This is a genomic window from Microbacterium sp. 70-16 (assembly GCF_001898315.1).
Classification (GTDB): Bacteria; Actinomycetota; Actinomycetes; order Actinomycetales; family Microbacteriaceae; genus Microbacterium.
Map to the genome: position 1 here is coordinate 169,951 of NZ_MKTQ01000008.1, position 57,671 is coordinate 227,621.

Consider the following 57,671-nt stretch of genomic DNA (forward strand, 5'->3'; position numbering starts at 1 on the left):
GGTGAAGGCCGTCGACGACAGCCGTTCGCGCTCGAGGGTGCGCTCGACGTAGTCGTCGTCGATGACGCCCTGCGCCACCAGGCGCGCGCCGAGCCGGCGGATCACCATCTCTGCCGTCGCCCCGGGCCGGATCCGCCCGACGAACGCGTCGGCCGAGAAGTACCGCCCCAGTTCGTCGCGCAGCCGCGCGAGCCGGCGCGCCCGGCGCACGCGCCCCGCCGCGGCCTGCACGCGCTCGACGTCGCTCTCGGTCAGGAACGGCTGGATCCGCACGATCCGCTCCGACAGCGCGGGCGCGTCGATCGTCGTCAGGATGAGGTCGGTGTCGATGGCATCCCAGTCGGGGTCGACGCGCGTCTCGACGCCGACGACGTCGATCGCCTGCCCGAGCGACTGGTCGACGCTCGAGCGCAACAGCTCATGCAGCTCGTAGTATCCGGGGCACACGATCGTCGCGGTCAGCTGCGCGCCGGCACGGCGGCTGCGTTCGAGGCGCCCGCCGACGTGCATCGCGATGTAGGCGATCTCATCGTCCATGAGTGGGATGCCCAGGATCCCCTGCAGCCCGTCCGAGATGAACACCGCGATCTCGAACATCATCGGGTAGGTCGACTTGAGCGACCGGGTCAGCGGGTTGCGCGACCACGCCTGCTCGCGTGCGCGCAGGCGCAGGTTCTGCACGTGCAGCGCGAGGCGCATGACGAAGTCCTCGTGGTCGATGTCGACGAGGAACTCCGCCGCGGCTCGCCCGACGACCTCGCGCACCGCCTGTTCGACATCGGGCTCGAGGCGGGAGCGGATGACGGATGCCGCCTCTCCCGCCCCCGGCGCGACGACGCGGCTCAGCACGAGCGCGCCGAGATGCCGGCGGTCGCCGGTGCCCAGGCGCACGTCGAGGTGCTCGGCACAGAGCCGCTCGACGAGCGCGCTGACCTGCTCCTGGGCGTCGGCTTGGGCGTCGAACTGCGCGTCGGCCTGAGCGTCCGAACGCGCCGGCTCGGACGGGACGTCGAGCGCGCGTCCGTGCGCGACGCGGTCGGCGGTGATCGCGATGTGCAGCATGACGTCGCCGATGCCGAACTCGTTGACGAAGTAGCCGAGGGCGCCGAGGCCCGCGACGAGGTCGCTCTTGAACGGCCCGAACGCCTCGGCACCGATCGATCCCTCGCCGAGTGTGCGGCGCACGGCGGCGAGGTCGAACGCGCCCTCGTCGGTCTCGTCGTGCACCAGCGTGCTCAGCAGCCGGCGCTGCGCCATCTCGGTGCCGCGCAGTCGAGCGCGGGCGGCGGTGCGCTCGAGCACGAGACCCGTGCCGCCCAGCAGCGCGCGCACGCGACCGAGGTCGCCCTCGAGCGTCGCCGGGCTCACGTGGAACTGGTCGGCTGCCTCGAACACGTCGACGCCGTCGGATGCCGCGAGCAGCGACCGCACGAGGCGGTGCACGCGCTCACGTGGGCTGTCTGCATCGATCGCCGCACGCTGCGCGGCACCGGCATCCGTCCCCGCCCGGTACCCCAGTGGGCCGGACTCGACGACGGCCCCGTCGGGCACCCGTGCGTTGAGCGCGGTCACGTAGCTGCGGATCGAACGCGGGGTCACGCCGACGACGTCGGCGAGCTCTGCCGCGGTCATCCAATCGGCCTCTCGCACCAGCAGGGCGATGACCCGATCCTGGCGCGTTCTGCTCACGAAACCAGTCAACCATGCGCCGCGCGGTTGTCTTCCGCCCCCGCGGAAGCGAGAGTGGTTGTCCACTCCCAGGTCTTTCACAAGAATGGCGGAAGAGGAGGCGGATCGATGAGGATCCTCGTGGTGTGCGGCGCCGGAGCGTCGAGCACGTTCGTGGCGCAGCGGGTGCGGCATGCTGCACACGCGGCAGGCCGAGACCTGACCGCCGTCGCCGGCACCGAGCAGTCGCTGCCGATCGACCTGGATGCCGCGGACGTCGTGCTCGTCGGACCCCATCTGCACGACGCGCTGGACCGCATCCGTCGTCAGGCGGAGTATGGGGCGGCGAGTGTCGTGCTGCTGCCGCCGGACATCTTCACCGACCTCGACGGGACGCGCACCCTCGCGCTCGTCGACTCCGCCCTGAACGGCGAACACCGCGAACCACCTGCCGACCTGCCCCCTGCCACGGAAAGGAACCCCGCATGACCGAGGCCACTCGGACGATCCGCGTCGGATCGTCGAACGGACTGCATGCCCGCCCCGCGAAGCTGTTCGCCCAGGCGGTGAAGGACGCGGGCATCCCCGTCACGATCGCGAAGGGCGCGGGCGCCCCCGTCAACGCCGCGAGCATCCTCGGCGTCATCTCGCTGGGTGCGGAGAAGGGCGACTACGTGACGCTGGTCGCCGACGGCGACACGGCCGAGGCCGTGCTCGACACCCTCGCCGAACTGCTGACGACCGACCACGACGAAGCCTGACCGGCGCCCGACCGGACTATCGAAGAGCATCACAAGGAGAACACGGACATGACTGAACTGCGCGGAGTGGGCATCGGACTCGGCGTCGCCCAGGGCCCGGTGGCCCGCATGGCGGAGCCGCTTCCCGCCCCCGAAGACGCTCCCTCGACGCTGACCCCCGACGAAGAGCTCGCGCGCGTGCGCGAGGCCGTCGCGGCCGTCGCCCGCGAGCTCGAGGAGCGCGGCTCGAAGGCCGGCGGCATGGCCCGCGAGGTGCTCGAAGCGCAGGCCATGATGGCCGAGGACCCGACGCTCGACACCGAGGTCTCCACCCGCGTCAACGCCGGCAAGACCGGCGAGTTCGCCGTGCACGCCGCGTTCGCGAGCTTCCGCGACACCCTCGCCGCGATGGGCGGCTATCTCGGCGAGCGCGCCGCCGACCTCGACGACGTCGCGCAGCGGGTGATCGCGCGGCTGCGCGGCCTGCCCGCGCCGGGCGTGCCCGACCCGGGGCATCCGTTCGTCCTCGTCGCGAAGGACCTCGCGCCCGCTGACACCGCCCTGCTCGACCTCGACAAGGTGCTGGCGCTGGTCACCACCGACGGCGGGCCGACCTCGCACACCGCGATCCTCGCCCGCGAGAAGTCGATCGTCGCGGTCGTCGGTGCGGCGAGCGCCAAGGACCTCGTCGACGGCGAGACGGTCATCGTGGATGCCGCGAAGGGCGTCGTCACGACCTCGCCGACCGCCGACGAGCTCGAGCAGGCGCAGCACCGCGCCGACGCGCGCGCTGCCGCGGCATCCGCTCCCCTCACGCCCGGCGCGCTCAAGGACGGCACCGCCGTGCCGCTGCTCGCGAACCTCGGCAAGCCCGGCGGCGCGGCCGAGGCCGTCGAGCTCGGCGCCGAGGGCGTGGGCCTGTTCCGCACCGAGTTCCTGTTCCTGTCGGCGACACAGGCGCCGACCGTCGAAGACCAGACCAAGTCGTACACCGAGCTGCTGGCGGCGTTCCCCGGCAAGAAGGTCGTCGTGCGGGCGCTGGATGCCGGTGCCGACAAGCCCCTCGCCTTCCTCAACGACGCCCACGAAGACAACCCCGCCCTGGGCCTGCGCGGCCTGCGCGCGCTGCGCGCCAGCGAGGACATCCTGCGCGAGCAGCTGACCGCCCTCGCGAACGCGGATGCCGCGACCGAAGCCGACCTGTGGGTCATGGCGCCGATGGTGTCGACCCTCGAGGAAACGGAGTACTTCGTCACTCTCGCGAAGGAGTACGGCATCAAGACCGCTGGCGTCATGGTCGAGGTCCCCTCCGCGGCGCTGATGGCCGACCGCGTGCTCGCCGAGGCCGACTTCGCCTCGATCGGGACGAACGACCTCACGCAGTACACGATGGCCGCCGACCGCCTGCTCGGGTCGGTCGCCTCGTTCCAGGACCCGTGGCATCCCGCTGTGCTGCGCCTCATCAAGGCGACCGCCGACGGCGGCAAGACCAACGGCAAGCCGGTCGGCATCTGCGGCGAGGCCGCGGCCGACCCGCTGCTGGCGGTCGTGCTGGTCGGCATGGGTGCGACGACGCTCTCGATGGCGCCGACGGCCCTCGCCGACGTGCGCGCATCGCTTCTGCAGTACGACCTCGCCGACGCCCAGCGCATCGCCGAGGCCGCCCTTGCCGCCGATGACGCGGCATCCGCCCGAGCCGCAGCCCAGGCTGCGGCCGAGAACGCCGCGTAGTCGCGCGGTCCACCCGAAGGAGAACAGCAAATGACAACGGCGTCAACCACGAAGCAACCGGGAGGGGCACGGGTCGCAGTCCAGCGATTCGGAACGTTCCTTTCCGGCATGATCATGCCGAACATCGCGGCGTTCATCGCGTGGGGCTTCATCACGATGCTCTTCATCTCGGCCGGATGGCTCGGGGGCTGGTACCCCGTCTCCAATCTGCTGGGTGGGTTCGGTGATGCCGCCACGATCGGCTGGCAGGGCGCGATGACCGCGCTGGCCCAAGACGACAACGGCGTGACGTTCACGACGTTCGTCGGCCTCGTCGGCCCGATGGTGACCTACCTGCTGCCCCTGCTCATCGCGAACACCGGCGGCCGCATGGTCTACGGCGAGCGCGGTGGTGTCGTCGCGTCGATCGCGACGATGGGCGTCATCGTCGGCACCAACATCCCGATGTTCCTCGGCGCGATGATCATGGGGCCGCTCGCTGCCTGGGTCACCAAGCAGATGGACAGGCTGTGGGACGGCAAGATCCGCCCCGGCTTCGAGATGCTGGTGAACAACTTCTCCGCCGGCATCCTGGGCATGCTCCTGGCCATCGTCGGCTTCTTCGCCTTCGGTCCCGTCATGCTCGGCATCTCGACGTTCCTCGGCGGCATCGTCGGCTGGCTGGTCGATTTCAACCTGCTGCCGATCCTGTCGGTCATCGTCGAACCCGCGAAGGTGCTGTTCCTCAACAACGCCATCAACCATGGCGTGTTCACCCCGTTGGGGATCCAGCAGGCCGCCGACACCGGCAAGTCGATCCTGTTCCTCATCGAGGCCAACCCCGGACCGGGCCTCGGCCTGCTGCTCGCCTTCACCTTCTTCGGTGTGGGGGCCGCGAAGGCTTCGGCGCCCGGCGCGATCGTCATCCAGTTCTTCGGTGGCATCCACGAGATCTACTTCCCGTACGCGCTCGCCAAGCCGCTGACGATCCTCGCCCTGATCGCGGGTGGCGCGACGGGTGTGACGACCAACATGCTGCTCGGCGGTGGTCTGTCCTTCCCCGCGGCTCCGGGCAGCATCATCGCGGTCACCGCCGCGGCGTTGACGCCCGAGGCGGGCGGCGCCGGCAACCTGCTCGTCGTGTACCTGTCGGTGATCCTCGCGGCGACCGTGACGTTCCTCATCGCGGGTGTGATCCTGCGCGCATCGCGCAAGCGTGATCTGGCCGCCGACTCGAGCGCCTCGTTCGAGGCGGCGATCGCCCAGACCGAGGCGAACAAGGGCAAGAGTTCCGACGCTCTGGCGGGGCTGCGTGCGGGGGCTGCCGCCAGCGCCGCGGTCGGCGCCGACCAGGCTCCGGTGCAGGCTGATCTCGCCGCGGACGCCGTGTCCGGCGGCGTGACGGCCGCGGTGACCAAGCCCATCGCCAACATCGTGTTCGCGTGCGACGCCGGCATGGGGTCGTCGGCGATGGGTGCGAGCGTGCTGCGCAACAAGATCAAGAAGGCCGGCTTCGGCGACGTCTCGGTGACCAACAAGGCCATCGCGAACCTCGACGGCAGCGAAGACCTCGTGATCACGCAACAGCAGCTCACCGACCGCGCCCGCGCGCGCACGCCCGAGGCCGTGCACGTCTCGGTGGACAACTTCATGAACTCGCCCAAGTACGACGAGGTCGTGGACATCGTCCGCAGCCAGCACCCCGACCAGGGCTGACCGATACCGCGTGGCCGGGCCGGCGAGATGCCCCCGGCCACGCGGCCGTCTCCGCAGCCGCTCCGGCGGACGCGATCCCGCCGCCGGCGGGGCACACGAGCCAACACACCACGAGAGACACCACAGAAGGAGCGCACCATGGCACGCAGCGTGCTGAACGTCGGGCAGATCCGGATCCACCCCGGGTCCGTGAGCAAGGAAGAGGCGATGCGCGAGGCCGCGAGCATCCTGCAGGATGCCGGGGCGGTGACCGGCGCCTACTTCGACGCCATGCTGCAGCGCGAAGAGACGGTGTCCACCTACATGGGCAACGAGCTCGCGATTCCGCACGGCACGAACGAGACGAAGGACACGATCCTCGACTCGGCGCTGTCGTTCGTCCGGTACGACGGCGGGATCGACTGGGGCGGGCAGCCGGTGACCTTCGTCGTCGGCATCGCCGGCAAGGGCGACGAGCACCTCGACATCCTGTCGCAGATCGCACTGATCTTCTCCGAGGACGACGACGTCGCGCGCCTGAAGACCGCGCAGACCCCCGAAGAGCTGTTCGCGCTGCTCTCGTCGGTCAACGAGTAGGGCTGACGCCATGAAAGCCGTTCACTTCGGCGCCGGCAACATCGGGCGCGGGTTCGTCGGGCTGCTGCTGCACGAGGGCGGCTACGAACTCGTGTTCTCCGACGTGGCCACTCCCCTCGTCGACGCGATCAACGCCGTCTCCGAGTACACCGTGCACGAGGTCGGTGAGGGCGGTGTTGACACCGTCGTGACCGGCTTCCGCGCCGTCAACAGCCAGACCGACCCGCAGGCCGTCATCGACGAGGTCGCGACCGCGAACATCGTGACGACGGCCGTGGGTCCCACGATCCTGAAGTTCGTCGCCCCGCACATCCTCGCCGGTCTGGCTCTGCGCGACCCCGGGTCGCCGCCGCTGCAGATCATGGCATGCGAGAACGCCATCAACGCCACCGATCTGTTGCGCGAGGAGATCCAGGCGCAGGCCGGCGACGCATGGGACGCCGTGTCGGGCCGCGCCGTGTTCGCCAACACAGCCGTCGACCGCATCGTGCCGGCCCAGCCGCCGGGCGCGGGCGTCGACGTCACCGTCGAGCCGTTCTTCGAGTGGGCGATCGAGCGCGGGCCGTTCGGCGACACCCCCCCGACGATCCCGGGCGCCCATTTCGTCGACGACCTGGCGCCCTACATCGAGCGCAAGCTGTTCACGGTCAACACGGGGCACGCCGCGACCGCGTACTTCGGAGCCCAGGAGGGCATCGAGAAGATCTCGGATGCCCTCGCCAACGGCGCCATCGCCGCGAAGGTGTCGGCGGCGCTGGAGGAGACCTCCGCGCTGCTCGAGGCCGTACACGGACTGGATGCCGCCGACCTCGCCGCCTATCGCGCGACGATCCTGCGCCGGTTCGCCAACCCCGCGCTGCCCGACACCGTCGGGCGCGTCGGGCGTCAGCCGCTGCGCAAGCTCTCACGCCACGAGCGGTTCGTCGGGCCCGCCGCGGCGGCCGCCGAGCGGGGGCTGTCGACGTCGGCGCTCGTGGCCGCGATGGGCGCCGCCCTCGCGTTCGACGACGCCGAGGACGAGCAGTCGGTGCAGCTGCAGCAGCGCTTGCGCGCCGAGGACGCCGACGCCTTCACCGCCTCGGTGACGGGCCTGGAACCCGGGCATCCCCTCTTCGCGCAGGTCGCCGAGGTCGTCCGCGCGCGCCAGTCCGACCTCGGGGTGTAGCGCGGGCCGCGGGGCGCCGCGGCCGACGGGCTGGGCGCCGGGCCGCCCCACCCGCGAAACAGCAGTGGTGCACCGAGACAGCACCGATGGTGTGCAGTCTCGGTGCACCACTGCAGTCTCGGCGTAGAACGGCCGGCGCCGGCGCGGGCGACGGGGCGCGGGTCAGCCGCCGAAGCCCTCGCCGATCAGCTCGATGAGCTCTTCGCGCTCTTCGACCGAGAGGAAGGCGCCGGCGGCGGCGTTCAGCTGGAACGCCTCGAGGTCTTCCAGGCGGTACTCGAACGTGTCGGCGAGCAGCGCAAGCTCGCGCGTGAGCGACGTGCGGCTCATCGTGCGGTTGTCGACGTTGACCGTGACGGCGAAGCCCAGCTGATACAGCAGGTCGAAGGGGTGATCCTCGAGCGAGGTTCCCCACTTCGCGATCGCGCCGGTCTGCAGGTTCGACGAGGGCGAGAGCTCCAGCGGGATCTCGCGGTCGCGCACCCAGCGGGCCAGGTCGCCGAAGGTCACGAGCACCTCGTCGCCCTTCTGCTGGACGACCTCGAGGTCCTCCGCGATGCGCACGCCGTGCCCGAGCCGCAGCGCACGTCCGTCGATGAGCGCCGAGCGGATCGAGTCGAGACCGGCAGCCTCACCGGCGTGCACCGTGACGGGGAAGAAGTGGGATGCCAAGTAGTCGAAAGCATCCCGATGGTTCGACGCGGGGAACCCGTCCTCGGCACCGGCGATGTCGAACCCGACGGCGCCGCGGCCGCGGAACGCGACGGCGAGCTTCGCAATCTCGAGCGACCGGTCGGCGTGCCGCATCGCGGTGATCAGCTGACCGACACGGATGTCGCGGCCCGTGCCCGACACGGCATCCTCGCCCTCTTCGATGCCCTCCTGCACGGCCTCGACGGCCTCTTCGAGCGAGAGTCCTGCGCCGAGGTGCTGCTCGGGCGCCCAGCGCACCTCGCCGTAGATCACGCCGTCGGCGGCGAGGTCTTCGACGAACTCCTTCGCGACGCGGCGCAGCCCGTCGGCGGTCTGCATGACGGCGGTCGTCAGGTCGAAGGTCTTGAGGTACTCGACCAGCGACCCCGAGTCGCTCTGATCCTCGAACCAGTCGGCGAGGTCGTCGGCGTCATCCGCCGGCACCTCGAGGTCGATCTCGTCAGCCAGTTCGATGATCGTCTGCGGCCGCAGCGCGCCGTCGAGGTGGTCGTGCAGCGACACCTTCGGCAGAGAGCGGATCGAGACGCCGTCGAGCTTCGCGTCGCCGTGCTGGTCGATAGCCATGAGTGGTGCTCCTCGGGTGGATGCGGGTGGTGCGGGTGGCCCTTCGACAAGCTCAGGGACCAGAGGGTGGTGCGGTCGGCCCTTCGACAAGCTCAGGGGCCAGGGGGTCAGGCGGTGATGCGCTCCAGGACGAGCGGGCTGGGCGACGGCGCCACGGCGCCGATCTCCCAGGCGCCCTCGACGGCGTCGAGCGCGCGCGCGAAGCGGTTCTCATCATCGGCGAGCAAGGTGAACAGGGGCTGTCCTGCGGTGACGGCATCGCCGGGCTTCACGTGCAGGTCGATGCCCGCCGCGTGCACCACGGGATCCTGCGCACGCGCGCGGCCCGCGCCCAGGCGCCACGCCGCGATGCCGAACGGCAGGGCCTCGAGGCGCGTCACGACGCCCGCAGCGGATGCCGTGACGACGTGCGTCTCGCGCGGCGTCGGTAGCGCGGCATCCGGATCGCCGTCCTGCGCACGGATCATCTCGCGCCACGCGTCCATCGCGCGGCCGTCCCGCAGCGCCGCCTCGACATCGGCATCAGGGAGCCCTGCGAGCGCGAGCATCTCGCGTGCGAGCGCGACGGTCAGCTCGACGACGTCGGCGGGGCCGCCGCCGGCGAGCACCTCGATGGATTCGCGCACCTCGTTCGCATTGCCGATCGCGAGGCCCAGCGGCGTGTTCATGTCGGTCAGCAGAGCCGTCGTCGCGACGCCCGAGTCGGTGCCGAGCGCGACCATCGTGCGCGCGAGCTCGCGCGCCTTCTCGACGTCCTGCATGAACGCGCCGGAGCCGAACTTGACGTCGAGCACGAGCGCGTCGGTGCCCTCCGCGATCTTCTTCGACATGATGCTCGAGGCGATCAGCGGGATCGCCTCAACCGTCCCGGTGACATCGCGCAGCGCGTACAGGCGCTTGTCGGCGGGTGCGAGACCCGAGCCGGCGGCGCAGATGACCGCGCCGACGCCCCGCAGCTGCGCCGTCATCTCGTCGTTCGACAGCGCAGCGCGCCAGCCCGGGATCGACTCGAGCTTGTCGAGCGTGCCGCCGGTATGGCCGAGACCCCGGCCCGACAGCTGCGGCACGGCGACGCCGAAGGATGCCACGAGGGGTGCGAGCGGCAGGGTGATCTTGTCGCCGACGCCACCCGTCGAGTGCTTGTCGACGGTGCGCTTGCCGAGACCGGCGAAGCTCATCCGCTCCCCCGACGCGATCATCGCGTCGGTCATGACGCGGATCTCGTCGCGGGTCATGCCGTTCAGCAGCACCGCCATCGCGAACGCCGCCATCTGCGAATCGGCGACGTACTCGCGCGTGTAGGCGTCGATCATCCAGCGCAGCGCGTCGTCGGGCACGGCACCGCCGTCGCGCTTGGTGCGGATGACGTCGACGGCGTCGAAGGGCTCGACGGCGGGCGCCTCGACCGGCCCCTCAACAGGCTCGGGGACCACAGGCTCAGGGACCACGGCGGTCATCGGGCAGCCTCGAGGTCGCGCGGGCCGAAGGCATCCGGCAGCACTTCGTCGATCGTGCGGATGCCCGACACGGTCTCCAGCAGCATGCCGGGCAGCGCGAACTCGTTGAGCAGCTGGCGGCAGCGGCCGCACGGCATGATCGTCTCGCCGTCGTTGTTGACGCACACGAACGCGACGAGCTCTCCGCCGCCCGACATGTGCAGGTCGCCGACGAGCGCGCACTCCGCGCACAGCCCCACGCCGTACGAGGCGTTCTCGATGTTGCAGCCCGAGACGATGCGACCGTCGCTCACGAGCGCCGCCGCCCCCACGCGGTAGCGCGAGTACGGCGCGTAGGCGCGCTGCATGGCCTCGGTGGCGACGTGCCGCAGCTCGTCCCAATCGATGTCGGTCATCGTCATCCCTTCACGTACGGCACGCCGTCCGCGGCGGGGGCGCGCGATTTCCCGACGACACCGGCGACCACGAAGATCGTGACGACGTACGGGAGCATGAGCATGAACTCGCTCGGCACCGGCGATCCGATGACGCTGAGCGAGTTCTGCAGACTCGAGGCGAAGCCGAACAGCAGCGCCGCAAGGGTCGCCTTGATCGGATCCCACTGGCCAAAGATCACGGCCGCGAGCGCAATGAAGCCCGCGCCGGCGGTCATCTCCTTGTTGAAGGCGATGCCGTTGCCGATCGTGAACACCGTGCCGCCCAGGCCCGCGATGGCTCCGGCGAGCAGGACGTTCCAGAACCGGGTCGCGTTGACCTTGATGCCGACGGTGTCGGCGGCCTGCGGGTGCTCGCCGACGGCGCGCAGGCGCAGACCCCAGCGCGTGCGGAACATCGCGAACCACACGACGAAGACGATGACGTACATGAGGTACACGAGGATCGTCTGGCGGAACAGCACCGGCCCGATGACCGGGATGTCACTCAGCAGCGGGATCGGCAGGCGCTCGAGCCGCGGCGGCGTGTTGAGTGCGGCGGCGTTGGGCTGCAGCACCTGCGAGTAGAAGAAGCTCGTGAGGCCCGTGACGAGCACGTTCAGCACGACACCGACGATGACCTGCTCGACGAGGTACTTGATCGCGAACGCCGCAAGCACGAAGGCGACCAGCGCGCCCGCGATCATGGCACCCGCCATGCCGAGGAACGGCTGCCCCGTCACCGATCCGATGACGGCCGCCGTGAAGGCGCCCGCGAGCAGCTGGCCCTCGATCGCGATGTTGACGACACCGGCACGCTCGCCGATGACACCGGCGAGGGCGCCGTAGATGAGCGGCACGGCGAGCGTCAGCGCGCCCGACAGCAGTCCCGGCACGGGCAGCGACGCGCCGCTGGCAGCCCACGTCAGGAACCCGACGATCGCCACCAGGATGTACACCGACACCAGCCACAGCGGCGAGCGTCCGTGGCTGCGTACGAAGAACGCCGACAGCGCCGTGAGCAGGACGAGCACGGTCAGGCACACCGTGACCGTCGGGCCCACGGGCACGACGAGGTCGGGCAGCGCGAGCGAGTCCTGCGCGGTCGACAGCCGGAACGTGGTCTCGCCGCTGCGCGGGGCCGCGAAGATCAGCACCGCGAACAGCACCGCGAACACCGCGAGGGCGATCGGCGCCTTCCAGCTGCGGATGAGGGTGGTCTCGGGGACGACCTCGTCGGTCGACACGGCCACGGACGCGCTCACGACGCCACCTCCTCTGCCTGGACTTCGGCTTTCAGCTCTTTCTGCCGTGCCTTCTCGGCACGACGCCGGTCACGCTCGGGCGAGGGCAGGAAGAAGATCGTGCGCACGAGCGGCGGCGCCGCGATGAAAAGCACGATCACCGACTGCACGACGGTGACGATCTCGACCGGGATCTGCTCGGCGGCCTGCATCGAGTAGCCACCGGCCTTGAACGCACCGAACAGGATGCCTGCGGCGAAGGTGCCCCACGGCGTCGAACGCCCCAGCAGCGCGACCGTGATCGCGTCGAAGCCGATGCCGGCGTCGATGTCGGCCGAGAAGCCCGTCGTGATCGTGCCGAGCACTTGGTTGACGCCGGCGAGACCGGCGAGCGCACCGGCGATGAGCATCGCGTAGACGTACATGTTCTTCACGTCGATGCCCGCGACGCGTGCCGCGTTGGGGTTCAGGCCCACGGCGCGGAATTTGAAGCCGAGGTTCGACCGGCTGAGGATCCACCACACGAGGATCGTCGCGCCGATGACGAGGATGAATCCGAAGTGCAGGTTGAACTGCGGCCCGAACAGCGCCGGGAGGATCGCCGTCTCCTTCATGGCCGGCGTCTTCGGGTTGTTCGAGCCCGGCGCCTGCAGCAGACCCTGCGTGCGCAGCATCCACGAGATCAGGTAGAACGCGATGTAGTTGAGCATGATCGTCACGATCACCTCGTGCGCGCCCGTGCGTGCCTTCAGCAGACCCGCGATGCCGGCCCACAGGGCGCCGCACAGCATGCCGACGAAGAGTGCGACGAGCATGTGGATGCCCCACGGCAGGTCGAACGAGAACGCGACCCAGCCGGCGCCGGCGGCGGCCATCAGCATCTGGCCACGGCCACCGATGTTGAACATGCCGACGCGGAACGTCAGTGCGACGCCGAGACCGGCGGCGATGAGCGGCGTCGCATACGTGAGCGTCTCGGTGAGCGGCCGGATGGCACGGGCGAACGTCGGCGCCTCGAAGTTGTAGATCGCACCGCGGAACAGCGCGCTGTAGCCGCCCGCGACCGACTGCCAGATCGCGACGAGGGTGTCACCAGGGCGCGCGAAGAAGTACGCGGATGCCGCCTGCACATCCTTGTCGGTGAAGGCGATCATGATGCCGCCGACGATGAGAGCCAGGACGACGGCGAGCACCGAGATGATGGCGTTGCCCTGGGTGATCTTCAACCACGTGTCGTGCCACTTCGACGGCGGCGCGACGTCGGTTGCGGGGGTGTCGGTGCTCATGCGGCCGCTCCCTCGGTCGGCGATTCGCCGGCCATCATGAGGCCCAGCGTCTCGCGTGCGGTGTCGCCGGGGACGATCCCGACGATGCGGCCGCGGTACATCACCATGATGCGATCGGCGAGGGCGGCCACCTCGTCGAGTTCGGTCGAGACGACGACGACGGGGATGCCGGCGTCGCGGGTTTCGATGATGCGCTTGTGAATGAACTCGATCGATCCGACGTCGACGCCGCGCGTGGGCTGGGCGGCGACCAGCAGCGTGAGGTCGCGGCTCATCTCGCGCGCGATGACAACCTTCTGCTGGTTGCCGCCGGACAGCTGCCCGACATGCGTGTCGATTCCGGGCGCGCGGACGTCGAACTCATCGAACTTCTCGCGCGCAAATTCGGCGAGGTATCCCCGTTGGAGGTTGCCGCCCTTGACGAAGGGAGCTCCGTCGGAGCGGTCGAGCATGAGGTTCTCGGCGATCGTGAAGTCGCCGACGAGGCCGTCTTCATTGCGATCCTCGGGGACGAACCCGACGCCCGCGTCGAGGATGCGACGGATGCTCTGGCCGACGAGCTCGCGTCCGTTCAGCGTGATCGAGCCGCGCACCTGCGACTGCATGCCCAGGAGCGCCTCGGTGAGCTCGGTCTGCCCGTTGCCCTGGACGCCCGCGATCGCGAGCACCTCGCCGCCGCGCACCTCGAACGACACGTCGTTGACGAGCACGGTGCCGAACGGGTCGAGCACCGTGAGCCCGGCGACCTCGAGTCTGCTGTCGGTGAGCTTCGGGGCATCCTTGTGCACCGTCAGCTCGACGGCACGGCCGACCATCATCGAGGCGAGGTCGGCGTTGGAAGACGTGGGGCTGGCTTCGCCGACGACCTTGCCGAGGCGGATGACGGTGATCTTGTCCGCGACTTCGCGGACTTCGCGCAGCTTGTGCGTGATGAAGACGATGGCGGCGCCCGCGTCGCGCAGCTGCCGCATGATGCCCATGAGCTCGTCGGTCTCTTGCGGCGTGAGGACGGCGGTCGGCTCGTCGAAGACGAGGACCTGCGCGTCGCGCGAGAGCGCCTTGATGATCTCGACGCGCTGCTGCACGCCGACGGGGAGGTCTCCGACGAGGGCATCCGGATCGACGTCGAAACCGAATCGGGCGGAGATCTCACGCACGCGTGCGCGGGCCGCATCCAGGTCGAGGACGCCGAGGGCCTTGGTGGACTCGTGGCCGAGCATCACGTTCTCGGCGACGGTGAAGACGGGGATCAGCATGAAGTGCTGGTGCACCATGCCGATGCCGGCACGCATCGCGTCGCCGGGACCCTGGAAGTTCTGCACGCGGTCGTCGAGCAGGATGGTGCCCTCGTCGGCCGTGTACAGGCCGTAGAGCACGTTCATGAGTGTCGACTTGCCGGCGCCGTTCTCGCCGAGCAGGCAGTGGATCTGCCCGGGCTCGACGACAAGATCGATGTGATCGTTGGCGACCAGGGTGCCGAACCGCTTGGTGATGCCGCGGAGTTCGAGCTTCATGCTCCCGATCCTATTGAGCGGTGCGCCGTGCGCACAGATGGACAGGACGTGCGAATGGGGAGGCAGGTCGCGACCTGCCTCCCCATTCGAGGTCGGCGTCAGCCGGCCAGGTAGGACTCGACCGTGATGTCGCCCGAGATGATCTTCGCGGTGATGTCGTCCAGCTCACCCTGCAGGTCGCTGGAGACCTTCGACTCGAAGTCGTGGAACGGGGCCAGGCCCACACCGTCGTTCTCGAGCGTGCCGACGAACGGCGTCGCGTCGAAGTCGCCCGTGGCGGCGGCGGTGACAGCATCCTCGACACCCACGTCGATCAGCTTGCGGATCGAGGTGAGCAGCAGGTCGGCGACCGACGGGTCGGTCTCGTAGACGTCGGCGTCGACACCGATGAGGGCGATCTCACGACCCGAGTCGCGGATCACGGAAGCAGCCGACTGGTAGATCGGACCACCGACGGGAAGCAGCACGTCGACGCCCTGGTCGACGAGGCCCTGGGCCGCGTTGATGGCGTCCTGGTTGGCCGTGAACGCGCCCGTGAAGACACCGTCCTGCGCCGCGCGGTCCCAGCCGATGACCTGGACGTCGTCGCTCTTCTCGGTGTTCCAGTAGTCGACGCCCTGCGCGAAGCCGTCCATGAAGATCGAGACCGTCGGGAAGTTCTGGCCGCCGAACGTGCCGACCTTCTTCGCGGTCGAGTAGGAAGCCGATGCGTAGCCGGCCAGGAAGGCCGCCTGGGCCGTGTCGAACAGGATCGGCTTGATGTTCGGCGCGTCGGTCTCGCCGTCGAAGTCGGTGTCAGCGGAGTCGTCGATCATGACGTACTCGATGTCGGGGTTCGCGAGGGCCGACTCGACCGTTGCGGAAGCCAGGGCGAAACCGACCGTGATGATCAGCGTGCAGTTCTGGTCGACGAGGTTCGTCAGGTTCGGAGCGAAGTCGGACTCGGAGTCGGACTGCACCGTGATCGGGTCGTCGAGGCCGAGCGTTGCTGCTGCGCGGACGAGGCCCTCGTAGCCGAGCTGGTTGAACGACTTGTCATCGAAGCCGCCCTGGTCCGAGACCATGCACGGCTTGAAGCCCTCGATGACGTTCGAGGTGTCGCCGCTCGCGCTGGGGGTCGTGGTCTCCGGTGCCGAGCCGCAGCCCGCGAGAGCGATGATGAGCCCAGCGGCAGCTGTGATGCCGGCGAGCTTCTTGGTGGTCGAGATGGTCAATGCAGCCTCCACATTGATATGCCGCGGATTTCGCGGACGCATCTGATGAAGTTACCCAGTGTGACGCGCGGTTTGCACGCGGCGGCGCCGCGTGAGCGGGAATGGTTACAAAGACGCAATGATCTCGATACACCGCGCCTGCGGCGCGGCTACAGGACGTCGCCGCGGCCGGTGACCTTCAGGGCATCCACGACGCCCTTCACCCGCTGGGCGTGCTCGCTCGTGGTGACCAGGAGCGCGTCGGGGGTGTCGACGACGACGATGTCCTTCACGCCGATGAGGCTGATGACCCGGTTGGTGTGGCTGACGACGATGCCGCTGGCCGCGTCGGAGAGGATGCGGGCGTTCTCACCGAGGATCGCGAGGTCGTTCTTGCGTCCACCGCTGTTGAGCTTAGCGAGGCTCGCGAAGTCGCCCACGTCGTCCCAGTCGAAGTGGCCGGGCACGACGGCGAGCTTGCCCTTGGCGGCCGCGGGCTCGGCGACGGCGTAGTCGATCGCGATCTTCTCCAGGCGCGGCCACACCCGGTCCACGACCGGGCCACGGCGCTCACGGTCGTCCCACGCTTCGGCGAGCTCGAGCAGGCCCGCGTGCAGCTCGGGGTTGTTCGCCTCGATCTCGGCCAGCAGCACGTCGGCCCGTGAGATGAACATCCCCGCGTTCCATAGGTAGTCGCGCGACTGCACGTACTCCTTCGCGGTCTCAAGATCGGGCTTCTCGACGAACCGCTCGACGAGCGCGCCCTCGGGCGCGCCGTCGATGGTGAGCATGTCGGCCTTCTTGATGTAGCCGAAGCCGACCGACGGCTCGGTCGGGGTGATCCCGATCGTGCAGATGTAGCCCTGACGGGCGACGGCGACGGCCTGCTCGACAGCCCAGTGGAACACCGGCAGCACCCGGATCACGTGGTCGGCGGCGAACGACCCGATGATCACGTCGGGCTCGCGGCGATGCAGGATGGCCGCAGCCAAACCGATCGCGGCCGCCGAATCACGCGGCTCTGACTCGAGGAACACGTTCAGATCAGGGATGCCCGGCAGTTGGTCCTCCACGGCGGCGCGGTGCGCACGCCCTGTGACGACGGCGATGCGGTCAGGGCCGGCGAGCGGCTCGAGGCGGTCCCACGTGTCGCGCAGCAGCGAGCGGCCCGAACCGGTCAGGTCGTGCAGGAACTTGGGGGCGTCGGCACGCGAGAGCGGCCACAGCCGGCTCCCGACCCCGCCCGCAGGAATGACAGCGTAGAAGTCCTCGATCACGTGGGCCATGGCATCGAGATTAGCCGCCCCCACGGGGCCGTCCCTCCGAAAGAAGGCGGTTTCCTGCCGATCTCTCGACATCGAGAGAAGTTAGGGTCTCCTTCGTCGCCCCCGCAAGGCGGGTCGACCTAGTATGAGAGAGCGCCCGTGTGCGACGAGATGGGTCATTTGATCCGGCCGATGACGGCCCGCCGTACCGAGGTGTCCGACTCACACCAAGGGAGGACGACCGTGTCTGCACCAGCACGCGTCACACCGTCGGTAGCACAGACCACGTCCAAGACCCCGCGCGGAACCCTGTACCGCGGCAACGAGGGCATGTGGTCGTGGGTGCTGCACCGCATCACCGGCGTCGCCATCTTCTTCTTCCTGCTCGTGCACGTGCTCGACACGGCACTGATCCGCGTCTCGCCCGAGGCGTACGACGCCGTCATCGGCACGTACAAGAACCCGATCATGGGTCTCGGCGAGGTCGCCCTGGTCGCCGCAATCGCGTACCACGCCTACAACGGGCTGCGCATCATCGCGGTCGACCTGTGGCCGTGGGCCACGCGTCACCAGCGCCAGCTGTGGTGGGGCGTCATCGGCCTGTGGGCCGTGACGCTCGCCGGCTTCGCGCCGCGCCACCTCATAAACGTCTTCGCGAACGTGGGAGGCCACTGATGAGCGCTGAGACCATCGCCGCCCCCCGCACTCCCGCCGTCCGCAAGAAGGGCGCCAACTGGGAGAAGTGGGGCTGGATCTACATGCGCGCCTCGGGCGTGCTGCTGGTCGTGCTGATCTTCGGCCACCTGTTCGTGAACCTCATGCTCGGCGACGGCATCCACGCGCTCGACTGGGGCTTTGTCGCGGGCAAGCTCGCGAACCCCTTCTGGCAGTGGTGGGACATCCTGATGCTGTGGCTCGCGCTGATCCACGGCGCCAACGGCATGCGCACGATCATCAACGACTACGTCTCGGGCGAGAAGGTCCGAGGGACCCTCGTGTGGGCCGTGGCCGTCGCCGCAGGCCTGCTGATCGTCCTCGGCACGCTCGTCGTGTTCGCGTTCGACCCGTGCAACGGCGTGACCAGCGACAGCGCGTTCTGGGAGGCCTGCCAGGCCCTGTGAGGCCGGCGAGGCGACGAGTAGAAGAAGACTGAAGAGGCATCCTGAAGTGAGCACCCAGCACCCCGACGCGGTCCTGCGAGACGGCGTCTACTACCACGAGTTCGACATCGTGATCGTCGGCGCCGGCGGCGCCGGCATGCGTGCCGCGATCGAGGCGGGCCCCGGCGCCCGCACGGCCGTGATCACCAAGCTCTACCCGACGCGCTCGCACACGGGCGCCGCGCAGGGCGGCATGGCTGCCGCGCTCGCGAACGTCGAAGAGGACTCGTGGGAGTGGCACACCTTCGACACCGTCAAGGGCGGCGACTACCTCGTCGACCAGGATGCCGCGGAGATCCTCGCCAAAGAAGCGATCGACGCCGTCATCGACCTCGAGAACATGGGCCTGCCGTTCAACCGCACGCCCGAGGGCAAGATCGACCAGCGCCGCTTCGGCGGGCACACCGCCGACCACGGCAAGACGCCCGTGCGCCGCGCTTGCTACGCCGCCGACCGCACGGGTCACATGATCCTCCAGACGCTGTTCCAGAACTGCGTCAAGCTCGGCATCAACTTCTTCAACGAGTACTACGCGCTCGATCTGATCACCGTGAAGGATGCCGACGGCGCGACCCAGGTCGCGGGCGTCGTCGCGTACGAGCTCGCCACCGGCGACCTGCACGTCTTCCACTCGAAGGCCGTCATCTTCGCGACGGGCGGCTTCGGCAAGATCTACAAGACGACCTCCAACGCGCACACCCTCACGGGCGACGGCGTCGGCATCGTGTGGCGCAAGGGTCTGCCGCTGGAGGACATCGAGTTCTTCCAGTTCCACCCGACCGGCCTCGCGGGCCTGGGCATCCTGCTCACCGAAGGTGCCCGCGGTGAGGGCGCGATCCTGCGCAACGCGTCGGGTGAGCGCTTCATGGAGCGCTACGCACCGACCATCAAGGACCTCGCGCCGCGCGACATCGTCGCCCGCTGCATGGTCAAGGAGGTCCTCGAGGGCCGCGGCGCCGGCCCCAACAAGGACTACGTCTACCTCGACTGCACCCACCTCGGCGCGGAAGTGCTGGAGACGAAGCTCCCCGACATCACGGAGTTCGCGCGCACCTATCTCGGTGTCGACCCGGTGACCGAGCCGGTGCCGGTCATGCCGACGGCGCACTATGCGATGGGTGGCATCCCCACCAACAACAACGGTGAGGTGCTCGCCGACAACACGACGATCGTCCCGGGCCTGTACGCCGCGGGCGAGTGCGCGTGCGTCTCGGTGCACGGCGCCAACCGCCTCGGCACCAACTCGCTGCTCGACATCAACGTGTTCGGCAAGCGTTCCGGACGCAACGCCGTGCAGTACGTGCAGACGGCCGAGTTCGTGCCGCTCCCCGAAGACCCCGCGAAGGAGGTCCGCGACATGCTCGAGGGACTCCGTAACAACGCGGGCACCGAGCGCGTCGCCGTCCTGCGCCGCAAGCTGCAGGAAGAGATGGATGCCAACGCCCAGGTCTTCCGCACGGAGGAGACGCTGACCAACGTCATGGGCACGATCCACGACCTGCGCCAGCGCTACAAGAACGTCCACGTCGACGACAAGGGCAAGCGGTTCAACACCGACCTGCTCGAGGCCGTCGAGCTCGGGTTCCTGCTCGACCTCGCCGAGATCGTCGCCTACGCCGCCCGCAACCGCAAGGAGAGCCGCGGCGGCCACATGCGCGAGGACTACGAGAAGCGCGACGACGAGAAGTACATGCAGCACACGATGGCCTACCTCACGGGCGACCCGCACTCCCCCGACCCCGAGGACCACATCAAGCTCGACTGGAAACCCGTCGTGTTCACCAAGAACGAGAAGGGCGAGTTCAACTACCCGCCGATGGAGAGGAAGTACTGATGACCCTCGTCGTGGAAGAACCGACCACCGCCTCGGCATCCGACATTCAGTCGTACCTCGTCACGTTCATCATCCGCCGGTTCGACCCGGAGAAGGATGCCGAGCCGCGCTGGGTGGACTACGACGTCGAGCTGTACCCGACCGACCGCGTGCTCGACGCCCTGCACAAGATCAAGTGGGAGGTCGACGGCTCGCTGACCTTCCGCCGCTCGTGCGCGCACGGCATCTGCGGGTCGGACGCGATGCGCATCAACGGCCGCAACCGTCTGGCCTGCAAGACGCTCATCAAGGACCTCGACATCTCGCAGCCGATCTACGTCGAGGCCATCAAGGGCCTGCCGCTCGAGAAGGACCTCGTCGTCGACATGGAGCCGTTCTTCGCGTCGTACCGCGAGGTGCAGCCGTTCCTGATCGCGAACTCGAAGCCCGAGCCCGGCAAGGAGCGCATCCAGTCGATCACCGACCGGGCGATCTTCGACGACACCACCAAGTGCATCCTGTGCGCCGCGTGCACCTCGTCGTGCCCCGTGTTCTGGACCGACGGTCAGTACTTCGGCCCCGCCGCGATCGTCAACGCGCACCGCTTCATCTTCGACTCGCGCGATGACGCGGGCGATGTGCGCCTGGACATCCTCAACGACAAGGAAGGCGTGTGGCGCTGCCGCACGACCTTCAACTGCACCGAGGCGTGCCCGCGCGGCATCGAGGTCACCAAGGCGATCGCCGAGGTCAAGCAGGCGATCCTCCGCCACTGACCCGGCCTGGCCCCCTGGTCCCCCCTGGTCCCCGAGCTTGCGCCGCCCTGAGCTTGTCGAAGGGTCGAGAGGGTCGAAGGGCCGAGGGGCACGGGCGGCCTGAGCGCCGCAGGGTCGATATCCTGACGACGTGAACGAGCGCCCCACCTCCGCCGCGGCCGACGCTGCCCGCGCCGAGGAAGAGGGGCTCCGCGAGCGCTGGGAGTCGACCCAGGCATCCCTGCGCGAACGCTTCGACGCGCCGATCAGCGCGGCCACCGAGATCACGCGGAAGACGCTTGCGCTGTTCCCCGTGCGCGTGTGGCGGCATTTCCTGCAGCACAACGGGTTCCTGCTCGCGGCGGGCGTGAGCTACCAGGCGCTGTTCGCGTTCTTCGCCCTCATCTACGTCGCCTTCGCCGGCGTCGGCCTGTGGCTCGGCGGCAGCCCCGAGGCCATCGACGGCCTCATCGGCATCATCAACGGCTACATTCCGAACCTGATCCTGCCCGAGGACGACGGCGGCGTCTTCACGACCGAGCAGGTCACGGCGATCGCGACGAACTCCACCGGAGTTCTCGCGATCACCGGTCTGATCGCCCTCGGCACGGCGATCTGGACGGCGATCGGATTCCTGACGTACAGCCGCCGCGCCGTCCGCGATATCTTCGCCCTGCCCTACGACAGCCGGTCGTACCTCATGCTGAAGGCGCGCGACCTCGTCGCGGCGATCATCTTCGGCATCGCGCTACTGCTGGGATCGGTGATCAGCGTCATCGGCACGTACGCGGTGCAGCTCATGTTCTCGGTGTTCGGCTGGAGCACGGCATCCCGCTGGTATCAGTTCGGCGTCACGATCGCCTCGATCGCTGTCTCGTTCGCCTTGTTCGCGGCGGCGCTGGCGGCGCTGTTCAAGTTCCTGTCGGGGACCTCGCTCACGTGGCGGCGGATCTGGCCGGGCGCCCTGCTCGGCGGCGGCGCGCTCACTGTTGTGCAGCTCGGTGCGGGCCTGCTGTTGCGCTACACGCCGTCGAACCCGCTGCTGGCGACCTTTGCGATCTTCATCGGTCTGCTGCTGTGGTTCCGGATGATCGGCATCATCATCCTCGTCGCGGCCGCGTGGATCGCGGTCAGCGCGATCGACGAGCACGAGCCGTTGCTGCGCCAGAGCGAGGCCGAGCGCCTGCAGGAAGAGCATCGCGCGCTGCTGCTGGCCGCGAAGGTGCGGCTGCGCACCGCTCGGGCCGCGCACGACGCAGCCCCGTGGTACCGGCGGCTGCCCACGCGACGGGCGCTGCACGAGGCCGAACGCGAGCTCGCCGACGTGCTGGCGGCTGCGCCGGTTGCGCCGACGAAGCGCGGGTCGCTGTTCGACTGACGATGCGTGTCGGGGGCCGTGGCTAGGCTTGTGCGGTGCCCCGGAATCTTCGCATCGCCTCCGTCAACGTCAACGGCATCCGTGCCGCCGTCCGCAAGGGCATGAGCGAGTGGCTGGATGCCTCCGGGGTCGACGTGCTCACCCTGCAAGAGGTGCGGGCCGAGGCATCCGACCTCGCCGCGGCTCTGCCCGGCTGGCACATCGTCAACGATGAAGCGCTCGCGAAAGGACGCGCCGGCGTCGCGATCGCGGCGCGCGAGCCGCTGGACGTGTGGCGGGTCGAGCTCGGTGACGATGCCCTCGACTCCGTACATGATTTCCGCGGGCGCTGGGTCGAGACCGACTTCGACGTCGAGGGCGTTCCCGTCACGATCGTGAGCGCGTACGTCTTCACGGGCGAGGACGGCACGCCTAAGCAGGACGCGAAGTACGCGTTCCTCGACGCGATGGAGCAGCGGATGCCGCAGCTCGGCGCACACGCCCTCATCACCGGCGATCTGAACGTCGGGCACCGCGAGCTCGACATCCGCAACTGGAAGGGCAACGTGAAGAAGGCGGGGTTCCTGCCGCGCGAGCGGGCCTACTTCGACCGGTTCACGGGTGCCGCCGGCGACGCGGTGGCCGCGGTCGACGGCACGACCGGGACGGGCCTGGGCTGGGTCGACGTCGGGCGGCGCTGGGCCGGCGAGGTCGACGGGCCGTACTCGTGGTGGTCGAACCGTGGCAAGGCCTTCGACACCGACACCGGCTGGCGCATCGACTACCACCTCGCGACCCCCGCATTCGCGGAGCGGGTCGTGGACTACCGCATCGTGCGCGCCCCCTCGTGGGACACCCGCTGGAGCGACCACGCCCCCGTGATCGCTGACTACGCCTTCTGACGCGCTGGCGATGGTCCGGCACGGGGCATCCGCTCAATAGACTTGTGAGATGACCAGGCCCCGCCTCTATTCCGGAATGCAGCCGTCCGCCGACTCTCTTCAGATCGGCAACTACATCGGGGCTCTTCTGCAGTGGCGCGACCTGCAGGATGCCTACGAGGCGTTCTTCTCCGTCGTCGACCTGCACGCGCTGACCCAGCCGAACGACCCGAGCGAGCTGCGCGAGAAGACGCGCCGCACCGCCGCGCAGTACATCGCCGCGGGGATCGAGCCGTCGCGCTCGACGCTGTACGTGCAGTCGCACGTGCGCGCGCACGCCGAGCTCGCGTGGGTGCTCTCGACCATCACGGGCTTCGGCGAGGCGAGCCGGATGACGCAGTTCAAGGACAAGTCCTCCCGCTACGGCGCCGACCAGACCAACGTCGGGCTGTTCACCTACCCGGTGCTGATGGCGGCCGACATTCTGCTGTACCAGACCGACATCGTGCCGGTCGGTGACGACCAGAAGCAGCACGTCGAGCTCACGCGCGACCTCGCCGAGCGGTTCAACTCGCGGTACGGCGAGGCGTTCACGGTGCCGATTCCCGTGATCCAGAAGGACACCGCCCGCATCTACGACCTGCAGAATCCAACGGCGAAGATGAGCAAGTCGGCCGAATCGGATGCCGGTGTGCTGTGGCTGCTCGATGACCCCGCCGTCTCGGCGAAGAAGATCATGCGCGCCGTCACCGACAACGACGGCACCGTGCGCTACGACCGCGAGGCGAAGCCCGGTGTGTCGAACCTGCTGACGATCTATGCCGCCCTGACGGGCCGGCAGATCCCGTCCATCGAGGACGAGTACGCGGGCCGTGGCTACGGCGACTTCAAGAAGGGCCTCGCTGAGGTCATCGTCGAGGAGTTCGGCCCCGTGCGCGCCCGCGCGCTCGAACTGCTGGACGACCCGGCCGAGCTCGACCGCGTGCTGGCATCCAACGCCGACCGCGCCGCCGAGGTCGCCGACGCGACCCTCGCCGACGTCTACGACAAGGTCGGACTGCTGCGCCGCGGCTGACCCGCCGCCGGGCGGGCAGCCCAGCGCTCCGTTCGCAATTCAGTCTCTGCGTCACTCGCTCCGCCGCACGACCGCGTGTTTTCGCGGCGGACCTCACCCGGCAGGTCGGCAGAGACTGAATTACGAACGCGTCAGCGTGCGTACTGGTTGTTCGTAATCACCTCGACAAGCGCCTGGAAGACCTCGTCTTCCCGATAGAGGATGTCTTCGGCCGCGATCCGGAGTACACAGTAGCCCTGCCGCGCCAGGGCGAGATCGCGCCGGCGATCCTTGAGCTGCTGTTGCCAACTGCTGTGGAACGCGTTGCTGTCACACTCGATCACCAGCCACCCATCGACGACAAGATCCACGGTTCCGACGCCCGCAAAGTTCACCTGCAGTTCGACGTCGCATCCGATGCGTCGGAGCATCAGTCGCACCAGTGTCTCGGTGCCGGACTGCGCCCGCGCGTCCAGCAGACCGCGTAGAACGCCGTAGCGGGCGGGGAGCGCCGCGAAGACTTCGCCAATCTGCCCGAGTTCGATGAGATGCTTGTTGAGGGCGCTGTCGAGTGTCGCGATGGCGTGGCGCGGCTGCTGGCAGCGGACCGATTGAATGAGCGCGTCGACGATGTCGACGCATCCCCGCGTCGGCTCGGCGACGAACCGTTGCCAGTGCAGCACGACGCCATCGCGAAGCCGACGTGACGGCAACGCGCCACGATGCTGGGGCGCACGCATGCGGCTGTCGCCGCGCTCCATGTGCACGTGGAGCGCGGGGGTCTCGTACACGAACACATCCAGCAACGCGAGTAGCGACAGGCATCCCAGCCTTCCGCCCACCCTGACGGCTTCCACGAGCGCGCGAGGCGCGTCGGCCGCCAGGTAGTTGTCTCGGCGCGCGCGGATGAGGTCCCCCGCGGCCACCGCGGCTGTGATTGCACGCGGAGTCATTCCCAGCGCAAACAGTTCAGCGCGTGTCAGTACTTCCCACATGAGTCGACGGTCGCGCAGCTCAGCTTGCTCTGGGCGCCAGATCCCGCGATCCGTGGACAGATCCCGATATTGGCCGATTGTGGAGAACTAAGCGTGAGGCTCGCCTCGTGTTCGTAATTCAGTCTCTACGAGGCGGAGCGCGGCGCGGAGTCGCGAGATTCTGCGGCGGTAGACGCTGCCGACGGGCACAGAGACTGAATTGCGAACGTCGCGGAGCGGCAACGGAGCCGACGCGCGCGACAGCGGCGGGGTGGGTAGGGTCGAGGCATGGAGCCGGTCACCCTGACGACCACGCGGTTGGAGCTGTCGGCGCCGCGCGAGAGCGACATCGACGAGATCTATGAGGCGTGTCAGGATGCCGACACTCAGCGCTACACGACGGTGCCCTCGCCCTACGCCCGGGCGCACGCGGAGGAGTTCGTCCCACGCGTCGCCGCGCAGTGGGCCGAGGGCGTGCACCTGACCTGGGCGATGCGCGAGGGCCCCGACCTCGCCGGGATGATCGGGCTCTACCGCCTCGACGGGACGGGCGCCGGCGAGATCGGGTACTGGGTGTCACCGTGGTCACGCCGCCGCGGGCTGCTCGTCGAAGCGGCGAGACGCGTGATCGACTGGGGCTTCTCGGCGGAGGGCACCGGGCTGCAGCGCATCGAATGGCGCGCCGTCGTCGGCAACGTCGGCTCGGCCCGCGCCGCACGCGCCCTGGGCTTCCGCTACGAGGGGCTCCTGCGCGCGGGATTGCCCAGCAAACAGGGCCGCGACGACGGCTGGATCGCGGGGCTGCTCGCCGACGACGACCGCACTCCGCAGGCTTGGCCGATCCTCTGACGCGATGTCGGGGCTGCGTGGCAGGATGGGCCCATGCCCGAGATGCCGGAGGTGCAGGGACTCGTCGACTTCCTCGCCGAGCGTGCCACGGGTGTCACGATCACGAAGGCGGCCGTCGCGAACATCGCCGCACTGAAGACCTACGACCCGCCGATCGACGCGCTGAAGGGCACGACGATCACGGGGGCCGCGCGCCACGGCAAGTTCGTGGACCTATCGACGGATGCCGGCACGCACCTCATCTTCCACCTGGCGAAGGCCGGCTGGTTGCGCTGGTACGAGCAACTGCCCGCGACCGTCATCAGACCGGGCAAGACCCCGATCGCACTGCGCGTCGGCCTGGATGACGGCGCGGGGTTCGATCTCACCGAAGCCGGCACGAAGAAGTCGCTCGCGGTCTACGCCGTGCGCGACCCGCAGGACGTGCCTGGCATCGCACGCCTCGGCCCCGATCCGCTCGGTGACGACTTCACCCGCGACGCATTCGCCGAGTTGCTGGCCGGCCGCCGCACGCAGATCAAGGGGGTGTTGCGCGACCAGTCCAACGTGGCGGGCATCGGCAATGCGTACTCGGATGAGATCCTGCACGCGGCGAAGATGTCGCCGTATGCCCTCGCCGCAACGCTCGGCGATGACGAGGTGACGAGGCTCTACGACGCGCTGCGGGCGACGCTGACGGATGCCGTGGCGCAGGCATCCGGCAAGCCGCCGGCCGATCTGAAGGATGCCAAGCGCCGCGGCATGGCCGTCCACGGGCGCCGCGGTCAGGCCTGCCCCGTGTGCGGCGACGAGGTGCGTAGCGTCTTCTTCGCCGACAACTCGCTCGAGTACTGCCCGACGTGTCAGACGGGTGGAAAGCTGCTCGCCGACCGGAGGTTGAGCCGGCTGCTGAAGTGATCTCGATACACCGGCGCTGCCGATCTCGATACACCGGCGCTCCGCGCCGGCACTCGATCACCGATAGGCAGGAACCGGCGCTCCGCGCCGGCACTCGACCACCGGTGGACGGTGGCGCCAGGCGCCAGGCCCCAGAGGTCAGTCGGTGGTGCCCATGAGGATGCGGGCGTCGTCGTCGACCCAGTCGATCGACTTGCCGACGGCCTTCTTCCACTGGCGGTACCGGCGGCGGCGCTCGTCGGCGCTCATGCCGGGCTCGAATCGCGCATCCTCGCGCCAGTGCGCACGCAGCTCGTCGAGTCCCGACCACACCCCGACTGCGAGACCTGCCGCGTACGCGGCTCCGAGCGCGGTCGTCTCGACGATCTGCGGCCGCACGACCGGGATCCCGAGGATGTCCGCCTGAAACTGCATGAGCAGCGCGTTGCGGGTCATCCCGCCGTCCACGCGCAGCTCGCTGAGCGCGCGCCCGGCATCGGCCACGACCGCCTCGATGACATCGCGCGACTGGAACGCCGTCGCCTCGAGCGCCGCCCGCGCGATGTGCGCCTTCGTCACGTAACGCGTCATGCCGACCAGCGCGCCGCGCGCCTCCGGCCGCCAATACGGCGCGAACAGGCCCGAGAACGCGGGCACGAAATACGCGCCGCCGTTGTCGTCGACCGAAGCGGCGAGCTCTTCGACCTCTTCCGACGACCTGATGATCCCGAGGTTGTCGCGCAGCCACTGCACGAGCGATCCCGTGACGGCGATCGAGCCCTCCAGAGCGTAGTGCGCGGGCGCGTCGCGCAGCCGGTACGCGACCGTGGTGATGAGGCCCGCCTTCGAGCGCACGATGTCGGTGCCGGTCCCCACGAGCAGGAAGTTGCCGGTGCCGTACGTGTTCTTCGACTCGCCCGCGTCGAAGGCGGTCTGCCCGAACGTCGCCGCCTGCTGATCGCCGAGGATCCCCGCGATCGGCACACCCTCGAGCTCACCGGGTGAGCGCACCGCGCCGAAGACCTCGGACGACGAGCGGATCTCGGGCAGCATCGCGCGCGGGATGCCCCACACCTCGAGCAGCTCGTCTGACCAGTCGAGGGTGCGCAGATCCATCAGCAGCGTCCGCGACGCGTTGGTCACGTCGGTGATGTGGATGCCGCCGTCGACGCCGCCGGTGAGGTTCCACACGATCCACGTGTCGGGTGTGCCGAACAGCAGATCGCCGGATGCCGCGGCCTCGCGCGCCCCGTCGACGTGGTCGAGGATCCAGGCGATCTTCGACGCGGAGAAGTAGGTCGCCAGCGGCAGTCCGGTGGTCTCGGCGAAGGCATCCACGCCGCGCTGTGCGATCAGCCGGTCGATGCGCGGCTGCGTGCGGGTGTCCTGCCAGACGAGCGCATTGTGGATCGGCTGCCCCGTGCGACGGTCCCACACGATCGCGGTCTCGCGTTGGTTGGTGACGCCGACCGCGGCGATGTCGGCGGCCGTCAGCTGTGCCTCAGAGAGGACGTGCGCGATGACCCACTGCGTGTTCGTCCAGATCTCGACCGGGTCGTGCTCGACGCGACCCGCGCGCGGGAAGATCTGCTCGTGCTCGCGCTGTGCCGTGCCGACGATCTGCGCCGCCGCGTCGAAGATGATCGCCCGGGTCGAGGTCGTGCCCTGGTCCACCGCGATCACATGGTGTGGCACGTCTCCTCCTTGAGCTTCTCGGACGGCGCAGCGCCGCGCGCCGCGCGCACCCGCCTGATCACGCTACCGCGGACGGCGCTTCTGCCACCGACGCGTCGTCCGCAGCGCCCGGCGCGGCCGCAATGCCCGGCGCGGCAGTCGGCACCGCGGGCTCGGCCGCGTGCACCTTCGCGAGCGCGCGCTCGACCTCGGCGGCGACAGCCGGGGCATCCCACCCGAGCACCCCGGCGACGGCCTCGCCGACCTCGGCGACGACGGCCGGCGTCGCCGAGCCCGTGAACGCGATCGAGGTGCGGCGCAGCAGCAGGTCGTCGAGGTGGACGACCTGCTCAGTCGACGCGAGGTGCCGCAGTTCGCCCGTGCTGTAGTCGGGCAGGCTCGACAGCGGCGCGTCGGCGGCGTCGAGCTCGATCGCGTCGATGACGGATGCCGCGACGGTGCCGTACCGGTCGAGCAGGCGCGCCGCGCGCTCGAGACCGACGCGGTCGGCATAGGGGGCAAGCCACTGGCGACGCGCGCGCTCGCTCGTCGGATACCCCGCGCCGCCGCCGATCGGCAGGCCCTTCGTGCTGCGGGTGCGCGGCCGCGCGAGCTGCTCGAGCGCGCGGTCGGCGAGGTGGGCGGCGGAGGCGCGGAACGTCGTCCACTTTCCGCCGACGAGGCTCAGCACGGTCGCCGCGACCGTGCCGGGCAGCTCTTGCGCCTCGATGCGGTAGTCGCGCGAGACGAACCCGGGCGCGGTGCCACCATGGCCGGGCAGCGGGCGGACGCCCGAGAACCGGAACACGATCTGCGAGCGGTCGACCACGATCTCGGGGAAGACATGCCCGATCAGGTCGAAGAAGTAGTCGACCTCTTCTTCCGTGCACACCACGGGCTCGCGCATGTCGTGCTCGAGGTCGGTCGTCCCGACGAGCACCCGACCCTTGAGCGGGTAGATGAGCACGATGCGGCCGTCGGAGTGCTCGAAGAACAGCTCGCGACCGCCCGCCGCCGCCAGCAGCTCGGGGTGGTCGAGCACGATGTGCGACCCCTTCGTGCCGCCCATGAACCGGCTGGGGTCGCCGAGTGCTTCGTTGGTCAGGTCGGTCCAGGGGCCCGAGGCGTTGACGACGACGGATGCCGTGAACCGGTACTCCCCCGCCACATCGCGCAACACGATCGCGCCGTCGTCGGCGCCGACGGCCGTCGTGTAGTTCGCGGCGCGTGCGCGGTCAGCACTGCGGTCGTCACCGGCCACGCGCCCGTCGCGCAGCCCGTCGCGCAGGACGTCACCGGCGAGACGCTCGGGGTCGCGCAGCGAGGCATCCCAGTATGTCGCCGTGTACTTCACGCGCGGGTTGAGGCTCGGCAGCTGCTGCAGCGAGCGCTTGCGGCCGTGGAACGCGTGCCGCGGAACCGTGTGGCCCGCCATGCCCGCGCCGAACAGCCCGCCGCCGCGTGAGAACGAGTCGTAGATGACCAGGCCGATCTTGATGAGGGCCGCTCCGCGCTCGCGCGGCTTGCCGGCGCCGTGGCGCAGGAACCGCAGCGGCGCCGACAGCACACCCGAGAACGTCGAGTAGATCGGGATCGTGGTCTGCAGCGGGCGCACGAAGTGCGGGGCCGTCTTCAGCAGGGCGTTGCGCTCGGTGACGGCTTCGTGCACGAGGCGGAACTCGCCGTTCTCGAGGTAGCGGATGCCGCCGTGGATCATGTGGCTGGAAGCCGCGGACGCACCGCTGATGAAGTCGTCCCGCTCGACGAGGGCGACATCGACGCCCTGCAGAGCCAGGTCGCGGAAGGTCGCGATGCCGTTGATCCCGCCGCCGATGATCAGCACGTCGGCGAACGGACGGTCGCGCAGTGCGCGGTGCTGCGGCTGCTCAGGCATCCCACTCCTTCTCTCCGCTTCCAGGCTAATCGGTATGGCAGACGTCCCGGCCCGCGACGGGCACAGGCCCGCTGGGGATACGGAATGAAATACGCGCGAGTGCGTTGACTAAGATGGAGAGCAGTACAACGTGCTCCGGGGTCGGTGTGAATCCGAACCGGCGGTGACAGTCCGCGAGCCCGCGCGGTCGGCAACGATTGCGAGGGTTGACCTGGTGGAATTCCGGGACCGACGGTGATGCGACGCAACTCGAATGGGTTGATCGCTAGTCCGGATGGGAGGCAGCACGAGCGGTGGGCGCACGGCGCCTCCCCGCCCGCGGCGCCTGCCGATCCCCGGAACCTGATCTGAGGACGAGGGATGGCCGCCACCGAACGCGAACAGCAGGCGATGCGCCGCGCGCTGACGCTGGCGCGGAACGGGCCCCGCGGGGTCAACCCGCAGGTCGGCGCCGTCATCCTCTCGCCCGCCGGCGACACGCTCGCCGAAGGCTGGCACCGCGGGGCCGGCACACCGCACGCCGAGGTCGACGCGCTCTCGCAGATGTCACCGGATGCCGTGCGCGGCGCGACCGCCGTCGTGACGCTCGAGCCGTGCAACCACACCGGACGCACGGGCCCGTGCGCGCAGGCGCTGCTGGAAGCCGGCATCGCACGCGTCGTGTACGCCGTCGACGACCCCGGCGCCGCCTCGGGCGGGGGCGGCGCGCACCTGCGCGCGGCAGGCGTCGACGTCGAGTCGGGTCTGCTCGCGGACGAGGGCGCGGCACTGCTGGAGTCGTGGCTGACCGTGCAGCGCCTCGGCCGCCCGCACGTCACGGTCAAGTGGGCGCAGTCGCTCGACGGGCGCGCCGCGGCATCCGACGGCACCAGCCAGTGGATCACCGGACCCGACGCCCGCGCCGACGTGCACCGTCGCCGCAGCGAAGCGGATGCCATCGTCGCCGGCATCGGCACGGTGCTCGCCGACGACCCCGCGCTCACCGCGCGCCGTGCCGACGGCACCCTGTTCGAACACCAGCCGATGCCCGTCGTGCTGGGCGATCGCATCGTCCCCGAGCAGGCGGCCGTCCGCCGGCATCCACGCGCACTGCTGCAGCGCTCGGGCGCCAACCTCTTCGCCGAGCACGAGGGCGACGCGCTCGCAGACTCGCTGCTGGTCGAACTGCGCGACGCCGGTGTGCAGCGCGTCTTCGTCGAGGGCGGGCCGACGATCGCGAGCGCGTTCCTGCGTGCGGGTCTCGCCGACGAGGTGCTCGTCTACCTCGCCCCGACCCTGATCGGCTACGGCCCGGACGGCACCGATCACCCCGCCGTGCGCATGCTCGGCGTCGAGACGATCGCGCAGCAGCGTCGCCTCGACATCGCCGCGATCGAGCGCCTCGGCGACGACCTGCTGATCATCGCCACACCGGAAAGGACTGCCTGACATGTTCACGGGAATCATCGAAGAGCGCGGCACCGTCACCGCCATCGCCCCCTCGGGCGACGGCGTGCGGCTGACCGTGCACGCCCCGCTCGCCGTCTCAGACGCGCACCAGGGCGACTCGATCTCGATCAGCGGCGTATGCCTGACGGTCGTCGATCAGGGCGACGACTGGTTCACCGCCGACGTCATGCGCCAGACGCTGGACATGTCGACGCTCGGCGAACTGACCGAGGGCTCGCCCGTCAATGTCGAGCGCGCCGTCTCGTCGCACACGCGACTCGGCGGACACATCGTGCAGGGCCACGTCGACGGCACCGGCGAAGTGCTCGAGGTGCGCCCGGGCGCGCAGTGGCAGGTGATCCGGTTCCGGATGCCGCGCGAGCTCGCGCCCCTCGTCGTCGACAAGGGCTCGATCACCGTCGACGGGGTGTCGCTCACGGTCAGCGCCGTGTCGCCGGCCGGCCCCTCGACAAGCTCGGGGGCCACCTCGACGACCTCGGGGACCAGCCCCTCGACAGGCTCGGGGACCACCGACTGGTTCGAAGTGTCGCTCATCCCGGAGACCCTCGAGGTCACGACCCTCGGCGCCCGCACGGTCGGCGACCGCGTCAACCTCGAGACCGACATCCTGGCGCGGCACGTCCAGCGCCTTCTCGCATTCACCACCATCAACGAAGGAGGCTCACGATGAGCCTTGCCACCATCCCCGAGGCCCTCGACGCGCTGCGCGCAGGGCGACCGGTCATCGTCGCCGACGATGAGAACCGCGAGAACGAGGGCGACATCATCCTGTCGGCCCAGCTCGCGACGCCCGAATGGCTCGCCTGGACGATCCGATGGTCCAGCGGGTTCCTCTGCGCGCCGATGCCCGCCGACTGGGCCGACCGTCTCGACCTGCCGCCCATGGTGGCGGTCAACGAGGATGCCCGCGGCACGGCCTACACCGTGAGCGTGGACGCCGCCGATCGCGTCTCGACCGGCATCAGCGCGACCGACCGCTCGCACACCCTGAACGTGCTCGCCGACCCGGCATCCACGCCGGCATCGGTCATCCGCCCCGGGCATGTGCTGCCGCTGCGCGCCGTCGACGGGGGCGTGCGCGAGCGCGCCGGCCACACCGAAGCAGGCGTCGAGCTCATGAAGCTCGCGGGACTGCAGCCGGTCGCCGCGATCGGCGAGGTCGTCGCCGAGGACGGCTCGATGATGCGGTTGCCGGGTCTTCTCGAGATGGGCGAGCGCGAAGGCATCCCGGTCATCACGATCGAGCAGCTCATCGAGTACCTCGACGGGCTCGACACGGCGACCGGCGACCACGCCGCACCCGCCGAGCACCCGGCCCGTCGCCGCGTGAGCCTGCGCGCCGAGGCGCATGTGCCGACCTCGCACGGGCACTTCCGCTTCCTCGCGTACAAGGACCGCGTGACCGGCACCGACCACATCGCGGTCGTCTCGGGCGATCTCACCGAAGAAGCTCCGCTGGTGCGCGTGCACTCGGAGTGCCTGACCGGCGAGGCGTTCGGCTCGCTCAAGTGCGAGTGCGGGCCGCAGCTGGACGCCGCGCTGGACTCCATCGAGCAGGATGGTGGCGTCGTCATCTACATGCGCGGTCATGAGGGTCGCGGCATCGGCCTCATCAACAAGCTGCGCGCGTACAGCCTGCAAGAGCGCGGGATGGACACCGTCGACGCCAACCTGGCGCTGGGCCTGCCGGCCGACGCGCGCGACTACGCCGCGGCGGCGGGCATCCTCGCCGACCTCGGCGTCGAGAAGATCCGTCTGCTGACGAACAACACCGACAAGGTCAACCAGCTGCGCGAACTCGGTCTCGACATCGTCGAGCAGGTTCCGCTGCTCGTCGGCGTCGGCGCGAACAACCACCAGTACCTCGCCACCAAGCGCGACCGCATGGGGCACATCATCGACGCGGACGCGCTCGACGCGGCGCTCGCGCACAGCACGGAGGAGCACGCATGAGCGGCCACGGAGCCCCCGAGACCCTGCCCATCGACGCGACGGGCCTGCGCGTCGTCGTGATCGCGGGTCTGTGGCACGACGTCATCACGGACGGCCTGATCGCGGGCGCCGGACGGGTGCTCGACGCGGCGGATGCCTCGTGGCGACTCGTACGTGTGCCCGGCTCGTTCGAGCTTCCGGTCGCGGCGAAGGCTGCGCTGGAGTCGGGCGCCGACGCCGTGGTCGCGCTCGGCGTGATCATCCGCGGCGGCACCCCGCACTTCGAGTTCGTCTCGTCGGCCGCGACCGATGGCCTCACCCGCGTCGCGCTCGACACCGGCAAGCCCGTCGGGTTCGGCGTGCTGACCCTGGACGACGAGCAGCAGGGCCTCGACCGTGCGGGACTGCCCGGCTCGAAGGAAGACAAGGGCGCGGAAGCGGCCGATGCCGCGCTGCGCACCGCGCTGCTGCTGCGCGAGCTGCGCGGCTGACCCGGCGCGCCCCGGCTCACCCCGGCTCGCGTTCGCGGGCGCACGAGGCGCGGCGCCCCACGCACGCACGCCTTCAGGTAGCCTGAGGGTATGGAGATCCTGCGTCACGCCGTCGTCCTCGTCCACCTCGTCGGGTTCGCCGTGCTCTTCGGCGCCTGGGTCGTCGAAGCGTTCGGCCAGCGCCGCTTCACGCGCCTCATGAGCTGGGGCATGGTCATCGCCGCCGTCGCCGGCCTCGCGCTGGCCGCTCCGTGGGGCATCGACGGCAGCCTCAACTACGCGAAGCTCGGCACCAAGCTCGTCGTGCTGCTCGCGATCGGCGCCCTGCTGGGCATCGGCACGAGTCGCCAGCGCAAGAGCGGATCGGTCGCGCCGGCGCTGTTCTGGTCGGTGGGCATCCTGACCCTCGTCAACGCGGGTATCGCCGTCCTCTGGCGCTGAGCCGCGCCACCGCGTGACCCCGGGCGACGCCCGAATGCGACCCGCACTCGCCCCACCGCGCGCCCGCGGAGTAGACTGAACGTTTGTGCGCCGGGACTCTGCCGGCGCCCCGGTGCCCCCTATGCTGTGGCGCCCGTCGCACAACCCCTGCCCCGGACGCCTCCCACCGGCGCGTCCCACGAGGACCCTCGACGATTCATCGACAGGTAGTCCCTCCCCGTATGTCCACTGCATCCGTGGCGCCCACTGCGCCCGCCAATCCCCGCTCGCGCGTCATCACCGCCAGCCTCATCGGCACGACGATCGAGTTCTACGACTTCTACGTCTACGCGACCGCGGCCGTTCTCGTCTTCCCCGTCCTGTTCTTCCCGACCGGCGATGACACGACCGCACTGCTGTCGTCGTTCGCCGTCTTCGGCGCCGCGATGGTCGCCCGCCCCATCGGCGCCGTCGTCTTCGGCCACTTCGGCGACCGGTTCGGCCGCAAGGCCACGCTCGTGGCATCTCTGCTCACGATGGGCGTCGCGACGTTCCTCATCGGATGCCTGCCGACGTACCACGACATCGGGTGGTGGGCGGCGCTGCTGCTGCTCGTCCTGCGCCTGTTCCAGGGCTTCGCGCTCGGCGGCGAATGGTCGGGCGCGGCCCTGGTCGCAACCGAGAACGCCCCGAAGGGCAAGCGCGCCTGGTACGGCACGTTCCCGCAGCTGGGTGCCCCGATCGGGTTCATCATCGCCAACACGATCTTCCTCGTGATCAACTTCGCCCTGCCGCACCCGGACGGCCCCGCGCAGCGCTCCGAGGCGTTCTTGGAGTGGGGCTGGCGCGTGCCGTTCCTGTTCTCGGCCGTCATGGTCATCATCGGCCTGTGGGTGCGTCTGAAGCTCGTCGAGTCTGAGACGTTCGTCAAGGCCGAGGCGAAGGGCGCGATCCGCAAGTTCCCGCTCGGCGAGGTCATCCGCACCAACTGGAAGAACCTCATCCTGGGCACGTTCATCATGCTGGCCACGTACGTGCTGTTCTACCTGATGACGAGCTTCACCCTCTCGTACGGCACGAAGGCGACGCTCGAGACGGCACAGCAGGCGGCCGAGACGGCCGGCACGGCCTTCGACCCGAGCACCTACGTCGCGGGCCTCGGCTTCGGCTACACCGACTTCGTCATCATGCAGATCATCGGAGTCGTGTTCTTCGGCATCTTCACGCTGCTGTCCGGCCCGCTCGCCGATGCGATCGGGCGCCGCAAGCTGCTGCTGTGGATCACCGCCGCGATCGCCGTGTTCGGCCTGCTGTTCAACGCGTTCCTGCTGCCACAGGTCGACCCCAAGTTCACCGGCGCCCTCGTGCAGGGCTTCCTCATCATCGGCTTCATGCTGATGGGCGCGACCTTCGGCCCGATGGGCGCGGTGCTGCCCGAACTCTTCCCGACGAACGTGCGCTACACCGGGTCGGCGATCTCGTACAACGTGTCGTCGATCCTCGGCGCCGCCCTCGCGCCCATCGTCGCGGTGGCGCTGTGGGCCGCCGCCGGCGGCGAGCCGTGGCTCGTCGGCGTGTACCTCACGGGCTCGGCCGTGCTGACGCTCATCGCGCTGGCCCTGTCGAAGGAGACCAAGGACGTCGACTACGACACGAACCTCGGTATGGGCGAGACCGCGTCGCTGTAACGCGAGACCAGAAACGGCGGATGCCGCGGAGTGCGAGACTCCGCGGCATCCGCCGTTCTCATCTGTTCTCTCAGGTCAATCCAAGAAGAGCGCGCGCAGCCGTTTCGTCGTGAAGACGAGTCCGATCGCGATCATGACGACGTAGTAAAGCACGTGCCACAGCATGTCGGCGCTCAGGATGCCCGTCGTCAGGCCCCGCACGAGTTCGACGCCGTGCCACAGCGGCAGTGCCATGACGATCTGCTGCACCCACTCCGGATACACGGTGATCGGGTAGAACGTCGCCGAGAACAGGAACATCGGCAGCAGCACGAAGTTGATGCAGTCCATCTGCTGGAAGGTCTTCATGTAGCTCGTGACAGCCATGCCGAGGCTCGCGAACCCGAACGCGATCAGCATGACGGCGGGCAGCGCCAGGATCGCCGTCGGCGCGAGGTTCAGCCCCAGCGCCTGCATGATGATCATGAATCCGGTCGCATACGCGAGGCCGCGCAGCAGCGCGTAGAGGATCTCGCCGAGCGCGACATCGAGCGGGCCGAGCGAGGTCGCCAGCATGCCCTCGTAGAGCTTGCCGTAGTTGAGCTTGAAGAAGACGTTCCACGTCGAGTCGTAGATCGCGCCGTTCATCGCCGACACGGCCAGCAGCGCCGGCGCGATGAAGGCGGCGTATGAGACCTCGACCCCCGACGAGGTCTGCACGTCGCCGATGAGGCTGCCCAGGCCGATGCCCATCGACGCGAGGTAGAAGACGGGCTCGAAGAAGCCCGACAGCACGACCGCCCAGCTCGACGAACGCGCCGCGATGAGCCCCCGCTGCACGACGGCTCCGGGGTTTCCCGCCCACAGTGCGCGGACGCCGCCGCGACGCGCGCCGGCGTGTACCGACTGCTCGGTCGCCTCGACCCCGGTCACTTCGCAAGCCTCTCGATGAACACGCGCCGCCCCCACAGATAGCCGATGCCGGCGAGGACGACGAGATAGGCCACGTGCACGACGATCATGCCGGGCGCGATCGGTGCGCCGTAGGTGACGACCCGGCCCAGCTCGGCACCGTGCCACAGCGGCGAGATCCAGCCGATCCACTGCAGCCAGCCCGGCAGGGTCGCCAGCGGATAGAACGTGCCCGAGAACAGGAACATCGGCATGAATATGAAGCGCTGCACGAGCGCGAACTGGCCCTTGTCGTCTTCGATCGAGCCCGCATACGCCATCAGCGGGATGCCGAACGCGAGACCAGCCAGAACCCCGACGAAGATCGCGATCCAGCCCGTCTCGGGGTGCGGGACGGCGCCGAACGGCAGCAGCCACACGATGAGGTAATAGGCGGCGGATGCCACGAGCATGCGTGCAGCGGCGCCCGCGATGACCCCGTTCGCGATCTGGGGGCTCGACAGCGGCGACGCGTTGAACCCGTAGAAGTAGCGACGCCACTTGAACCCGGCCATGACGGGGTAGGTCATCTCTTCGCTCGCGACCGAGATGGTCGCCGTCGCCAGCAGCGCGGGCGCGACGAACATGAGGTAGGTGACCTGCTGGCCGTGGTCGACTATCGGCACCGTGATGAGCGCGGCGAGACCGACCGCCAGACCCAGCAGGTAGAGGATCGGCTGCCCGACGGCACCGACGATGATCGTCCAGCCGTACGCGCGCATCGCGCGGACCATGTGCTCGGTGACGTACCAGCTGCCGTGTCGGCGCGGCTTGCGCCCCCACGCCATCGCTTCGGCGCGCAGCTCATCGAGCGAGGGGTGCGCCGTGGCATCCGTCTTCGGAGTGCTCATTCGATCAGCGACCTTCCGGTCAGGCGCAGGAAGACGTCCTCGAGCGACGAGCGGCGGACGAGGCTCGTGAGCGGCTGCAGCCCCGCCGCGCTGACGCGCTCAAGCGCTGCCTCGCCGTCGGCGGCGTAGATCAGCACCCGGTCGGGCAGGATCTCGACACGGTCGCCGATGCCCTGCAGGTGCGCGGCGGCCGCCTGGTTGCGGTCGGAGCCGAACCGCACCTCGAGCACCTCGCGGCTGGAGTGCTCGCGGATGAGCGACGCGGGGGTCCCCTCGGCCATGATGCGGCCCTTGTCGACGACGATGAGGCGATCGCACAGTTGCTCGGCCTCGTCCATGTAGTGCGTCGTGAGCACGAGGGTCGTGCCGCGCTCTTTGAGGCGGAACAGGCGGTCCCATAGCACGTGCCGCGCCTGCGGGTCGAGGCCCGTCGTCGGCTCGTCCAGCAGCAGGATGCGGGGGTCGTTGATGAGTCCGCGGGCGATCGTGAGGCGGCGCTTCATGCCGCCGGAGAGCTGATCGACCTTGCTCTTGGCCTTGTCTTCGAGCTGCGCGAACGCCAGTAACTCGTCAGCCTTCTGGTGGCACACCTTGCCGGGCAGACCGAAGTAGCGGCCGTAGATGTAGAGGTTCTCGCGCGCGTTGAGCTCGCCGTCCAGGTTGTCCTGCTGCGGCACGACGCCGAGCCGCGAGCGGATCTCGGGGCCGTAGCGGTCGGGATCCAGACCCAGGATGCTCAGCTCGCCGCCCGAGCGCGTGGAGACAGCGCCGATCATCTTCATCGTCGTGGACTTGCCCGCCCCGTTCGGGCCCAGCAGACCGAACGACTCGCCCGGTGCGACCTCGAAGCTCAGCCCGTCGACGGCGACGAAGTCGGGCTTGCCCTTCATCTTGTAGGCCTTGACGAGGTTCTTCGCAGCGATCACGGGTTGAGGCACCGAACAACCCTAGCGCCGCCCTCCGACACGCCTCCCAGCGAGAGAGGAGGAAGATGGGAGGGTTACCGAAAGAGGACGCACCACATGTCCACACCCACCGCCTCACGCCGACGTCGCCCCACGAAGGACGACGGCCCGCGCGCAAGCCTCCGCCAGTTGCTGCCGTTCATCTTCGAGCACAAGCGCGTGCTCGTCGCCGTCGCGGTCCTGAGCATCCTCGCCGCCGGCGCGACGCTCGCCCAGCCGCTGCTGGTCGGCCAGGTCATCGAGCGCGTGCAGACGAACGTGCCGCTCGGCAATCTCGTGTGGGTGCTGGTCGCGCTCGTGATCGTCGGGTCGCTCGTCAGCGGCATCCAGCACTTCCTGCTGCAGCGCACCGGCACGGCGGTCGTCTTCTCGAGCCGCCGACGCCTCATCGCGCAGCTGCTGCACCTGCCTGTGCAGGAGTACGACGCGCGCCGCACCGGCGACCTCGTCTCGCGCGTCGGCACCGACACGACGCTGCTCTACGCCGTGCTCACGCAGGGCCTCGCGGACTCGATCGGCAGCGTCCTCATCTTCGCCGGCGCCGTCATCGCGATGCTGATCATCGATCCCGTGCTGCTCGTGCTGATCCTCATCGTCGTGGGATTGTCGGTCGCCGTCGTCGGCGTGCTGTCGGGGCGCATCCGCCAGGCGACCACGGCGCAACAGGAGCGCGTGGGTGAGCTGGCATCCGGCGTCGAGCGTGCCGTGGGCTCGATCCGCACGATCCGTGCGGCCGGCGCCTCCGGCCGCGAGGAGTCGGCGATCGAGTACACCGCGCGCCGCGCGTACGAGTCGGGCGTGCAGGTCGCCAAGGCATCCGCGTTCGTCGTGCCGATCGCCGGCATCGCACTACAGCTCTCGCTGCTGGTGGTGCTCGGCGTCGGCGGGTTCCGCGTGGCATCCGGCGCCATCTCGATCGCACAGCTCGTGACCTTCGTGATGTTCCTGTTCTTCCTCGTGCAGCCGCTCGGCTCATTCTTCGGCGCGATCACGTCGGTCAACCAGGCCCTCGGAGCGCTCGGCCGCATCCAGGAGATCCTCGATCTGCCGACCGAGACGGCGTGCGACGCCGAGGTCGCCACCTCGATCCGCGCCACCGACACCGGCATCGTCGGCGTCGACACGGCGATCGAGTTCCGCGACGTGCATTTCGCGTACCCGCAGAGCGTCGTCGCCGCGCGCCAGCGCAGCGAGACCGAGGCCGCAGCGCTGCTGGCCGAAGTGCATGCGGATGCCACGGTCGACGTCGACCGCGACTCGGAGCGCACCGGTGATGTGCTGCGCGGCGTCTCGTTCCGCGTGCCGCGCGGTGCGCGCGTCGCGATCGTCGGGCCGTCGGGAGCCGGCAAGTCGACGACGCTCGCCCTCATCGAGCGGTTCTACGACCCGACCGAGGGCGCGATCCTCGTCGACGGCGTCGACGTGCGCACGGTCGACCGTGCCCGGTTGCGTGCCCAGCTCGGCTATGTCGAGCAGGATGCCCCGACGCTCGCCGGCACGATCGGCGACAACCTGCGGCTCGCGTCTCCCGAGGCATCCGACGCCGCATGCGAACGCGTCCTGCGCGCCGTGAACCTCGGCGAGGTGCTCGAGCGGTCACCCCTCGGGCTCGATGCCCCCGTCGGCGAAGCCGGCGTCATGCTCTCGGGCGGCGAGCGCCAGCGGCTCGCGATCGCGCGGGCACTGCTGGCCGCTCCCCCGGTGCTGCTGCTCGACGAGTCGACCTCGTCGCTGGACGGCCTGAACGAACAGCGCATGCGCGAGGCGATCGACGCTGTGGCCGCCGGCCGCACGCTCATCGTGATCGCGCACCGCCTGTCGACCGTCGTCGACAGCGACCTGATCATCGTGCTCGACCGCGGCGAGGTCATCGGACGCGGCACGCACGCTGAGCTCGTCGAGACCGTTCCGCTCTACCGCGACCTCGCCCGCCACCAGCTGCTCGTCTGAGGCGCGCCGCCCCGCCCCGCCCGCAGAACCATGTCCCAAAAGATGCTGTTTTGAGGGCCTTACACCAGCGCTCTTTGGGACATGGTCTGCGATAAGTGGGACATGGAAGCCCTCAGGCGGTAGCGGCCCTCAGGCGGTGGCGGCCTTCAGGCGGTAGCGCAGGGCGGCGAGCTCGGCGTACAGGGCCGCGGGGACCTTGCCGTCGAAGGTGCGGTAGAACTCCTCCGTGAGGTCGGTCTCCTGCAGCCACAGCGCGGGGTCGATCTCGAAGAGGGCATCCAGGTCGTCCTGCGGAACGTCGATGCCGTCGAGGTTGAGGTCGCTCGTGTGCGGCAGTCGGCCGATCGCGCTGTCGACGGCCGAGACCTTGCCCTCGATGCGGCGGATGATCCAGTCGATGACGCGCGAGTTGTCGCCGAACCCGGGCCACAGGAACCGCCCGTCGCTGCCCTTGCGGAACCAGTTGACCTGGAACACGCGCGGCGCGCGGTCGAACCGCAGCTGCTGCCCGACCTTGAGCCAGTGTCCGAAGTAGTCGGCCATGTTGTAGCCGCAGAACGGCAGCATGGCGAACGGGTCACGGCGCAGCTCGCCGACGGTGCCCTCAGCGGCAGCCGTGCGCTCGGACGAGATGTTCGACCCGAGGAAGACCCCGTGCGTCCAGTCGGTCGCCTCGACGACGAGCGGCACGTTGGTCGCGCGACGACCACCGAACAGGATGCCATCGAGGGGCACGCCCTCCGGGGTGTCCCAGTCGGAGGCGATCTGCGGGCACTGGGCAGCAGCCACCGTGAACCGCGAGTTCGGGTGCGCCGCGGGGCGGCCGGACGCGGGCGTCCAGGGGTTGCCCTCCCAATCGGTGAGCTCGGCGGGGATGTCGTCGGTCAGCCCCTCCCACCACACGTCACCGTCGGGGCGCAGCGCGACGTTCGTGAAGATCGTGTTGCCCCAGAGCGTCTCGACGGCCGTGACGTTCGTCGACTCGCCGGTGCCCGGCGCGACGCCGAAGAAGCCCGCTTCGGGGTTGATCGCCCACAGCCGCCCGTCCTCACCGGGACGCAGCCACGCGATGTCGTCGCCGAGGGTCTCGACGCGCCAGCCGGGGATCGTCGGCCGCAGCATCGCGAGGTTCGTCTTGCCACACGCCGACGGGAACGCCGCAGCCAGGTGGTACGCCTTGCCCTCGGGGGAGATGACGCGGATGAGCAGCATGTGCTCGGCGAGCCAGCCCTCATCGCGGCCGATGACCGAGGCGATGCGCAGCGCGAAGCACTTCTTCGCGAGGATTGCGTTGCCGCCGTAGCCCGAACCGTACGACCAGACCTCGAGCGTCTCGGGGAAGTGCACGATGTACTTCTCGTCGTTGTAGGGCCACGGGGCATCCTGCTGGCCGGGCTCGAGCGGCGCGCCGACCGAGTGCACCGTCTTAACCCAGGGCTTGCCCGCGGCGATCTGCTCGAGCACGGCCGTGCCGACGCGGGTCATGATGCCGATCGAGGTGACGGCGTAGGCGGAGTCGGTGATCTGCACGCCGATGTGCGACAGCGGACCGCCGATCGCGCCCATCGAGAACGGCACGACGTACATCGTTCGGCCCTTCATCGAGCCGGCGAACAGGGGCGTGAGGGTCGCGCGCATCTCGGCGGGCTGGGCCCAGTTATTGGTGGGACCGGCATCGGCTTCACGCTCGGAGGCGATGAAGGTGCGCGCCTCGGTGCGGGCGACGTCGCTCGGGTGCGAGCGGGCGAGGTACGAACCGGGCCGCCATTCGGGGTTGAGCTTGATGAGCTTGCCCTCGTCGACCTGCTGGCGCAGCAGCGCCTCGTTCTCAGCGCGCGACCCGTCGACCCAGTGGATGCTGTCGGGCTGCGTCAGCGCGGCGATCTCGTCGACCCACGCATACAGCTCCTGCAGGCCGGTGCCGGCGAGCGTGGGGCGAGCCCCGAAGGTGGGCTTCGGCTGTGCGGTGCCCGATCCGGGGACGGCGATGGTGCGGGTGAAAAGGTCGGCGATGGCCATGTCAGCTCCTTCATCGGATGGTCTGGCTCCACTTTGCGCCGGTATCACGCCCACTTATCGAGATCCGTGGCGTCAAGAATCATGTTTCTTTCGCTATCATCAAGGAATGACTCCCTCCGCGATCGAGCTGTCCACACTCGGTCACCGCATCCGCCATCGCCGCGTGTCCCGCGGGATGACGCTGGATGAACTCGGCGCCGTCGTCGGCGTCGCGGGCAGCCAGCTCAGCCTCATCGAGAACGGCAAGCGCGAGCCCAAGCTCTCCTTGCTGCAGGCGATCGCCCATGCAACCGGCACGGATGTCACCGACCTGCTCTCCCCCGAGCCGCCGAACCGGCGAGCCGCGCTCGAGCTCGACCTCGAGCGCGCGCAGGCATCCCCCGTGTTCCGACGCTTGGGCATCCCGCCGGTGCGCGTCACGAAGACGACCTCGGACGAGACGATCGAGGCGGTGCTGGGCCTGCACCGCGAGCTGCAGCGCCGCGAGCGCGAGGCCATCGCGACCCCGGAAGAGGCGCGGCGCGCCAACACCGAGCTGCGCCTGCGCATGCGCGAGCGGAACAACTACCTGCCCGAGATCGAGCAGCTCGCCGAGAAGCAGTTGCGCGCGGCCGGGCACACCGGCGGCGCGCTCACGCACCGCTCGGTGAGCGTCATGGCCGAGCAGCTCGGCTTCGAGCTGATCTACGTCGATGATCTGCCGCATTCGGCGCGGTCGGTCACCGACCTCGAGAACGGCCGCATCTACCTGCCACCGGCGTCGATCCCCGGCGGACACGGCCTGCGCTCGATGGCGCTGCAGGCGATGGCGCACCGCCTGCTCGGCCACACGCCTCCGACCGACTACGCCGACTTCCTGCAGCAGCGCCTCGAGATCAACTACTACGCCGCCTGCTGCCTCATGCCCGAGACCGCGTCGGTCGCCTTCCTGACTCAAGCCAAGAAGGATCGCAACCTCGCCGTCGAGGACTTCCGCGATGCGTTCGGTGTGACCCACGAGGCCGCCGCCATGCGGATGACGAACCTGCTGACGCAGCACCTCGGCACGCGCCTGCACTTCCTGCGCGTGGACGGATCCGGCGCGATCAACCGCGTGTACGAGAACGACGAGCTCCCGTTGCCGATGGACGTGACGGGCTCGGTCGAGGGCCAGATCGTGTGCCGCGAGTTCGCCGCGCGGTCGGCCTTCGGCGAGCGCAACCGCACGACCGAGCACTACCAGTACACCGACACCCCTGCGGGGACGTTCTGGTGCTCGAGTCAGACCGGCAAGACGGGCGACGGCGAGTTCTCGATCACGGTGGGCGTGCCGTTCGATGACGCCCGGTGGTTCCGCGGTCGTGAGACGCAGAAGCGCGCGGTGTCGACCTGCCCCGACGAGTCGTGCTGCCGCCGACCGGATGCCGAGTTGACGCACCGCTGGGACGGCAAGGCCTGGCCGAGTGCGCGCGTGCACATGCAGATGTTCTCGCCGCTGCCGCGCGGCGCCTTCCCGGGCGTCGACGACGGCGAGGTCTACGGCTTCCTCGACCGCCACGCCGCCGAGTGACGGCGCGGGGTGCGTGGGCCGGGGTTGGCGGCCACGGCCACCTCGGTGTACTGTCGATCCGCTAGTGAGGTTCACCTAACCTAAGTTGCGGCCGCGAGGTCAGCGCGACCGAGGACTGCGACGGGGCAGAGGTACCGGCCCCACCCCTCGACCTGAAATCCACCGCCGTGCTCGCCACCTTCCTGATCGGCCTCCGCGAGGGCCTCGAGGCCGCGCTCGTCGTCGGCATCCTCGTCGCCTACCTCACCCGCGTCGGCCGCCGCGATGTCCTCCCCCGGCTCTGGACGGGTGTCGGCCTCGCCATCGCCCTCGCCGTCGGCATCGGCGCGATCCTTACCTTCGGCGCCTACGCCCTGACCTCCCAGGCGCAGGAGCTCATCGGCGGCCTGCTGTCGCTGGTCGCGGTCGGCATGGTCACGTGGATGATCTTCTGGATGCAGCGCACCGGCCGCACGATGAAGCGCTCGCTCGAGGGTGGCATCGACCGCGCTCTCGCGCAGGGTGGCCTGTGGGCGATTGTGGCCATCGGGTTCGTGTCGGTCGCGCGCGAGGGCATCGAGACGACGCTGCTGCTGTGGTCGATGGTGCAGTCGTTCGGCACGAAGCCGGAGGTCCTCACCGGCGCCCTGCTGGGCCTTGCCGTCGCGGCGCTGGTCGGCTGGTTGCTCGCGCGGGGCATGGTCCGCATCGACCTGCGCACCTTCTTCGCGTGGACGGGCGGGTTCCTCGTGATCGTCGCCGCGGGCGTGCTCGCCTACGCGATCCAAGACCTGCAGGAGGCCGCTGCCCTCCCCGGCCCGTTCACGACGGCCGCCCCCGTCGACCCCGTCACCGGCGTCGTCGCGACAGGCTGGTCGGCCTTCCCGTTCGGCTGGGCGTTCGACGTGCGCACCGCGATCCCGCCGACCTCGACCCTCGCGGTCCTGCTGCAGGCGACCGTCGGCTTCATGCCGCAGATGAGCTGGCTGCAGGTCGTCGCGTGGGCCCTGTACATCGCCATCGTCGGTACCTACTTCGTGCGCGGCCTGGTGCGCCGGCCGGCCCGCGCGACCGCGGCACCAGATGCCACGACGACCGCCGCGGCGGCGGCGGATGCCACCGGAGCACCCGCCGAGGCATCCACGTCCACCTCCACCACACCAGGACCTTCCGCACCAGAAACGCAAGGAGCAGCATGATCCGTCCCCGCAGCCTCGCCGCCACCGCGGCGCTCGGCGTCACCGCCCTCGCCCTCGCCGGGTGCGTCGCCAAGGCCGACATCGCCGCGTCGGGCGCCCTCACGGTGACCTCGACCGACAGCACGTGCGACGTGTCGACGGCGTCCGTGACCAGCGGCACGCTCGCGTTCGACGTGACCAACTCGAGCTCGCAGATCAGCGAGTTCTACGTGCTCGCTGACGACGGCCTCCGCATCGTCGGCGAGGTCGAGAACATCGCTCCGGGCGCGTCGCGCACGCTCACGGTCGTCGCACAGCCGGGCGACTACTTCACGCTGTGCAAGCCGGGAATGGTCGGCGAGGGCGTCGGCAAGGCATCCTTCACCGTCACGGGTGAGAAGGTCCAGGCGACGGGTGACGACGCCGAGCAGAAGACGCAGGCCGTCGACCTGTACGCGGCGTTCGTGAAGGACCAGGTCGAGCAGCTCGTGCCCGCCGTCGACGCGCTCGTCGCGGCCTACGAGTCGGGTGACGACGACGCCGCGAAGGCGCAGTTCCCGCTGACCCGCGCGTACTACGAGCGCATCGAGCCCGTCGCCGAATCGCTCGGCGACCTCGACCCGCGCATCGACTACCGCGAAGTGGATGCCGTCGCCGAAGGCCTCGACTGGACCGGCTTCCACCGCATCGAGAAGGACCTGTGGCAGCCCGCGGCCGACGCCCTCAACTCCGACGGCGCGAGCGCGTGGTTGGACTGGGCACCCTCGACGACCGAGGAGCGCGCCGCGTTCGGCGACCAGCTCATCGCCGATGTCGCCGAGCTCAACACCTACGTGCACTCGCAGGAGTTCACCGACACGCTCGAGGCGCAGGGCATCGCGGGTATCTCCAACGGCGCGATCGGCCTGCTCGACGAGGTCGCGACCGGCAAGATCTCCGGCGAGGAGGACTGGTGGAGCGGCACCGACCTGTGGGACTTCGCGGCCAACGTCGAAGGATCGAAGATGGCGTTCTCGCTCGTCGAGGACTTCGCCGTCGCGCAGGGCGATGACGGTGCGGCCCTCGCCGACGACATCGCGCAGGGCTACGCCGACCTCGACGCGGCCCTCGCGACCTACGGCTCGCTGACGGACGGGTTCGTGAACTACAGCGAGCTCACCGACGACGACAAGCGCCAGCTCACCGACCTCATCAACGCGCTGGCCGAGCCGCTGTCGCAGCTGACATCCGCCATCCTGGAGTGATGACGAACGACCAGACGGATGCCGGCGACGTCTCCCCCGCGGAGGTGCCGCCGGCATCCGGCGTACCCGGCCTGAGCCGGCGCGGCCTGCTGGGTCTGGCCGCCGGCATCGGCGCGGCAGGGCTCGCCCTGGGCGCCGGTGCGGGCGCCGCCGCGGGCGTTGCTGTCGGGCGTGCGAAGTCGGGGTCCGGCGGGGCATCCGTCTATGACTTCTTCGGCACGCATCAGGCCGGCATCACGACGCCCGTGCAGGATCACCTGCACTTCGCGTCCTTCGACATGATGGCCCGGACGACCCGCGACGACCTCATCGAGCTGCTGCAGGACTGGACGTATGCCGCTGCGCGCATGTCCCAGGGGCTCGACGTCAGCGCGTCGGGCGCCGTCGGCGGATCGCCCGAAGCCCCGCCGGACGACACCGGCGAAGCCCTCGGTCTCGCCGCGAACGGACTGACGATCACGTTCGGGTTCGGGCCGACGCTGTTCGTGGCCGACGACGGCACCGACCGCTACGGCATCGCCGCGCAGCAGCCCGCGGCGTTGCAGAAGCTGCCGGCGTTCCTCGGCGACGACCTCGATCCCGAGGCGACGGGCGGCGACCTGTTCATCCAGGCGTGCGCCGACGATCCGCAGGTCGCCGTGCACGCCGTGCGCAACCTCAGCCGCATCGCCTTCGGCCGCGCACGGCTGCGCTGGTCGCAACTGGGGTTCGGCAAGACCTCGAAGACGACATCCGACCAGGCCACGCCGCGGAACCTGTTCGGGTTCAAGGACGGGACGGCGAACATCCTCGCCGACGACCAGGCCGCCCTCGACGCACACGTGTGGGTCGCGGGTTCCGACGAGCCGGCGTGGATGGCGGGTGGCTCGTACCTGGTCGCGCGCAAGATCGCGATGCTCATCGAGACGTGGGACCGTGTGCGCCTGTCGGAGCAGAACCGCATCATCGGCCGCGACAAGGGCGAAGGCGCGCCGCTGTCGGGCGGCGTCGAGACGACGGAACCCGATTTCGCGGCATCCACCGCGACGGCATCCCCTGCGATCGATGCGCACAGTCACGTGCGCCTCGCGCACCCCGACTTCAACGACGGCATCCGCATCCTGCGGCGCGGGTACAACTACGTCGACGGCAACACGAACCTGGGCCGGCTCGATGCGGGACTGTTCTTCCTCGCCTACCAGCGCTCGCCCGAGCAGTTCATCACGCTGCAGCGCGCGCTGTCGACCGACCTCATGAACGAGTACGTCCGCCACATCGGATCGGGCATCTGGGCCGTGCCGCCGGGTGCGGAGGCCGGCTCGTACATCGGCGCGGGGTTGTTCGGCTGAGGCGCCGCTCGAGGAGCGCAAATGGCTCTCTTGCCGCCCGAATCGCGACCATTTGCGCTCCTCGAACGCCCGCTCAGCCGCGCAAGAAGGCCGCGAACCGCGCGAGCGCGGCATCCACCTCGCTCTGCCGGGCCCCGTCGGCCATCGTGGCGACGGGATCGAGGTGGTGTCGACCGACGGCGAGCGAGTGGCTCCACGTGCCGACGACCTCGCCGCGGTCGAGCAGGATGGGCTTGACCTGGCCGTTCGCGCTCGGACCCACCGCCGCGCGGAGTTCGGGCGCGCCCGCGACCGATCGGTCGGCGTAGGAGATGTAGTACTCCTCGAAGGGCGGCAGGGCGAAGATGCCGGTCGGCACCGGCGGCGGGCCATCGGCGGTGCCTGACTCCTCGAACAGCCCCTCCTCGACCTCGACGACGCGGTCTCCTGCGGCATCGCGCGCCGCGCGGGCGAGCCCGAGCGTGAGACCCGTCCACCAGCGGAAGTCGGCGAGGGATGCCGGGCCGTGCCCGCGCAGGTAGCGCACGAACAGCTCCGCGAGCGGGTCGGCGGGGGTCGCGGCTTCCGTGATCCACTCGTCGGCGGCGACGACGTACTGGTCACGTCCGGGAGCGCCATCGCGCGGCACGACCGGCCCGAGAACCGTGACGCCGCGCAGGCACAGCGCCGCGAGCAGGTGGTAGCCGCGCATGCCGGACGTGTCGAGCCCCGCCGCGGCGAGCACGTCGGCGAACTCCGCGCGGGTGAGCCGATTGCCGCCGGCGAGTGCGGGACGGATGGCACGCTCGGCGCCACGCAGCGTGTCAGGCGTGATGCCGAGGGAGCGGTGCGATGCCGCGTACTGGCGCTGCTGCCGGTCGCCTGTGACGGACAGGATCCAGGCCAGATCGCGGGATGCCACGATGTGCAGCGTGCCGCGCTGCGTCCACGCCCGCACGAGGTCGCCGCGCTCGAACGCGGCATCCACTTCGCGCAGCGTCGGCGCGCCGGCGGTGCGGACGGCGAGCGCCCAGCGCCCGCCCCAGAACTCCTGCGCCTGTGTCGCGCCCAGGTGTTCCGCGGCCGCGACGGCGTCGCGCGCGGGCGCACTGAGCTGGTGCGCGCGCAGCCGGTGGGCACGCAGCAGGTCGAGGTCCATGCCGCCATCATGCCGGGTGGCCCGCCGTTCGAGGTGCGCACATGGCTCTCTCAGCGCCCGAAACGGGACCATTCGCGCTCCTCGAACGGCGGTAGACTCGACCCGTCCGGCCCGCGACGACGCGGCCGATGCTCGAAAAAGGGGCACTTCCAGACACATACGGCATCCGTTCACCGTCTCTGTCTGGAGGATTCTCCATGCCCACCGTCTCCGCGCACGTCGCCCAGACCCTCTCCGCCCACATCGACCACGTCTTCGGGGTCATGGGCAACGGCAACGCGCACTTCCTCGACGCACTGGAGCGCTCCACCGAGGTGCACTACACCGCGATGCGGCACGAGGCCGGGGGTGTCGTCGCCGCCGACGCGCACTTCCGCGCGGGCGGGGGCCTCGCCGCCGCGACCGCGACCTATGGCGCCGGCTTCACGAACACCCTGACCGCGCTCGCCGAGTCGGTGCAGGCGCACGTGCCGCTCGTCCTCGTCGTCGGCGACGAGCCGACGAGCGGGCCGCGCCCGTGGGACGTCGACCAGATCGCCCTCGCGTCGGCGGTCGGCGCGCGCACGTACACCGTCGGGCGGGCGGATGCCGCGGCCACGACCGTCATCGCGATCGAGCACGCCCTCTCGTACCGCGTGCCGACGGTGCTCGCGATCCCGTACGACGTCGCCAAGCTCGAGGCGGGGCCCGTGCCGGATGCCCCGCAGCCCGTGCTGCCTGTTCCCCTCACGCCGTCGGCGCCGTTCACCGCGGCCGCTGTCGCCGCGCTCGCGCGCGACCTGGCATCCGCCCAGCGCCCCGTCCTGATCGCGGGCCGCGGCGCCTGGCTCGCGGATGCCGGCGAAGCGCTCGGCCGCCTCGCCGACGCGACCGGCGCCGTGACCGCCACGACGGCGCTCGGCCGCGGCATCTTCCCGCGCGGCGAGTTCGACCTCGGCGTGACGGGCGGCTTCGGGGCGGATGCCGCGATGGAGCTCATCGGCACGGCCGACGTCGCGGTCGTCTTCGGCGCGGGCCTCAACCAGTTCACGATGCGGTTCGGGCAGCTGTTCTCGCCCGCGACGCGGGTCGTGCAGGTCGACGTCGCGCCGGCGGCGACGCATCCGCACGTCGGCGGCTACATCCGCGGCGACGCGCGGCTGGTCGCCGAGGCCCTCGTCGGCGAGCTCGCGGCGCTCGGCGGGCCGCGCGAGCGGTGGGCGAGCCCCGCCACCATCGCCACCCTCCGCGCCCGCGAGCCGGGCGACGCGCTCGCTCCCGACGGCCGCCTCGACCCACGGTCGGTCGCGGTGCGCATCGGCGAGCTGCTCGAGTCGGATGCCTCGACGCGCGACCGCGTCGTCGTGACCGACGGCGGGCACTTCCTCGGCTGGGCCAACATGTATTGGCCCGTCGCGTCGCCCGACCGCATGATGATGGTCGGCACGGCCTACCAGTCGATCGGGCTCGGGTTCGCTTCGGTGCCCGGCGCGGCGCGCGCGAAGCCCGCGTCGACGATCGTGCTCAGCACCGGCGACGGCGGCGGGCTGATGGCTCTCGCCGACCTCGAGTCGGCCGTCCGCGTCGCGGGCAGTCGCGGCCTCGCGGTGGTCTGGAACGACGCCGCCTACGGCGCGGAGATCAACCTGTACGGACTGCAGGGGCTGGCGCGCGAACCGATGCTGATCCCCGAGGTCGACTTCGCCGGTCTCGCCCGCGCCGTCGGCGCCGACGGCGTCGTCGTGCGCACGCTCGCCGACCTCGATGCGCTCGCGCGGTGGGCTGCAACACCGGCATCCGATCGACCCTTCCTGCTGCTCGACTGCCGCATCTCGGGCGACATCATCGCGCCGTATCAGCAGGAGATCATCCGCGTGAACTCCTGAATCTCGCGTTCGAGGAGCGCAAATGGTCCGCAAACCGTGCTTCAGGCAGCCATTTGCGCTCCTCGAACGCCGCCGGCACGCCTGACCGGGAATGCCAGGGCCTGGTTGTGCGCTGGAACCTGCGCGCACACTGTTAGTAGCGCGCGAAGGGGGATGCCCATGGAAGGTCTCGAAGTCACGGTCCTGTTGGGGCTTGCGACTCTCGTCGGCACGGCGCTCGCGCCGAAGCTGCGGATCGCGACTCCCCTGCTGCTGGTCATCATCGGCCTCGCGCTCGGCTTCGTGCCGCAGCTGCGCGAGATCCAGCTGCCGCCCGAGACGGTGCTGCTGCTGTTCCTGCCGGTCATGCTCTTCTGGGAGAGCCTCACGACATCGCTGCGCACGATCCGCCGCGCCCTGCGCTATATCGTGCCGATGAGCACGCTGCTCGTCGTCGCATCGGCGTTCGGCGTCGCGTGGATCGCGACGCTGTTCGGGATGCCCTGGCAGACGGGCCTGCTGCTCGGTGCCGCCGTCGCCCCACCCGACGCGACAGCCGTCGCCGCCCTCGGCCGGCTGCTGCCCCAGCGCATGTTCATGAAGCTCAAGGCCGAGAGCCTCACCAACGACGGCACGGCGCTCGTCGTTTACGCGATCGCCCTGTCGCTCGCGCTCGGCGAGAACGTCACCGGCTGGTCGATCACGGCGAGCGTGCTGATCTCGTACCTGGGCGGCGCGGCCGCCGGTATCGCCGTCGCGGCGCTCGCATATCTCGCGCTGCGCAGCACCCGCTCGACGCTCGTGATCAACATCACGCTGCTCATCGTGCCGTTCCTGGCGTTCCTGCTGGCCGAGTTCGTGGAAGCCTCGGGCGTCCTCGCGGTCGTGATCGCCGGTCTCATCGTCGCGTGGATGCACTCGCGCATCACGACGGCCGCTTCGCGCCGACAGGCCACCGCGGCGTGGCCGTTCGGCGTGTACCTGCTCAACGGGGCGCTGTTCGTGCTCATCGGGCTCGAAGTGCAGTACGTCGTGCACGACATCCCGGGGCGACTCATCGGCATCCTGCTGCTCATCTCGGTCGCCGCGTGGATAGCGCTGATCGTCGTGCGCTACCTGTTCCTGTTGCTGTTCGCGCCGTTCTCGCATCCGGCCGGAGGTCAGCTGTTCGGTCACAACCGGGCGCGCATCGTGAACACGATGGCCGGCTTCCGCGGCGCCGTGTCGCTCGCGATCGCCCTGTCGGTGCCCGTGACCGTCAACGGGTCGGGCGATCTGTCGGGCCGCGATGCGATCGTGTTCGTCACGGCCGGGGTCATCCTGCTGAGCCTGCTGGTGCAGGGGCCGATGCTGCCCGCGATCGTGCGGTGGGCGCGGCTTCCGCAGGACGCCCTCGCGGAGGATGAATACGAGCTCGCGCAGCGCACGATCTCGGGAGCAGCCCTCTCGGCGCTCGACGACATCGCCGACGAGCACGGCATCAGCGCGAACGTCCGCGACCGCGCGCGGCGCGAGGGCTACGAGATGCTCGAGCTCGCCAATGCGCGCGCCTACGCGCGGCAGCAGCAGACCGACGACGCGCAGATCGCCGAGCTCGAGACGATGCTCGACGAACCGGATGCCGCCGACACCGGCCCCGTCCTCGAGGTTGGGCAGGTGCCGCCGCCCACCGTTGCAGCCGCATCCGGCGCACTCGGCGCCGACGGCACCGCCGCGGCATCCGCTCTGCAGATGCTCGCGACGAGCGACGGGATCGATCTGAGCCAGCGCTCCCCGATCACGCAGTTCGAAGAGGCCACGCGCCTCAAGCTCGCGCTGCTGGATCGCAAGCGCACCGTCCTGCAGCGGATGCGGCGAGAGGGCACGATCGACGACCTCGTCGTGCACCGCATCGAGGCCCACCTCGACCTCGAAGAGGTGCGGCTGAGCGGCATCGAGCAGCTGGACTGACGCCCAGGCGTCAGCGCTGCGGCAGCATCCAGCGGTCGAAGAACGCGGCGAGCGCGTCGGTCGCATCCAGCGGCAGGATGTGCGCGACGTACTGGTCGGGGCGCACCACCACGACGACGCCGCCCCGCGACAGGCCGCGCGCGTCGAAGATGTCGGTCTCGTTCCAGCGCGTGGGCGCCGCGGCGAAGACCTTCTCCCAGTCCATCAGGTGCAGCGGCCCGCTCTCGGGCCGGAAGATCTCCGGCACGCTCGTGACGTCGACCTCGTCGTAGCCGCCCTGCACGATCGCCTTCACATCGAAGACCGCATCAACGGCCGCACCGGCGGGCGTGAACCGCACGACGGGCGATTCGGATGCCTCGGCGAGCCACTGCGCGAACCGCGACAGCGCCCCGTCCGGCGCCAGCCCCGCGGCGTCGGCGAAGGCGTAGATCCGCCAGCGCCCGTCGGCTCTCGCGTGGTGGCCGAGGTGCACCACGTTGCCGTCGGCGACGAGGGTCACGGGCGCGCTCTTGAAGCGCTTGCCGAGCGGGAAGCCTGTCGCGAGCTCTTGCCGGGCATCCGCCGCGATGACGCCCGTGCCGGGCTCGTACTGCGTCATGAACCCCGACGGGAACTCCGCGGTCGCGAGGTAATACGTCGCGAGGTCTTCGGGATCGCTGATCTCTTCGGGCTTGCGCGCCATGAGGGTCGACCACTCGCGGTCGAAGTCGATCAGCTGCTGCGCGACCGGCCGCCGCTCGGCCGAGTAGGTCGACAGCAGTGTCGCCGGGCTGAGGCCCGTGAGCACCGACCCGAGCTTCCAACCGAGGTTGAAGCCGTCCTGCATCGAGACGTTCATGCCCTGCCCCGCCTTGGCGCTGTGCGTGTGGCAGGCATCCCCCGCAAGGAACACACGCGGGTCGTGCTCTTCGGTGACGGCGACGTCATCGAACTTGTCGGTGACGCGGTGCCCGACCTCGTAGACCGAGCTCCACGCGACCTGCTTCACGTCGAGCGTGTACGGCGCGAGGATCTCATTCGCCCGGCGGATGACCTCGTCGACCGGCGTCTGCCGGACGCGGTGGTGATCGTCCTCGGCGACCGCGCCCAGGTCGACGTAGACGCGGCACAGGTACCCACCCTCGCGCGGAATGAGCAGGATGTTTCCCGCCTCGGCGTTGATCGCGCACTTGATGCGCCAGTCGGGGAAGTCGGTGTTCACGAGCACGTCCATGACGCCCCACGCGTGCAGCGAGACATCCCCGACGTGGACGCGACCGATCGCGTCGCGCACGCGACTGCGCGCCCCGTCGGCCCCCACGACATACTTCGCGCGGATCGTGCGACTCTCAGCGGCCCCTGAGCTTGTCGAAGGGCCGCCCACCCGCACCTCGACCGGGTACTCCCCCGCCTCGTGTACCGTGAGCCCGAGGAACTCGACGCCGTAGTCGGGCACGATGCGGCCGGGGCCGTGCGCTGCGGCCTCGGCGAAGTAGTCCAGCACGCGCGCCTGGTTGACGATCAGGTGAGGGAACTCGCTGATGTCGAACGCGTAGTCGGCGGTGCGCGAGCGCCGCACGATCCGGCTCGGATCGTCGGGGTCGGGGCCCCAGAAGTTCATCCACCCGATGTTGTACGCCTCGGCGACGATCCGCTCGGCGAACCCGAAGGCCTGGAACGTCTCGACGCTTCGGGGCTGGATGCCGTCGGCTTGCCCCAGCACCAGGCGACCCTCGCGCTTCTCGACGATGCGCGTCACGACACTCGGATACTGCGACAGCTGGGCCGCCAGCAGCATCCCGGCGGGCCCCGACCCGACGATGAGCACGTCTACCTCGTCGGGCAGGTCGACGGGGCGATCGACGCCCGTGCCGGCCGCCGGGAGCACCCGCGGATCGGCCGACACGTAGCCGTGGTGGTGGAACTGCATGATGACGCGTCCTTCGCAACTCGGGCGGACTCAGGCTTTCGACAGACCGTAGATGGGGCTCTGCGCCTGCTCGGCCTCGTGGTCGGGCCCGAGTGGGATGCCGCTGCGGTCGCGCAGTAGCAGGGTGGCGACCAGACCCAGCACCGTCATCCCGGCGAGGTACCAGGTGACGCCCGCCGTCGAACCGGTCGCCTGCACGATCGCCTGCGCGATCGTGGGAGCGAACGCCCCGCCGAGGATCGCGCCGATCGCGTACGAGATCGAGACGCCCGAGAAACGGATGGATGCCGGGAACAGTTCGGTGTAGAGGGCCGCCTGCGGTCCGTACGTGAAGCCGAGGCCGACCGTGAGGACCACGAGCCCCAGCGCGAGGTTCACGACCGATCCGGTGTTCACGAGCGGGAACAGCAGCAGCACGCCGACCAACTGCAGCACCCAGCCGGCGATGTAGGTGGTGCGGCGGCCGATGCGGTCGGAGATCCAGCCGGCGAGGAACGTGAACAGTAGCCAGGTGACGGCCGAGAGCGTGACAGCCCACAGGACGTCGCCGGTCGCGAGCCCGATCGCGCCCTTCGGGTCGGTCGCGTAGCGCTGGATGTACCCGCCGGTGGTCATGTAGCCGACGGCGTTGTTGCCAGCGAAGACGAGCGCGGCGATGATCACGAGAAGCGCGTGCTTGCGGAACAGCTGCACGATCGGCATCCGCGTCTCTTCCTTGCGCTCGGCGAGTTCGGTGAACACGGGGCTCTCTTCGACGCGGCGGCGCACGTAGTAGCCGATGACGATCAGCACGACCGACAGCAGGAACGGCACGCGCCAGCCCCACTCCATGAAGGCGTCACCTGGCGCGATCGCGGTCATGAGGGCCAGGATGCCCGACGCGAGCAGCAGGCCGAGCGGCACGCCCATCTGCGGCGAAGCTCCGAACAGGCCGCGCTTGCTCTTGGGTGCGTGCTCGACGGCCATGAGGACCGCGCCGCCCCACTCGCCGCCCGCCGAGATGCCCTGCAGGATGCGCAGCAGGATCAGCAGGATCGGCGCCGCCATGCCGATTGCGGCATACGTCGGCAGCAGACCCACGAGCGTCGTCGCGACGCCCATCAGGATGAGCGTGACCATCAGCACGACGCGGCGGCCGTACTTGTCACCGAAGTGACCGGCCAGGAACGCGCCGAAGGGGCGGAACAGGAAGCTGATGCCGACCGTGATGAACGACAGCACCTGCGCGAAGCCTTCGCCGGCGGGTGCGAAGAAGAGCTGCCCGAAGACGAGGCCGGCTGCCGAGGCGTAGATGAAGAAGTCGTACCACTCGACGGTGGTGCCGACGACCGTGGCGAACAGGACGCGACGCCGGTCGGCGTGGGTTGCGATGGTGCCCGTCGGGGTGAACCCCGGCGAAGAGGAAATGCTCATGTGCGTGACTCCAGTGTCAATCGGCGACGGCGTTGTCTGCGGGTGAGGGTCAGATCGATCGCTTGCCCGCTTGACGATGATCATATACGATTTGAGATACGACGCAAGAGCGAGGGAGCTCATGACCATCGACGACGACTCGGCCACCACCGCTGCCGACCCGCGCTTCAGCGGCCTGCCCGGCCGCCCGGGCAAGATCGTGGCCGTCCACCTCAGCTACGAGTCCCGTGCCGGCCAGCGCGGCCGCCGCCCCGCGACGCCGTCGTACTTCTTCAAGGCATCCAGCTCTGTCGCCGCCTCGGGTGGCGTCGTCGAGCGCCCGGTCGGGACCGAACTGCTCGCGTTCGAGGGCGAGATCGCGCTCGTGATCGGCTCCCCCGCGCGTCGCGTGTCTCTCGAGGATGCCTGGAGCCACGTCGCCTGGGTGACGGCCGCCAATGACCTCGGCCTCTACGACCTGCGCGCAAACGACAAGGGCTCCAACGTCCGTTCGAAGGGCGGCGACGGGTTCACGCCCATCGGCCCTGCGCTGATCGACGCGCGTGGTGTCGACCCCGACGGCCTGCGCGTGCGCGCCTGGGTCAACGGCGAACTCCGCCAGGACGACACGACGGCAGGCCTCATCTTCCCGCTCGCACAGTTCGTCGCCGACCTCTCGCAGCACTTCACCCTCGAGACTGGCGACGTCATCCTCACCGGCACACCCGCCGGGTCGTCGGTCATCGTGCCGGGCGACGTCGTCGAGATCGAAGTGGATGCCCCCGCCTCCGGCGTCACGAGCGGGCGGCTCGTCACGACTGTCGTCGCGGGGCCCGATGTGGCCTTCGACACGACGCTCGGGTCGCTGCCTGCCGTCGACGACACCCAGCGCGAGGAAGCCTGGGGGTCGCGCGAAGCGGCTGGGCTCGGGGACGATGCGACGGATGATC

The 57,671-nt window shown here is 69.7% G+C and carries 48 protein-coding genes (2 of these 48 only partly in view); 29 read left to right on the forward strand and 19 right to left on the reverse strand.

From position 1 onward, the window contains the following. Positions 1–1,689 carry the 5' portion of a PTS sugar transporter subunit IIA gene (locus tag BGO46_RS01285; protein ID WP_292674432.1) on the reverse strand. 273 nt of this gene lie to the left of the window's left edge, so 1,689 of the gene's 1,962 nt are visible here — the first part of the coding sequence; it begins with the start codon at positions 1,687–1,689; its stop codon lies beyond the left edge, outside the window. A gap of 108 nt (positions 1,690–1,797) precedes the next feature. Between BGO46_RS01285 and BGO46_RS01290 the strand changes: the two genes are divergently transcribed. The 6 genes from BGO46_RS01290 (at position 1,798) to BGO46_RS01315 (ending at position 7,575) form a co-directional block, all read left to right on the forward strand. Beyond that, entirely contained in the window at positions 1,798–2,157 is a 360-nt protein-coding gene (locus BGO46_RS01290; RefSeq protein WP_292674430.1) for a PTS sugar transporter, read from the forward strand. Further along, a complete protein-coding gene (locus BGO46_RS01295) occupies positions 2,154–2,429 on the forward strand; it encodes an HPr family phosphocarrier protein (RefSeq protein ID WP_292674428.1) in 276 nt (91 codons plus the stop codon). The genes BGO46_RS01290 and BGO46_RS01295 overlap by 4 nt, the downstream gene beginning before the upstream one ends. Before the next feature lie 48 nt (positions 2,430–2,477). Beyond that, positions 2,478–4,139 (forward strand): phosphoenolpyruvate--protein phosphotransferase, encoded by a 1,662-nt coding sequence (gene ptsP / locus BGO46_RS01300; RefSeq protein ID WP_292674425.1) that lies wholly within the window; start codon positions 2,478–2,480, stop codon positions 4,137–4,139. A gap of 30 nt (positions 4,140–4,169) precedes the next feature. Beyond that, positions 4,170–5,834 carry a PTS mannitol transporter subunit IICB gene (locus BGO46_RS01305; RefSeq protein ID WP_292674422.1) on the forward strand — a complete coding sequence of 555 codons (1,665 nt, stop codon included), beginning with the start codon at positions 4,170–4,172 and terminating at the stop codon, positions 5,832–5,834. 138 nt (positions 5,835–5,972) lie between these two features. After that, positions 5,973–6,410, forward strand: coding sequence for a PTS sugar transporter subunit IIA (locus tag BGO46_RS01310; protein WP_292674419.1), 438 nt, complete (start codon positions 5,973–5,975; stop codon positions 6,408–6,410). Between the two features lie 10 nt (positions 6,411–6,420). Continuing rightward, positions 6,421–7,575: a mannitol-1-phosphate 5-dehydrogenase gene (locus BGO46_RS01315; protein ID WP_292674416.1), complete on the forward strand. Its 1,155-nt coding sequence runs from the start codon at positions 6,421–6,423 to the stop codon at positions 7,573–7,575. Between the two features lie 162 nt (positions 7,576–7,737). On the opposite strand, the gene BGO46_RS01320 is transcribed toward BGO46_RS01315, so the two are convergent. The 8 genes from BGO46_RS01320 to BGO46_RS01355 all read right to left on the reverse strand — a co-directional run bounded on the left by BGO46_RS01320 (position 7,738) and on the right by BGO46_RS01355 (position 17,246). Continuing rightward, complete coding sequence (locus BGO46_RS01320; protein ID WP_292674413.1) at positions 7,738–8,853, reverse strand: adenosine deaminase; 1,116 nt, start codon at positions 8,851–8,853, stop codon at positions 7,738–7,740. Between the two features lie 107 nt (positions 8,854–8,960). Next, positions 8,961–10,310: a thymidine phosphorylase gene (locus BGO46_RS01325; protein ID WP_292674410.1), complete on the reverse strand. Its 1,350-nt coding sequence runs from the start codon at positions 10,308–10,310 to the stop codon at positions 8,961–8,963. Continuing rightward, on the reverse strand, positions 10,307–10,705 hold the full coding sequence (locus tag BGO46_RS01330) for a cytidine deaminase (RefSeq protein ID WP_292674407.1): 399 nt from the start codon (positions 10,703–10,705) through the stop codon (positions 10,307–10,309). Before BGO46_RS01330 ends, BGO46_RS01325 begins: the two co-directional genes overlap by 4 nt. A 2-nt stretch (positions 10,706–10,707) precedes the next feature. After that, the gene (locus BGO46_RS01335) at positions 10,708–11,988 is read right to left on the reverse strand and encodes an ABC transporter permease (RefSeq protein ID WP_292674404.1); all 1,281 of its coding nucleotides are present in this window, start codon (positions 11,986–11,988) and stop codon (positions 10,708–10,710) included. Then, on the reverse strand, positions 11,985–13,253 hold the full coding sequence (locus BGO46_RS01340) for an ABC transporter permease (protein ID WP_292674401.1): 1,269 nt from the start codon (positions 13,251–13,253) through the stop codon (positions 11,985–11,987). The genes BGO46_RS01335 and BGO46_RS01340 overlap by 4 nt, the downstream gene beginning before the upstream one ends. Beyond that, a complete protein-coding gene (locus BGO46_RS01345; RefSeq protein ID WP_292674398.1) occupies positions 13,250–14,767 on the reverse strand; it encodes an ABC transporter ATP-binding protein in 1,518 nt (505 codons plus the stop codon). Before BGO46_RS01345 ends, BGO46_RS01340 begins: the two co-directional genes overlap by 4 nt. Before the next feature lie 98 nt (positions 14,768–14,865). After that, positions 14,866–15,981 (reverse strand): BMP family ABC transporter substrate-binding protein, encoded by a 1,116-nt coding sequence (locus BGO46_RS01350; RefSeq protein ID WP_292674395.1) that lies wholly within the window; start codon positions 15,979–15,981, stop codon positions 14,866–14,868. Between the two features lie 149 nt (positions 15,982–16,130). Continuing rightward, positions 16,131–17,246, reverse strand: a complete 1,116-nt coding sequence (locus BGO46_RS01355; RefSeq protein WP_292674392.1) for a mannose-1-phosphate guanylyltransferase — start codon at positions 17,244–17,246, stop codon at positions 16,131–16,133. 222 nt (positions 17,247–17,468) lie between these two features. Here BGO46_RS01355 and sdhC point away from each other — a divergent pair, with 222 nt between their 5' ends. The 7 genes from sdhC to trpS all read left to right on the forward strand — a co-directional run bounded on the left by sdhC (position 17,469) and on the right by trpS (position 24,266). Next, positions 17,469–17,900 (forward strand): succinate dehydrogenase, cytochrome b556 subunit, encoded by a 432-nt coding sequence (gene sdhC, locus BGO46_RS01360; RefSeq protein WP_292674389.1) that lies wholly within the window; start codon positions 17,469–17,471, stop codon positions 17,898–17,900. Further along, entirely contained in the window at positions 17,900–18,346 is a 447-nt protein-coding gene (locus BGO46_RS01365; protein WP_292674386.1) for a succinate dehydrogenase hydrophobic membrane anchor subunit, read from the forward strand. The genes sdhC and BGO46_RS01365 overlap by 1 nt, the downstream gene beginning before the upstream one ends. 46 nt (positions 18,347–18,392) lie before the next feature. Further along, entirely contained in the window at positions 18,393–20,219 is a 1,827-nt protein-coding gene (gene sdhA, locus BGO46_RS01370; RefSeq protein ID WP_292674383.1) for a succinate dehydrogenase flavoprotein subunit, read from the forward strand. Then, on the forward strand, positions 20,219–20,974 hold the full coding sequence (locus BGO46_RS01375; protein ID WP_292674380.1) for a succinate dehydrogenase iron-sulfur subunit: 756 nt from the start codon (positions 20,219–20,221) through the stop codon (positions 20,972–20,974). The genes sdhA and BGO46_RS01375 overlap by 1 nt, the downstream gene beginning before the upstream one ends. A gap of 130 nt (positions 20,975–21,104) precedes the next feature. Beyond that, entirely contained in the window at positions 21,105–22,331 is a 1,227-nt protein-coding gene (locus BGO46_RS01380) for a YihY/virulence factor BrkB family protein (RefSeq protein ID WP_292674377.1), read from the forward strand. 35 nt (positions 22,332–22,366) lie between these two features. Beyond that, entirely contained in the window at positions 22,367–23,212 is an 846-nt protein-coding gene (locus tag BGO46_RS01385) for an exodeoxyribonuclease III (protein WP_292674374.1), read from the forward strand. A gap of 49 nt (positions 23,213–23,261) precedes the next feature. After that, complete coding sequence (trpS, locus tag BGO46_RS01390) at positions 23,262–24,266, forward strand: tryptophan--tRNA ligase (RefSeq protein ID WP_292674371.1); 1,005 nt, start codon at positions 23,262–23,264, stop codon at positions 24,264–24,266. 131 nt (positions 24,267–24,397) lie between these two features. On the opposite strand, the gene BGO46_RS01395 is transcribed toward trpS, so the two are convergent. Continuing rightward, entirely contained in the window at positions 24,398–25,240 is an 843-nt protein-coding gene (locus BGO46_RS01395) for a DUF559 domain-containing protein (RefSeq protein ID WP_292674368.1), read from the reverse strand. Positions 25,241–25,507: 267 nt separating this feature from the next. On the opposite strand from BGO46_RS01395, the gene BGO46_RS01400 reads away from it, so the two are divergent. Both BGO46_RS01400 and BGO46_RS01405 read left to right on the forward strand, forming a co-directional pair. Continuing rightward, on the forward strand, positions 25,508–26,068 hold the full coding sequence (locus BGO46_RS01400) for a GNAT family N-acetyltransferase (RefSeq protein ID WP_292674365.1): 561 nt from the start codon (positions 25,508–25,510) through the stop codon (positions 26,066–26,068). A 33-nt stretch (positions 26,069–26,101) separates the two neighbouring features. Further along, entirely contained in the window at positions 26,102–26,965 is an 864-nt protein-coding gene (locus BGO46_RS01405; RefSeq protein ID WP_292674361.1) for a DNA-formamidopyrimidine glycosylase family protein, read from the forward strand. A 138-nt stretch (positions 26,966–27,103) separates the two neighbouring features. Here BGO46_RS01405 and glpK read toward each other — a convergent pair whose 3' ends face one another. Together glpK and BGO46_RS01415 are read right to left on the reverse strand one after the other, a co-directional pair. Then, complete coding sequence (gene glpK / locus BGO46_RS01410) at positions 27,104–28,639, reverse strand: glycerol kinase GlpK (protein WP_292674358.1); 1,536 nt, start codon at positions 28,637–28,639, stop codon at positions 27,104–27,106. A gap of 58 nt (positions 28,640–28,697) precedes the next feature. Continuing rightward, positions 28,698–30,512, reverse strand: coding sequence for a glycerol-3-phosphate dehydrogenase/oxidase (locus tag BGO46_RS01415; RefSeq protein WP_292674355.1), 1,815 nt, complete (start codon positions 30,510–30,512; stop codon positions 28,698–28,700). Between the two features lie 360 nt (positions 30,513–30,872). On the opposite strand from BGO46_RS01415, the gene ribD reads away from it, so the two are divergent. The 6 genes from ribD to BGO46_RS01445 all read left to right on the forward strand — a co-directional run bounded on the left by ribD (position 30,873) and on the right by BGO46_RS01445 (position 36,492). Beyond that, positions 30,873–31,940, forward strand: a complete 1,068-nt coding sequence (gene ribD / locus BGO46_RS01420; protein ID WP_292674353.1) for a bifunctional diaminohydroxyphosphoribosylaminopyrimidine deaminase/5-amino-6-(5-phosphoribosylamino)uracil reductase RibD — start codon at positions 30,873–30,875, stop codon at positions 31,938–31,940. Between the two features lies 1 nt (position 31,941). Continuing rightward, positions 31,942–32,631, forward strand: coding sequence for a riboflavin synthase (locus tag BGO46_RS01425; RefSeq protein ID WP_292674350.1), 690 nt, complete (start codon positions 31,942–31,944; stop codon positions 32,629–32,631). After that, positions 32,628–33,914 (forward strand): GTP cyclohydrolase II, encoded by a 1,287-nt coding sequence (gene ribA, locus BGO46_RS01430; RefSeq protein ID WP_292674346.1) that lies wholly within the window; start codon positions 32,628–32,630, stop codon positions 33,912–33,914. Before BGO46_RS01425 ends, ribA begins: the two co-directional genes overlap by 4 nt. Then, entirely contained in the window at positions 33,911–34,384 is a 474-nt protein-coding gene (gene ribH / locus BGO46_RS01435) for a 6,7-dimethyl-8-ribityllumazine synthase (RefSeq protein WP_292674343.1), read from the forward strand. The genes ribA and ribH overlap by 4 nt, the downstream gene beginning before the upstream one ends. Before the next feature lie 90 nt (positions 34,385–34,474). Further along, positions 34,475–34,825, forward strand: a complete 351-nt coding sequence (locus BGO46_RS01440; RefSeq protein ID WP_292674338.1) for a Fe-S protein — start codon at positions 34,475–34,477, stop codon at positions 34,823–34,825. Positions 34,826–35,046: 221 nt separating this feature from the next. Further along, positions 35,047–36,492: an MFS transporter gene (locus tag BGO46_RS01445; RefSeq protein WP_292674335.1), complete on the forward strand. Its 1,446-nt coding sequence runs from the start codon at positions 35,047–35,049 to the stop codon at positions 36,490–36,492. Positions 36,493–36,567: 75 nt separating this feature from the next. Here the strand turns inward: BGO46_RS01445 and BGO46_RS01450 are convergent, their stop codons facing one another. From BGO46_RS01450 to BGO46_RS01460, 3 genes are read right to left on the reverse strand one after another with little or no spacing between them, the layout of a single operon-like run. Beyond that, positions 36,568–37,404 (reverse strand): ABC transporter permease, encoded by an 837-nt coding sequence (locus BGO46_RS01450; protein ID WP_292674332.1) that lies wholly within the window; start codon positions 37,402–37,404, stop codon positions 36,568–36,570. After that, positions 37,401–38,273 carry an ABC transporter permease gene (locus tag BGO46_RS01455; RefSeq protein WP_292674330.1) on the reverse strand — a complete coding sequence of 291 codons (873 nt, stop codon included), beginning with the start codon at positions 38,271–38,273 and terminating at the stop codon, positions 37,401–37,403. The genes BGO46_RS01450 and BGO46_RS01455 overlap by 4 nt, the downstream gene beginning before the upstream one ends. Next, the gene (locus BGO46_RS01460) at positions 38,270–39,211 is read right to left on the reverse strand and encodes an ABC transporter ATP-binding protein (RefSeq protein ID WP_292674327.1); all 942 of its coding nucleotides are present in this window, start codon (positions 39,209–39,211) and stop codon (positions 38,270–38,272) included. The genes BGO46_RS01455 and BGO46_RS01460 overlap by 4 nt, the downstream gene beginning before the upstream one ends. Before the next feature lie 84 nt (positions 39,212–39,295). On the opposite strand from BGO46_RS01460, the gene BGO46_RS01465 reads away from it, so the two are divergent. Beyond that, a complete protein-coding gene (locus tag BGO46_RS01465) occupies positions 39,296–41,188 on the forward strand; it encodes an ABC transporter ATP-binding protein (protein ID WP_292674324.1) in 1,893 nt (630 codons plus the stop codon). 129 nt (positions 41,189–41,317) lie between these two features. On the opposite strand, the gene BGO46_RS01470 is transcribed toward BGO46_RS01465, so the two are convergent. Next, positions 41,318–43,207, reverse strand: a complete 1,890-nt coding sequence (locus BGO46_RS01470; protein ID WP_292674321.1) for a phosphoenolpyruvate carboxykinase (GTP) — start codon at positions 43,205–43,207, stop codon at positions 41,318–41,320. 106 nt (positions 43,208–43,313) lie between these two features. On the opposite strand from BGO46_RS01470, the gene BGO46_RS01475 reads away from it, so the two are divergent. From BGO46_RS01475 to efeB, 4 genes are all read left to right on the forward strand, one after another. Continuing rightward, positions 43,314–44,756, forward strand: a complete 1,443-nt coding sequence (locus BGO46_RS01475; RefSeq protein ID WP_292674318.1) for an XRE family transcriptional regulator — start codon at positions 43,314–43,316, stop codon at positions 44,754–44,756. Between the two features lie 167 nt (positions 44,757–44,923). Continuing rightward, positions 44,924–45,934 (forward strand): iron uptake transporter permease EfeU, encoded by a 1,011-nt coding sequence (gene efeU / locus BGO46_RS01480; protein ID WP_292674315.1) that lies wholly within the window; start codon positions 44,924–44,926, stop codon positions 45,932–45,934. Further along, the gene (gene efeO / locus BGO46_RS01485) at positions 45,931–47,157 is read left to right on the forward strand and encodes an iron uptake system protein EfeO (RefSeq protein ID WP_292674312.1); all 1,227 of its coding nucleotides are present in this window, start codon (positions 45,931–45,933) and stop codon (positions 47,155–47,157) included. The genes efeU and efeO overlap by 4 nt, the downstream gene beginning before the upstream one ends. Then, positions 47,157–48,485 (forward strand): iron uptake transporter deferrochelatase/peroxidase subunit, encoded by a 1,329-nt coding sequence (gene efeB / locus BGO46_RS01490; protein ID WP_292674310.1) that lies wholly within the window; start codon positions 47,157–47,159, stop codon positions 48,483–48,485. The genes efeO and efeB overlap by 1 nt, the downstream gene beginning before the upstream one ends. A gap of 73 nt (positions 48,486–48,558) precedes the next feature. On the opposite strand, the gene BGO46_RS01495 is transcribed toward efeB, so the two are convergent. Next, on the reverse strand, positions 48,559–49,623 hold the full coding sequence (locus BGO46_RS01495) for a winged helix DNA-binding domain-containing protein (protein ID WP_292674307.1): 1,065 nt from the start codon (positions 49,621–49,623) through the stop codon (positions 48,559–48,561). Between the two features lie 197 nt (positions 49,624–49,820). Here BGO46_RS01495 and BGO46_RS01500 point away from each other — a divergent pair, with 197 nt between their 5' ends. Both BGO46_RS01500 and BGO46_RS01505 read left to right on the forward strand, forming a co-directional pair. Then, complete coding sequence (locus BGO46_RS01500) at positions 49,821–51,488, forward strand: thiamine pyrophosphate-binding protein (protein WP_292674304.1); 1,668 nt, start codon at positions 49,821–49,823, stop codon at positions 51,486–51,488. A gap of 159 nt (positions 51,489–51,647) precedes the next feature. Next, positions 51,648–53,417 carry a Na+/H+ antiporter gene (locus BGO46_RS01505; protein WP_292674302.1) on the forward strand — a complete coding sequence of 590 codons (1,770 nt, stop codon included), beginning with the start codon at positions 51,648–51,650 and terminating at the stop codon, positions 53,415–53,417. Between the two features lie 10 nt (positions 53,418–53,427). Here the strand turns inward: BGO46_RS01505 and BGO46_RS01510 are convergent, their stop codons facing one another. Together BGO46_RS01510 and BGO46_RS01515 are read right to left on the reverse strand one after the other, a co-directional pair. Further along, positions 53,428–55,329: an FAD-dependent monooxygenase gene (locus tag BGO46_RS01510; RefSeq protein ID WP_292674299.1), complete on the reverse strand. Its 1,902-nt coding sequence runs from the start codon at positions 55,327–55,329 to the stop codon at positions 53,428–53,430. 30 nt (positions 55,330–55,359) lie between these two features. Then, positions 55,360–56,742 (reverse strand): MFS transporter, encoded by a 1,383-nt coding sequence (locus BGO46_RS01515; RefSeq protein ID WP_292674296.1) that lies wholly within the window; start codon positions 56,740–56,742, stop codon positions 55,360–55,362. A 121-nt stretch (positions 56,743–56,863) separates the two neighbouring features. Here BGO46_RS01515 and BGO46_RS01520 point away from each other — a divergent pair, with 121 nt between their 5' ends. After that, on the forward strand, positions 56,864–57,671 hold the 5' portion of the coding sequence (locus BGO46_RS01520) for a fumarylacetoacetate hydrolase family protein (RefSeq protein WP_292674293.1). The gene runs 728 nt beyond the window's last position; 808 of the gene's 1,536 nt are visible here — the first part of the coding sequence; it begins with the start codon at positions 56,864–56,866; its stop codon lies off the right edge, out of view.

What these genes read in the sequence shown, in the direction of transcription:
- BGO46_RS01290 (WP_292674430.1), top strand. Translation starts at nt 1,798, where the DNA reads ATGAGGATCCTCGTGGTGTGCGGCGCCGGAGCGTCGAGCACGTTCGTG.
- BGO46_RS01295 (WP_292674428.1), top strand. Translation starts at nt 2,154, where the DNA reads ATGACCGAGGCCACTCGGACGATCCGCGTCGGATCGTCGAACGGACTG.
- ptsP (WP_292674425.1), top strand. Translation starts at nt 2,478, where the DNA reads ATGACTGAACTGCGCGGAGTGGGCATCGGACTCGGCGTCGCCCAGGGC.
- BGO46_RS01305 (WP_292674422.1), top strand. Translation starts at nt 4,170, where the DNA reads ATGACAACGGCGTCAACCACGAAGCAACCGGGAGGGGCACGGGTCGCA.
- BGO46_RS01310 (WP_292674419.1), top strand. Translation starts at nt 5,973, where the DNA reads ATGGCACGCAGCGTGCTGAACGTCGGGCAGATCCGGATCCACCCCGGG.
- BGO46_RS01315 (WP_292674416.1), top strand. Translation starts at nt 6,421, where the DNA reads ATGAAAGCCGTTCACTTCGGCGCCGGCAACATCGGGCGCGGGTTCGTC.
- BGO46_RS01320 (WP_292674413.1), bottom strand. Translation starts at nt 8,853, where the DNA reads ATGGCTATCGACCAGCACGGCGACGCGAAGCTCGACGGCGTCTCGATC.
- BGO46_RS01325 (WP_292674410.1), bottom strand. Translation starts at nt 10,310, where the DNA reads ATGACCGCCGTGGTCCCTGAGCCTGTGGTCCCCGAGCCTGTTGAGGGG.
- BGO46_RS01330 (WP_292674407.1), bottom strand. Translation starts at nt 10,705, where the DNA reads ATGACCGACATCGATTGGGACGAGCTGCGGCACGTCGCCACCGAGGCC.
- BGO46_RS01340 (WP_292674401.1), bottom strand. Translation starts at nt 13,253, where the DNA reads ATGAGCACCGACACCCCCGCAACCGACGTCGCGCCGCCGTCGAAGTGG.
- BGO46_RS01345 (WP_292674398.1), bottom strand. Translation starts at nt 14,767, where the DNA reads ATGAAGCTCGAACTCCGCGGCATCACCAAGCGGTTCGGCACCCTGGTC.
- BGO46_RS01355 (WP_292674392.1), bottom strand. Translation starts at nt 17,246, where the DNA reads ATGGCCCACGTGATCGAGGACTTCTACGCTGTCATTCCTGCGGGCGGG.
- BGO46_RS01365 (WP_292674386.1), top strand. Translation starts at nt 17,900, where the DNA reads ATGAGCGCTGAGACCATCGCCGCCCCCCGCACTCCCGCCGTCCGCAAG.
- BGO46_RS01375 (WP_292674380.1), top strand. Translation starts at nt 20,219, where the DNA reads ATGACCCTCGTCGTGGAAGAACCGACCACCGCCTCGGCATCCGACATT.
- trpS (WP_292674371.1), top strand. Translation starts at nt 23,262, where the DNA reads ATGACCAGGCCCCGCCTCTATTCCGGAATGCAGCCGTCCGCCGACTCT.
- BGO46_RS01395 (WP_292674368.1), bottom strand. Translation starts at nt 25,240, where the DNA reads ATGTGGGAAGTACTGACACGCGCTGAACTGTTTGCGCTGGGAATGACT.
- BGO46_RS01400 (WP_292674365.1), top strand. Translation starts at nt 25,508, where the DNA reads ATGGAGCCGGTCACCCTGACGACCACGCGGTTGGAGCTGTCGGCGCCG.
- BGO46_RS01405 (WP_292674361.1), top strand. Translation starts at nt 26,102, where the DNA reads ATGCCCGAGATGCCGGAGGTGCAGGGACTCGTCGACTTCCTCGCCGAG.
- BGO46_RS01415 (WP_292674355.1), bottom strand. Translation starts at nt 30,512, where the DNA reads ATGCCTGAGCAGCCGCAGCACCGCGCACTGCGCGACCGTCCGTTCGCC.
- ribD (WP_292674353.1), top strand. Translation starts at nt 30,873, where the DNA reads ATGGCCGCCACCGAACGCGAACAGCAGGCGATGCGCCGCGCGCTGACG.
- BGO46_RS01425 (WP_292674350.1), top strand. Translation starts at nt 31,942, where the DNA reads ATGTTCACGGGAATCATCGAAGAGCGCGGCACCGTCACCGCCATCGCC.
- ribA (WP_292674346.1), top strand. Translation starts at nt 32,628, where the DNA reads ATGAGCCTTGCCACCATCCCCGAGGCCCTCGACGCGCTGCGCGCAGGG.
- ribH (WP_292674343.1), top strand. Translation starts at nt 33,911, where the DNA reads ATGAGCGGCCACGGAGCCCCCGAGACCCTGCCCATCGACGCGACGGGC.
- BGO46_RS01440 (WP_292674338.1), top strand. Translation starts at nt 34,475, where the DNA reads ATGGAGATCCTGCGTCACGCCGTCGTCCTCGTCCACCTCGTCGGGTTC.
- BGO46_RS01445 (WP_292674335.1), top strand. Translation starts at nt 35,047, where the DNA reads ATGTCCACTGCATCCGTGGCGCCCACTGCGCCCGCCAATCCCCGCTCG.
- BGO46_RS01455 (WP_292674330.1), bottom strand. Translation starts at nt 38,273, where the DNA reads ATGAGCACTCCGAAGACGGATGCCACGGCGCACCCCTCGCTCGATGAG.
- BGO46_RS01465 (WP_292674324.1), top strand. Translation starts at nt 39,296, where the DNA reads ATGTCCACACCCACCGCCTCACGCCGACGTCGCCCCACGAAGGACGAC.
- BGO46_RS01470 (WP_292674321.1), bottom strand. Translation starts at nt 43,207, where the DNA reads ATGGCCATCGCCGACCTTTTCACCCGCACCATCGCCGTCCCCGGATCG.
- BGO46_RS01475 (WP_292674318.1), top strand. Translation starts at nt 43,314, where the DNA reads ATGACTCCCTCCGCGATCGAGCTGTCCACACTCGGTCACCGCATCCGC.
- efeO (WP_292674312.1), top strand. Translation starts at nt 45,931, where the DNA reads ATGATCCGTCCCCGCAGCCTCGCCGCCACCGCGGCGCTCGGCGTCACC.
- efeB (WP_292674310.1), top strand. Translation starts at nt 47,157, where the DNA reads ATGACGAACGACCAGACGGATGCCGGCGACGTCTCCCCCGCGGAGGTG.
- BGO46_RS01495 (WP_292674307.1), bottom strand. Translation starts at nt 49,623, where the DNA reads ATGGACCTCGACCTGCTGCGTGCCCACCGGCTGCGCGCGCACCAGCTC.
- BGO46_RS01500 (WP_292674304.1), top strand. Translation starts at nt 49,821, where the DNA reads ATGCCCACCGTCTCCGCGCACGTCGCCCAGACCCTCTCCGCCCACATC.
- BGO46_RS01505 (WP_292674302.1), top strand. Translation starts at nt 51,648, where the DNA reads ATGGAAGGTCTCGAAGTCACGGTCCTGTTGGGGCTTGCGACTCTCGTC.
- BGO46_RS01510 (WP_292674299.1), bottom strand. Translation starts at nt 55,329, where the DNA reads ATGCAGTTCCACCACCACGGCTACGTGTCGGCCGATCCGCGGGTGCTC.
- BGO46_RS01515 (WP_292674296.1), bottom strand. Translation starts at nt 56,742, where the DNA reads ATGAGCATTTCCTCTTCGCCGGGGTTCACCCCGACGGGCACCATCGCA.